Origin of the sequence: Parapedobacter koreensis, from assembly GCF_900109365.1 — a bacterium.
Classification (GTDB): Bacteria; Bacteroidota; Bacteroidia; order Sphingobacteriales; family Sphingobacteriaceae; genus Parapedobacter; species Parapedobacter koreensis.
Genome location: NZ_FNZR01000003.1, coordinates 115,343 through 173,013 on the forward strand (window position 1 = coordinate 115,343; position 57,671 = coordinate 173,013).

Genomic DNA, 57,671 nt, shown 5'->3' on the forward strand with positions numbered 1-57,671 from the left:
CGGTATCGGGCGTGGATACGGCTTCGAGCAAGGTAAATAGGTGCTGGATTGCTTCCGGCTTCTGTTGGTTGGGTTCGGTGGGGCCACCATCGGTGACGGCACGCATCACTTTCTTGCGGATGGCCTCCGGGGAGTCAGACAGGTAGACCGCATTGGCTTCACCTTCCGATTTTCCCATCTTTCCTTTGCCATCCAATCCGGGTATTTTGACAAGCTGTTTGCTGAATGAAAAGGCATGTGGCTCCGTAAAATAGTCCGTCTTATACATACGGTTGAAGCGATTGGCAAATGTCCGGGTCATTTCCAGGTGCTGCTCCTGATCCTTGCCCACCGGTACCTTGGTAGCCCGGTGCAGCAAAATATCTGCGGCCATCAATACCGGGTAGGTAAGCAAGCCGGCATTTACATTGTTGGGATTTGCCCGTACTTTGTCTTTAAACGATGTTGCGCGCTCCAGTTCGCCCAAGTAGGCGTTCATGTTAAGGTAAAGGTACAGCTCGGCTACCTCAGGCACCTCGGATTGGACATAGATGGTTGCCACTTCCGGATCAATGCCCGCTGCAAGGTATTCCACCACAACCTGCCGTACATTGGCATGCAAATCTTCCGGGGTGGGGTGGGTGGTCAGTGAGTGGAGGTCGGCGATGAAGAAGTAGCAGTTGTGCTCGTGCTGCATCTGCACGAAATTTCTGACTGCCCCATAGTAATTTCCCAAATGTAACTTTCCGGTACTGCGGATACCGCTCACAACTGTTTCCATATTGGCCGCGAAAATAAGGAATTCTCCGCTATTATCCTTATTTTTGTCGATGTAAGGACTTAGACGGTTAAAATATGGAAGCACTCGTTAAACCGACATATAAGAAGCCGGGACCAGACGATTTTTTTAAAAAACTCCAAAAGGAAGTACAGGAAAAAGTATTGGGCGACAAGCGTATCCAACGGCGGAATGTGGCTAAAACATACCTCTTGCTTTTTCTTTATGCTGGGTTCTATACATGCATATTGGTGCTTGGAAACCACACACCGTTGCTGTTTTTATGCTATATTCTGCTGGGTTTTTCGATGATTATGCTCTTTATCAACGCATTTCATGATGCCGCCCATGGAGCGGTATTTAAAAAGCGGAAACATAATCAGCGATTTATGTATGTGCTGGAGTTTTTTGGCAGCAACAGCTGGCTTTGGGGCAAACGCCATAATTTGCTGCACCACCCTTATCCCAATATTCAGCATTGGGATACCGATATCAAACAAAGTGATTTAGTACGGATATTCCCTGACAGCATTTACCTCAAGCAACACCGCTATCAGCATATTTACATGTTTTTACTGTATCCTTTATATACGCTCAACTGGCTGTTTATCCGAGATTTCAAGGATTTTTTTGGTACAAAGGATAATTACGTAAAGCGGGTTGTGAAAATTCCCAAGATAGAATATTATCGATTGTTTGCCGCAAAGCTCTTCAACCTGTTTTATCTGCTGGCCATTCCGATGATGGTGCTCAATCAGCCTTGGTATGTGGTCGTATTGGGTTGGTTGTGCATGCATATTTTTGGCAGTATGCTGGGAGTGATTGCGTTGATATCAACGCATGTGGACGAAACCGCCATCTTTCCCCTGCCGCCGGCGGACGGTAAGATGGACGTGACGTGGGCCGAACATCAAATGATGGTGACCAAAGATTTCAGTGCGGATAATCCAGTAGCTAATTTCCTTTTCGGGGGCTTTACGCATCACGTAGCGCATCACTTATTTCCGCATGTGGCTCATACGTACTATCCGTATATAACGCCCATCATTAAACGGTATGCGGAGGATTACAAGCTCCCATACACCTGCTATCCAGCGATAAAAGCCGTGCGATCGCATTTTGTGCTGCTGAAAAAGCAGGGTGCTGCCGAGAACCTGTTCCAGCATGGGGAATTATAATTTTTTTGCCTCTTCCCAATAGACGTCCATCTCGGCGAGAGACATTTCCTTCAGGTTTTTACCGAGTTCGCGGGCACGTGCTTCCAAGTGGGTAAAACGTTTGATGAATTTTTTGTTGGTGCGTTCCAGGGCGTTTTCGGGATTGATGCCAATAAACCGTGCATAATTGACCAAGGAAAAGAGGAGATCACCAAATTCGGCTTCGGCCCGCTCACTATCAATGGCTTTCGCCTGCGTGACGTCAAATTCATTTTTGAACTCGGCCAGTTCTTCCTCTACCTTTTGCCAGACCTGTTGTTTTTCTTCCCAATCGAACCCTACGCCACGCACTTTGTCCTGGATGCGGTATGCTTTTACTAAAGCCGGCAAGGAATGTGGCACCCCGGCAAGCACGGACTTGTTACCTTCCTTGAGTTTGAGTTGTTCCCAGTTGCGTTTTACGTCATCTTCATTGTTTACAGCCACGTCACCATAGATGTGCGGGTGGCGGCTGATAAGCTTTTCACAGACATTGTTGAGCACATCCACGATGTCAAAGGCCCCCTGTTCTTCGGCGATGCGGGCATAAAATACCAGGTGCATCATCAGATCACCAAGCTCTTTTTTTACTTCCGGAAGATTGCCGTCCAGGATGGCATCGCCCAATTCGTATAGCTCTTCGATGCTGAGGTGACGGAGTGTCTCCATGGTCTGCTTCCTGTCCCAAGGACATTCGGTACGCAGGGTATGCAGCACGGTCAGCAGGCGTTCGAAGGCTTTGGCTGGTGTTTCCTGAGGCGGGGGAGGGGTATGGGGCATGTTCTTGTTGTTATACGTCTACTGTACTGGGATTGCCTTGGATCTGCAGTTGCTGCATCAGCTCATCAAGCTGCATGAGTGCGCGTTGCAATTCGGTTTCTGGGGGTAGGTCACCGTTGCGGGCGTCGATTTCCATTTTGCGCAGCTGGAAAGCAATTTTGTCGGCACCGATTTGTGCCGTGCGCCCTGCGACACGATGTAGGAGTAATTCCACATTTTCAAGGTCATGCGCGTGGTAATAATCGGTAAGGGTAGCGATGTCTGCAGTAGTGTCACGGGTATAAAGGGCGATGATGTTGTGCGCCTGCACTTCATCATCCGGTGCAAATTGGCGGACGCCTGTCAGTTGATTTGCAGCTACCTGGGCTTCCACAGGTGGAATACCCAGCAAATGGAGCAAATCGGCCTCCTTGAAGGGCTTAAGCAATAACCCATCAAACCCTTGGGCAAGGATTTGCTCCTGTTCTTCCGGCAATACCTGTGCGGTACATGCATATACATTTACACCGGCGGTGTTAATCTTTTTATGCAGTTCCTTATTAAGCTGGGTGCCATCCATTTCGGGCATCCGGATATCCATCAACACGGTCTTTACTTCGGGATCCCAAGGCGTCGTCAACACGTCCCGTGGAGACATGAAACAGCGGTAAGGAATACGGTACTTATCGAGAATATTTTGGCACAAGCCCAAGATCAACCTGTCATCATCGATAATCCATACGCTACCTTCGAATGGTTTCAGGGTTGCTTCTACCCTGTGCATCGGGATTTCGGCTATGGTGTTGACCGCTGTTTTCAGGGGTAAGTTGACTTTAAAAACCGATCCGAATCCCTTTTTGCTTTCCACGCGGATACTACCGCCCATGCTTTCACAAATGGTTTTTACGATGCTTAATCCTAATCCACTGCCAAAATGGACGCCTGAGTTGGCATTTTCAGATTGCTCAAAGTCATTGAATATGCGATCAAGATCTTCCGCAGGTATGCCCTTGCCAGTATCTTTTACAACGATATTGAATTCGGTCTTTTCGTTATAGACCACTGTGCTTACATTGAGTGTCACTTTGCCATGATCGGTAAATTTGATGGCATTGCTAAGTAAATTGAATAAAATCTGTTTGATGCGGAATGCGTCGCCCAATACCTGCCCCGAACCTAAGATGCGCGTGTTGAACTCCAGCGCCAGCCCCTTGCCCTGTGCCTGTGCTTTCATGACGGAGACGACGTTATTTACCAAGCCTTCTACTGCAAAGAGCTTTTCGCTGAGCACGATTTTACCGGATGTGATGCGGCTGTAATCCAAAATTTCATTTACAATTTGCAGCAGGTGCTCCGAAGATTGGTAGATGGCGTCAATCTTGGTGTCCTCCGCGTGCTGCCCCTGTTTCAATTGCTCGGAATAGCCGATGATGGACTGTAAGGGGGTTCGCAGTTCGTGGCTCATGTTAGCCAGGAAACGCTGTTTCGCAGCGGCGTGGTATTCGGCCTCTTCTTTCGCCGCTTCCAAGGCCACACGATAGGCATTGTTCCGGCGGATATCGGCCAAAATTAAATAGACCATGACGGCTGTGATGATAAAAAATGCGAGGATAATGGCGCTGATGCGCCATACACTGTCGCTTACTACTGCACGCGCCTGCTGGTTGTCTACTTCCATCTGTTGCATCGCTTCGTTTTCCACGGAATGCAGGATGCTCAGCATGTTGCTGATGAGTGTGTTGGAGACAATGGTTAAATCCTTTTCCCGGCTGACGAATTGTTCGCGTTGCTGTTGCTGAAGCATTTGGAAACGCTGCACTGCGCTATCAATGCGGGCCAATGTGCTGTCGTGCTGCACCGCCCTGATGGTGTCTACGATAGTTTCCATTTCCTCCTCAACCATCCGTCGCTCTTCAACGACAGGCAGCGGCGGCTGCTCTTGGCGTTTTCGGCCGAAAAGGCGGCCAAAAAAACCACGGTCATCACTGTCAATAAGGACGGGTATTGCGCTGGTGTCGCCAGCTATGGTTGTCGTGCGGCGCTTCCGTTCGGTGGTCACAATGGTACTATCAGAACTGGGCTCGTAGATAACGTCGCTTAATGATTGCAGTTGCTCTAAAAATTCGCGGCTATCCACTACTTTCTCGCGCACGCTCACATATCCATTAAACAACCTGTCCCGCTGCCGGAGCAGGGATTTTATGGAGTCTATCCGGGATTGTTGAACATCACTGCCTGCATATAATTGTTTCAATGAATCAAGGGAAGCAACGATTGCGGCCGATTCTTTGGAAAAGCTTCTATAAGATGCATTCCCTCCGAATGCTTGCGCCCGTTGCATTTGATCCAGCCGCATGATATCCCGTGAAATGCCGCTGACCATTTCCAGCTTGGGATCTGGTGTCGTGATGCTTTCCACGGTGCCCATCATCTCCGTGAATGCTACACGGCTGATTACCCATGCCAATGCCAATGCTACTGCACCGGTGACAAACACGAAGATAACTTTGCGCCGTACACTCCCTGTGGATTGTATGTCTGGTGTGGGCATGGATTAATTCCCCTAACTTTATGTAAAGTTACCAAAAATTGTGCTAATATAGAAGTCAACTATCCGCAACCAACTTTCAGCTATTGACTTTTACGAAAATGATGTAACGAATCTGATAGCCGAAAGCTGATAACCCATCGCCGATTACTGGTTTAAGAACACAAACTTGTGGTCAAACATGTCCAGCTTGATATTGCTCTCCTTGTCAATATTGTCGGCCAGAATTTCCTTAGATAATTCGTTGAGGATGTGTTTCTGGATGACGCGCTTGAGTGGACGGGCACCGTATTGTGGATCATACCCCAGTTGGGCCAACCAATCGAGCGCTTCGTCGCTCGCCGTAAGATGAATACCTATCTCAGCCAGCTGCTGCTGCATCTTGCTGAATTGTATCTGCACAATCTTGCCCAGTTCTTCCCGGCTGAGCGGTGCAAACATGATGACTTCATCAATGCGGTTGAGGAATTCCGGTCGGATGGTTTTCTGAAGCAGCTCAAATACTTCATGCTGTGTTTTTGCGATGATTTCCTCCCTATTGTTTTCATCCAGGTTGCTGAAGTTTTCCTGGATAAGGTGCGAACCGATGTTGGAGGTCATGATGATAATGGTGTTTTTAAAGTTGACCACTCGCCCCTTATTGTCAGTGAGGTGGCCATCATCCAATACTTGCAAGAGAATATTGAACACATCGGGATGTGCCTTTTCGATCTCATCCAGTAATATTACAGCATAGGGCCTGCGGCGAACCGCCTCGGTCAATTGTCCACCTTCATCATACCCAACATACCCGGGAGGCGCGCCGATGAGGCGCGATACCGAATGGCGTTCTTGGTATTCACTCATGTCTATACGGACCATCGATTGTTCATCATTGAAAAGAAATTCGGCTAAGGCCTTTGCCAGCTCGGTCTTGCCCACGCCCGTGGTGCCAAGGAAAATAAAGGATCCAATGGGACGGCGTTTGTCGCTAAGTCCGGCACGTGAGCGCCTGATGGCATCCGAAATGGCCTCGATGGCCTCTTCCTGACCGGCGACGCGCTTGTGTAATTCTTCTTCAAGATGTAGCAATTTGTCGCGCTCGCTTTGCACCATTCTCGTCACCGGTATGCCAGTCCACCGGGATACGACACCGGCGATGTCCTCCGCAGTCACTTCTTCCTTCAGCATACGGCTGTTGCTTTGCTTTTCGGTAAGTTCTTTTTTGAGTACTTCTACCTTGTCCTGAGATTCCTTGATGCGCCCATAACGGATTTCAGCGACCTTGCCATAATCACCGGCCCGTTCTGCTTGGTCTGCTTCTATCTTATAAGTTTCAATCTGCTCCAGTTCATGGTTGATGTTATCTACCAACGTCTTTTCGCTTTGCCATGCTGCACGCAAGGAGTCCCGATCCGCGCTTAGGTTGGCAATTTCTTCGCTCAATTCATCGACCTTCTTGGAGTCTTTCTCCCGTTTGATGGCTTCACGTTCGATTTCCAGTTGCATAATGCGGCGTTCAATTTCATCAACAGCTTCGGGCACCGAATCCATCTCAAGGCGTAGTTTCGAGGCCGCTTCGTCCATGAGGTCAATGGCCTTGTCGGGAAGGAAGCGATCCGCAATGTACCGTTGGGACAATTCTACGGCTGCAATGATGGCCTCATCGAGGATCCGTACCTTATGGTGGGTTTCATAACGTTCTTTAAGCCCGCGCAGGATGGAGATTGCATCTTGGGTATCCGGCTCTTCCACCATTACCTTTTGGAAACGGCGTTCCAATGCTTTGTCTTTCTCAAAGTATTTTTGGTATTCATTGAGGGTTGTCGCACCGATGGCACGCAGCTCACCGCGCGCGAGTGCCGGTTTAAGGATATTGGCGGCGTCCATCGCGCCCTCGCCGCCGCCGGCTCCTACCAGCGTGTGGATTTCATCAATGAAGAGGATGATCTCCCCGTCGCTTTGGGTGACTTCCTTCACTACGGCTTTGAGCCGCTCCTCAAATTCCCCCTTGTATTTGGCCCCCGCAATCAGTGCACCCATATCCAATGAAAAGACCGTTTTCGTCTTTAAATTTTCGGGTACGTCGCCCTTGATAATGCGGTGCGCGATGCCTTCAGCAATGGCCGTCTTTCCCACACCCGGTTCTCCCACCAGGATGGGATTGTTTTTTGTACGGCGCGAGAGGATCTGGATGACCCGGCGGATTTCCTCGTCACGGCCGATTACCGGATCCAGTTTGCCGGATTCCGCAAACTCGTTGAGGTTACGGGCATATTTATTCAATGCATTGTAAGTAGCTTCGGCGTTTTGGTCGGTCACGCGGGCACTGCCCCGCAGGTCACCGATTGCCCTTTTCAGATCTTTCTCTGTCACACCCTGATCTTTGAGCAATGAAGCGGTTTTGTCACCTGCGTTGAGGATGCCCAATAGGATATGTTCAATGGATACAAATTCATCCTTGAATTCCTTCAGGTAAGACTGCGCTTTCTGTAACGCTGTATTGGCCGACGAAGATAAGTAAATACTGCTTCCGCTCACCTTGGGGAAAGTGCCGATTTGTTTATCCAGCTCATCCTCCACATGCTTTACATTGACGTTAAGCTTTTTGAGTAGGTGACTGACTACATTCTCGTCTACCAACAGCAATGCCTTAAGCAAGTGTGCGGTCTCAATGGCTTGTTGCTGGTTGCCGATGGCGATTTCGGAAGCCTTCTGGATGGATTCCTGCGCCTTAATCGTATAGTTGTTAAAATTCATTGTCTTAATTTTATGAATGTTTAGGCAAAACAAGTACCATGGGAAATTTGATTTTAGAATCGGAAATTTTGTCGCATTTGATTTGGATTGTACTGAATAATTGACTGGTCATTAATGGGTTATACTGAAAAAATAGCAGGTGAGATATAGCTGGTGGATCAAAAATTCGGTTTGAGTAAGTACTTGTCATAAAACCTGAAGATGTGTTCCGCAGCTTCTTCTGCGGTGTCCACAAGCCGGTAAAGGTTGAGATCCTCCGGACTAATATTGCCTTCCTTGAGCATAGTGCCCTTCACCCACTCGAAAAGGCCCCCGTAGTATGCCTTTCCGACCAATACGATGGGAAAGCGTGCGATTTTTCCGGTTTGGATGAGTGTAATGGCTTCAAACAATTCATCCATCGTGCCGAACCCCCCGGGAAGGACAATAAAGCCCTGTGAATATTTCATGAACATGACTTTACGCACGAAGAAATAGTTGAATTGCAAAAGTTTATCACGGTCGATATAGGCATTGTGGAATTGTTCAAACGGCAACTCAATATTGATGCCTACGGACTTGCCCCCTGCTTCATAAGCCCCTTTGTTGGCTGCCTCCATAATGCCAGGCCCGCCGCCGGAAACCACGCCGTATCCACGTTCGGTAAGTAATCGTGCGATGTCTTCGGCAAGTTTATAATAGGTATGGTCTTGTGGTGTTCGGGCTGAGCCAAACATCGATACGCAAGGGCCTATCTTAGCAAGCTTTTCAAATCCGTCCACAAACTCTGCCATGATTTTGAAAATTTGCCAAGAGTCCTTCACCTTAATTTCCTGCCAGGTCTTATTTTCAAATGCCCGCATGATTTTATCTTCTCTCGTCCTTGCCATAGGTGTCTTTGTGTTTTTCGCTAAAATACTAATTTTTGACAGGTTCTATTACACTTATCCATTTGGATGCCGGTGCACACGGTTTATGACTTACGACTTTCGTACTAAAAAAGTATCTTTGTCTCATGAATTTTTCGTCCAAACTGTTGGAACAAGCTGTGGCCGAGTTTGGCCGTCTACCCGGAGTGGGGCAGAAAACGGCCCTGCGCTTGGTGTTGCATCTGCTGAAGCAACCGGAAGCTGATGTTACGCGGTTTACCGCTGCCTTGGACCGCTTGAAACAGGAAATCAGGTATTGCGCAACTTGCCACAATATTTCGGATAATGCGGTTTGCGAAATCTGTGCTTCACACAAGCGGGATAAAGGGCTCATTTGTGTCGTGGAAGACACGCGTGACGTGATGGCCATCGAAAATACGAATCAATACCATGGTGTATACCATGTGCTCGGGGGATTGATATCCCCAATGGATGGCATCGGCCCGTCAGACCTCCAAATAGACAGCCTTATCAAGCGCATTGATGCTGGTGCTGGGGAAGTGCAAGAGGTTATACTGGCTTTAAGCGCCACGATGGAAGGGGACACCACAATCTTTTACCTCTATAAGAAACTTAAGGATTTCGGTGTGCAGATCAGCACGATAGCCAGGGGTATCGCCTTTGGCGGTGAATTGGAGTATGTGGATGAAGTAACCCTTGGGCGTTCCATAGCCACCCGTGTACCCTATGAACGAAGTATTGCGTAATAAAACCGTCGTCATTACCGGAGCGTCATCTGGTATTGGCTTAGCCTGTGCGGAAGCATTTGCAAGGCAGGGAGCCCACCTCGTACTGGGTGCCAGGCGTTATGTATCATTGTGTGAAATTGCCCAATCACTGGAAAAGCAGCACGGTGTCCGCGTGGTGGCTGTGCAGTGCGATGTAGCTAAGGAGGCGGACTGCAAAGCGTTGGTGCAACAGGCCATGACCACCTTCGGGACCATCGATGTTCTGATCAATAATGCCGGCATCAGCATGCGGGCGCTATTTGCCGATTTGGATCTTGCTGTGCTCCATCGGCTGATGGATGTCAATTTTTGGGGTACCGTATATTGCACCAAATATGCGTTGGCGGAGCTGATACGTGGCAAGGGTTCCGTGGTGGCAGTTTCATCCATAGCCGGCTATCGTGGGCTTCCTGGCCGTACTGGCTATTCCGCATCGAAATTTGCCATCCATGGATTCATGGAGTCGCTGCGTGTTGAAAACCTAAAAACCGGATTACATGTGATGCTGGCATGTCCGGGTTTTACTGCTTCCAGTATCCGGCAAACGGCGTTGGATGCGGCGGGCGATGCGCATGGTGAAACCAGCATGGATGAAGGTAAGATGATGACGGCTAATGAAGTTGCGGAGCGGATTGTGCGGGGGGTGATCCATCGCAAGCGCACACTGGTGATGACCCGGCAGGGAAAACTGGCTGTGATGATGAACAAACTGCTCCCTGCTTGGGTGGACAAGCAGGTGTATAAGCTGTTTGCTAAGGAAAAGAATCCTTTGGTAAAATAAAGCACAGAACACGGATAGAGCACCTCAAAATCAATCTTCACATTTTCCTTACGACCACATACAGTCCGATGGATACGCCAACGAGCACTACCGACGTGCTCCACCATAGCAGGCCGAAACCATAACTGTCGGCAATACGGGTACCCAGAAAAGGCGAAAATACATGGGCGGTGGAAAAGGCCAGTGCATTGAGCCCCATGTAAGCTCCTTGGGTTTGTCTTGATGCCCGCTGTACCGCTACGGAAGCCATAAAGGGCATCGCTAGTATTTCAGAGATACTCATCAAGAAAATGGAGGCATAGAGTACCCAATACCCCGTGGGCATGGGTAGCATGGCAAACGATACCGCGCAGAGGGCCGTGCCCCAAAAGATGCTCGTTGCATAGGAAAGCCGCCGTTCGGCGATATGCACCAGCAGCATTTCGAATACCACGACCACAAATCCGCTGAATCCTAATAGGATGCCCACGTGTTTCTCATCAAGGGCATGTGTCTTTTGATAGAAAAGGGGTAAGGTACTCAGTAATTGGAAAAAGCAGATGGCATAGATGCAACAAAGCAGGCTGAATAGCAGGAATGCCCGGTCACGGTAAGGCGATTGTGGACGTGTGGAGGCCGTGGTTTTTATGTCGGTCGATTTGTGCCGTACTGTACCTTTGCGTTTGGCGAAAAAAACAATGAATATAAGTGCGGCAATGAATGCACCCAGTGCATTGCCATAGAAAATCCAGTGGTATGAAATGGAGGCCAAGAAACCACCCATTGCCGGGCCAATGGAAAAGCCAAGGTTGATGGCCATGCGGTTGAGGGAAAAAGCCCGCGTGATGTTTTCAGGTCGTGCATAGCGGGCTACCGATACGGAATTGGCAGGCCGGAACGATTCCGTCACCACGCTGAGCAGGTAGATGACGATAGCCAGGGTTTCTACGGACGTAAATAAAGGCGTCACGAGGAAAAGAGGGACCGAAACCAGCAAGCTCAGTGTCTGTACCCAAAAGTTACCAAAACGGTCGGTCAGCCAACCACCCAGCCACGAGCCGGTGACTGCACCAAGGCCGAAACAAGCCAGTACGACCCCGACCTCCCGAATGGTGAAGTTGAGCGCCTGTGTCATGTAAATGCCCAAAAAAGGCAACACCATGGCACCTGTACGGTTGACGAGCATCACCAGCGCAAGCATCCACGCCGGGCGTGATAGACCCCGGTATGCATCGATATATAAGCGTATAAATGCTTTCATGGTGCCGTTTGGCCAGCGTCATCTGTATCCCATTACCCATTCAAAGCTGGCAAACGTTCCGAAATTTCATATCGGCCCGCTGTTACCAGCTTCTTTTTCCCTGATTGCCGCTCAAACTGGTAATCCAGCCGTCCGAGGTTGATGCCGGCAAACCCTACTTGGTTTACCGTGGTGATTTCGCCGTCGAGATTCCGGATGTGCTCAGGCTGGGGCATAAAGGTATGCGTATGCCCACCGATGATAAGGTCTATGCCACGGGTATTGGCAGCCAATACTTGGTCGGATACCTGGCCGTCGCTATAGCGGTAACCCAGATGGGACAGGCAGACGACAAGGCTGCATTTGTAATCATGCTTAAGCCGGTTGGCGAACGCATTGGCCGTATCAATGGGAGGGAGGTAATGTACATCCCGGTAGTGATTCGGATCGACCAGCCCGTCCAATTGGATGCCCAGCCCGAAGACGCCGATTCGGAGCCCTTGTTTCTTGAAGATGATGTAGTCGCGGGTTTTGCCCTTGAGGATGGTATTGCTGAAGTCGTAGTTGGCCGTGAGAAATGGGAATCGGGCATATGGGAGCATTTTTGCTAACCCCTCCAGCCCGTTGTCAAACTCATGATTGCCAAAGGTACTGGCATCATAGCCCATCTTGCTCATGAGTTCCAGCTCGACTTTGCCACCGAACAGGTTGAAATAGGGGGTGCCTTGCACCGTATCCCCGGCATCGAGCAGCAGCACGTTGGGCTGTTCACTGCGGATACGTTCAACTAGCGTTGCCCGGCGGGCCACGCCACCCAAGCCCTGGTTGCGTGAGCCATCCATCGGGAAAGGCTCGATGCGGCTGTGCACATCGTTGGTGTGAAGGATGGTGAGCGACACGTGTTCGTCATTGGCCATGGCCGCTAACGGCATGCTGCCAAGGCTTGAAAGAGCAGCAAGCGAACCCGCCTGTTTTAGGAAATTGCGCCTGTTAATTGCGTGTAATTCTTCCATCGAGTTGTGTATTGATGTGTTTACCTTCCCTGGTTTGTTGGCTGACATAGTCTATCAAGGTCTCGCGGACCTTCTTGCCAAGGTTGATGCGATTCACAGGATTTTCCAATCCGCGGGAGTTGTCACCACCGTTGGCCAGGTAGTCATAGGTGAGCAGCTTGTAGGTGCGGGAAGTGTCAATCGGTTTCCCGGCAATTTGGACATCCACGGGCTGGTTGTCTTTAATCTTCATCCGTATTCCGGAGATGGGCTGCCCGCCGGTACTGGCAATGAATTGAGCCAGTTGCTGTACGTTTTGCCCGGATAGTTCTAATAATACCAACTCATTTTCAAAGGGCATAAGCTCGAAAAGGTGGCCAATCGTGATGTCTCCACGTTGCAGTTCGATGCGTAGGCCCCCTTTGGTACCGAAAGAAAATTCCGCATCGGGATATGACTTACGGCCTTCGGCCAGGAGTGCATCAGCAAAAAAGTTGCCCAGTAGTGTTTCCGGTGCATTGTCCCCTTTCGTCAGGTTTACATCCAAATGGCCGATGACCCGATCCATTTCGGCCTCCAATTGCTGCTTATAAGGCAAGTAATAGCGGATGTAGGCCGAATCAGCGGACACGCTGTCACCTACCTGGTACTGGATGTATTGCTGTTTGACGGGGGCCAGGTACTTGGAGCAAGCGATGATACTCCATGCCATGCAAACAAGAGGGAAGCCCAATTTTATAAGTCGCGCCATCCGTATGGTGTATTTAGCCGGTAAAGGTAGTCAAGAAGTATTGAAAACGGAAAAAGATACGATTAACCTAAAGTGAAGTCTATTCGTCAAGTGTTGCTTCCATATGGATGATGTTGTGCTGTTCAGCCACTTTCAGCAAGAATATCAGCAATTTTTCGAGCACAATTGGTTTGTTCAGGATGTCATAGGTCTTTATTTTTGACAATTTCACCCGTATATCGCCCATAATATCTGCCGTAGAAATGACGATATGCGTAGCGGGATACTGTTTGCGGACAAACTCAGAAAGTGCATGCCCATCCATGCCTGGCATATGGAGGTCGATGAACGCAATATGATACGTGTTGTTTTTCAGTAGCGACAGGGCCTCTATACCATCGTATGCGCAATCTGGGACGATACCGAAGTATACCAATTGCTTCTGGGCAACCATGGCGTTGATGGGGTTGTCCTCTACAAGCAATACCCGTAGATCGCCCAGTTTATTTGCATAGGTCGCCACGGATGATCGTACATCGGATTGGTCAACCAACAGGTCGTCCTGGGGCAGCTCAAAGGTAATGTCGAAGGAAAATGTTGTGCCTTTCCCTATCGAGCTTTCCATTGTGATGCGGCTATTATGGAGCTCGACGAGCTTTTTCGTAATGGCCAGCCCCAATCCCGTACCTGAATGTCTTCGGGATGCAGGCTGCTGCACCTGTTTGAAACTGTCGAAGACGGTTTCATGGTATTCTTTTGGTATGCCGATGCCGGTATCCTTTATGGTGAAGCGGATAGCGACCTGTTGTTCGTCACAAGATAGTGCCTGGAGGGTGATGGTCACTTCACCGGTATCCGTGTACTTGAGCGCATTGCTTATCAGGTTGTTCAGTATCTGGTTTAGCCGGACGGCATCCGCAATGATTTTTTCGGGAATCTGGGGGTCTATAAAGCTAATGAGATCGATGCCCTTTGATTCAGCCAATGAGTTGAATTGGTTGGTAATGCCTTGCAGCAACTCATTAAGGTTCACTTCATTCTGTACCAGTTCGACGTTGTCGCTATCTATTTTTGTAAGATCCAGGATATCATTGATGAGCTGCAAGAGGTGGTCAGCAGAAAAAATCAGGTTGTCTACATAGATTTGGTGATCCTGAAAACGATTCATTTTCAAAAGGTTGCTTATGCCTATGATGCCATTCAATGGTGTTCGGATTTCATGGCTCATGACGGATAAGAAATCGGTCTTTGCCCGAGCCGCCTCTTCGGCTTTGTTTTTGGCTTCCAGGAGTTCTTGGGTGGCTTTCATCTGCTCGGTGATATCCATGGTCGCCCCCCGCAATTTTACAACTTTGTTATTTTCCACTACGGGGGATCCGATGCTTCTTAACCATTTCCTGTCACGGATGCGGAAGATAAAGTCATGCGGCTCCTGCCTCTCCAACGAACGGCGAATGTGCTGGTCAAAGATGTAATCGTAGCCCGGATCACATAACGTCAGGATATCCTGGTAGTTGATGACCTCCGTGTCGTTATCAGCGACTTCAAAGATCAATTTAGTCTGTTTGGTCCAGAACATTTCCCCTGTCAGCACGTCAAATTCCCAACCACCGGTGTTGCTCAGCTTTTGGCTTGATTCCAATATCTGGTTTGTCCGCTCAAGCAGCGCCTTGGTCTGCTTAAGGGCCTGTTCCTGTTTAATACGATTGGTAATGTCCTGGATGGTGAGTGCCAGACGTTGGCATTCCGGATTTGGATCATTGCTGACTACGGTTATTTTGGCTTTGTACCATTTATCAATAGCGGGATCAATGTGCTTATATTCGATTTCCTGTGTTTCGCCTGTACGAATCGCGTCATTGATAGGGGAGGAAAACAACATTTCCGCTGATTTAAACACTTCGGCTACGGTCTTGCCAATAAGCAGTTCTTTCGGTAGAAATAACGGGGTTTCATCCTTAGCCCATACATTTCTAAATCGCTTGTGACCATCGATTTCCAAGACAATGTCCTCAATGGAAGCAATCAACGAAGCAAGGTAGGTGTTCAGTTCCCTTTGCCTGTTTTCGGTCTCCACTAGCTTTTCATGGGCTAAGTGCTCTTCCGTAACGTCCTGAACATAACCGACGAGGTAAGTACCTGCACCCTGATCATCCCGTATCAGCCGTAGCTCCATGCTGCAAAAACGAACCCCATGGTGGGCATGCTTTATCCGATACCTAAACGCAACAGCCGGTTTTTGTTCCGTTACTGCCGCAATGGCAGCGTTTACTGCCGGTATGTCTTCTGCAAATAGTGCGCTATGCCAACCTTTGCCAAACGATGCTTTTGCCCCGATGCCGGCAATATCTTCCCATGTTTTGCTAATGAAATAAGCGTTGCCTGCCAAATCTAGCTTAAAGATGCCGAACGGGGCAAGGTGCAGTATTTCTTGGGTGTATTGCTCGTCTTTTTGGTCAAAATTTTCCATAGTATACCATAGCAGATTATCCGGATGTAAGGCAGGCAATAAAGGTAGCAATAAAGTGAGAAACAAAAAAGTTTTCTGTTTCTTTTTGCCGGGATTTTTATTAGGTTTATGTTTCTTTAGGCCAGCCAGTTATACATTCATTGGCTTGCCGTCTGCCCGCAACGCTATGGAGCTCCTGGTTTTTGATCGGACTGATGGTTTGGTGTAAGTGGTTTTTTCTCTTTTTCTGCGTTTGAGTGATGTTGGTAGGCGATATGCCGTCCAATTAATAAGCAGTACGCTCATGAGGATGACCGCCAGTCCGGTAAGCTGGATGACAGAGATACGTTCATCCGTGAGGAATAAACTTAATAATACCGCCACGATGGGATTAACGTAGGCATATGTGCTTACTTCGGTAGCTGGGCGCACCTTAAGTAGCCAGATGTAGGCGCTGTATGCGATAATGGAGCCGAAGATGATGAGGTAGGCGATGGCCCACCACGCTTCGGCAGGGACATCCCGCACACGGAAATCCTGCGCTTCGCCACGTGCAAAAGCCGTTAATGTGAATGCAATGCCAGCAATCAGGACCTGCCAGGCCGTACCTGCCGTGCCAGCGCCACGCGTTGGGTTGCTCGGTTTTCCTGCGTACTTGCTATATAAGGAGCCCATAGTCCAAGCAATGGCGCCTGCCAGCAACAGCAGCATGCCGTTGGTATTGGCTTTTTGTGCAGAAAGGTCTGCCGACATCGCTACCTGCTCGCCAAACAGCATCACTACACCAAAGAAGCCCAAGAAAAGGCCAGCGATGGTTGGCAGGTTAGTAAAGTTTTCTTTCCACCTCGGTTTATCCAATAGCACAAACCAGATAGCCGCAGACGCAGCCATAATGGCTACCAAGCCGCTGGCGAGGAACTGCTCTACCCAGATAATGATGCCCGTGTCCACATACAGCAACAGTAATCCCGTCACGCTTGCATTGCGGATGACGGCTTTGTCAAAAATTGGATATTTCATATAAGCGCTCCAAGCAAGCATCAGCAGCCCGGCGACGGTAAAACGGATAGCCCCCAGCATAAAGGGGCCAAAACCCGCCAGCGCTTTGTGTATGAAGAAATACGTGGAACCCCATACGATGTATACGATGGCAAACGCCAACGCGACCATCAGTTTGAATTGTTTTTGATTGATGCTTGTTGTCATGCGTATGTATGCTGTCAGTTTTCTGGGATAAGTACCTGTTGCTGTTCTTTTACCGTCTCCAGTACGATGGTTGTCCGGGTAGAAATGATATTTGGAATTTTGGCGAATGAACTGCGCATTAATTCCACCAATGACGTGGCGTCTGCCGTGCGTACCTTCACCAGGTAGCAATCGTCGCCTGCGATATCATGTACTTCCTGTACTTCCGGAATAGCAGCTAATGCCTGTCCGGTAGTCGCGCAGCCAATGCCATCGGCCGCTTTGATGAAAATGAATGACAGGAGCTTCTGGTTTACCGCTGCTGGATTAATCCGGGCATTGTATTGCAGGATCACCTGTCTTTGCTCCAATTTTTTTACCCGTTCTAAAATAGCGGAAGGGGCCATGCCCAACTCACGTGCGATATCCGCATTGTTAATGCGGGCATTCTCCTGCATTAACCGTAGAATAGATAAGTCAATTTGGTCTAATGTATAGGTGATTTCGTTCATTATTCGTATTATATGATATGATTAGAAATATTATTCAAATTATATGCCAAATATATGAATGATGTTCTGTTAGGTTGTTTTTTTGCCGATTGTGGTGAAAAATACGGCAAATGGGAATTAAAAAAAGAAATAATTTCTTGCATATATTAACAGTGTTAATTAATTTTGAACCGTTAATATTTTACTATGGGAATCAAAGAACGAAAAGAACGCCACAAAGAAGATTTGAAAGCGAAAATATTGGAGGCGGCTAAAAAACTATTTGTAAAAGAAGGGTATGAGGCCACGTCCATCCGGAAAATCGCGGCAGAGATAGAGTTCAGCCCTACCACAATCTATTTGTATTATAAGGATAAGACCGATATTGCATATGCGCTGCATCAGGAAGGGTTTAGTCTGCTACGCGAGCGGTTGTCGGCGCTGATCTATGTTGAACAGCCATTTGAGCGGTTGAAAGCCATGGGCAGGGCTTATATTCAATTTGCTTTGGATCACCCTGATTTTTATGAGCTTATGTTTATCATGAAAGAACCGATGGAATATTTGCAGGCTCATCACCCGGAAGAGGATTGGCCAGAAGGTGAGCGCGTGTTCGACGGTTTGATACAGACGGTGGAAGCTTGCCAAAAAGCTGGCTATTTTGTCGATATGAATACGGCTGAAGTAGCTATGTTGTCGTGGAGTGTCGTGCATGGATTGTGCTCATTGCATATTACGAGCCATTTTAAGCATATCGCCGAAAAGTGTAGCAGCTATGCCCTCCCGGAACACGAGGCGTTGCTGGAAAGCATCTTCCAAACTTATATCCGATTGCTGGACGGACTGAAATAAATTTTTTTAATTCATATAAACACTGTTAATAATGAGAACAGTATTAATTAAGTGGTTAGGAATTTGGCTATTAGTAGCCACTGCGATTTCTGGTGGAAATGTATTTGCGCAGGATGCTTTGGCGGGTTATGTCAGGGAAGGTTTGGGCAGTAATCTTGTACTTAAGCAACGTAATATATCGTTGCAGCGGGCCGACTATGCCTTGAAGATTGCCAAGAGTATGTTTCTCCCTTCCGTTAATCTGCAGATGGCCTACCAAACCGCGGATGGGGGCCGTAATATCCCGCTACCCATTGGCGATCTGCTTAATCCGGTGTATAGTACACTGAACGAGCTGACCGAATCGAATGATTTTCCACGCATCGAGAATGAAACCATTAATTTCCTTCCGAGAAATTATTACGACGCACACATCCGGACGACCGTGCCGCTCATCAATACGGATATTGTGCACAACAGACGCATTCAGGAACAGCAGGTACGATTGAGTGAATTGGAGGTGAACACCTATAAACGGGAACTGGTCAAGGAAATTAAAACTGCTTATTTCAATTACTTGAATGCTCAACAGGCCATCGTGATTTACCAGTCGGCGCTAGAACTGGCCCGGGAAGGAAAGCGCACGAATGAGCGGTTGGTCGAAAATGGGAAAGGACTTCCGGCCTACGTACTCCGTTCAGCCAGTGAAGTGGCCGAGGCGGAAGCCAAGCTGCATGATGCTGAGTTAAAAGCACGCAATGCACAGCTTTATTTCAATAGCCTGCTCAACCGTACGGCAGACGCAGCGATTGATACGGCATTCAACCGCGAGAGTGCCCTGTTGCAGGTGGCAGACATCCTGGGGCGCAGCAATGGGCCGGTCGGTGAGCGGGAGGAGCTGCAATCCCTGGCTACGGCAATCGATATCCATGAAACCGCGCTCCGGATGAATAAGCAGTTTGCGGTACCCAAGCTGAATGCGTTCCTAGACCTGGGATCCCAGTCGGAAGGATTCCATTTCAACGGGCAAACACGTTACTATATGGCGGGATTGCAGCTGGAATTTCCCATTTTCAACGGCAACCGCAATAAATATAACATCCAGCAATCACGGCTCGACCTCCAAGATGCCCAGCTGCAATTGGAGCAGACACAGCAACAGCTCCAGCTTGCCAGTTCGGTGGCCTACCACAACCTTCAGTCGGCCTGGCAAAGCTACCAATCCTCCAAAAGCCAGTTGGAAGCTGCCCAAGCCTACCAACGACTCATCACGCGGGGGTACCAAGCCGGGTCGAACAGCTACATCGAGACAGTAGATGCGCGCAATCAATACACGGCTGCCAGCATGGCGCTATTGATAAATACCTACCAAGTCCTTTCGGCCGCTGCTGCGCTCGAACGTGAAAATGCAGGTTATCTGCTTATCCAATAATCAAACATTAAAAAAGAAATGGACATGAACAAGTTCAGAAACATCAGTATAGCCTTGGGCCTTTTGCTGGCCGCATGGGCATGCGGGCATCGGCAACCGGATACGAGTCTGGCCGATAAGGAAATCATCCCGGTTGTTATTATGCCTTTAGTTTCCAAGGATACGGCACAGTCGGTAAGTGCCACAGGTACGTTTACCACGGACGACGAAACCGTGCTTTCATTCAAGAATGGCGGTGCCATCCAGCAGATTCAGGTAAAGGAAGGGGATGCATTCAAGCGGGGCCAACTGCTGGCTTCGCTTGAACCCACGGAAATCAATACCGCGGTGAAGCAGTCGCAGCTCGCACTGGAAAAAGCCGAGCGCGATTACAAACGCGCCCGGCAGCTCTACCTGGATAGTGTGGCCACAAAAGAACAAATGGAAAATGCACAGACGGCGCTCGAATTGGCTAAGCAGGATGCCGAACGTGCGGCTTATAACCTGGGGCATACCGGTATCCGTGCGGCATTTGATGGTTATGTGCTGCAACGCCCTGCCAATGCCGGGCAGATTGTTGGCCCCGGTACACCCGTGCTGGTCGTCAGTGGTACGGGTCGTAGTGGCTGGTTGCTTAAGGTGGGGGTGGGCGACAGGCAATGGGCGGCTATCCAGGTGGGTGATGGTGCTACCGTCACCAGCGACGCCATCGGCAAACCCATACAGGCCGAAGTATATCGCAAATCCGAAGGCATAGACCCGCAATCGGGGACGTTCACTATCTATTTGAAGTTGAAACTAGCGGAGGCACCACTCCCTACCTTGGCATCGGGCATGTTCGGCAAGGCTGAAATCCGGCTTGCCAGCAAACAAGGGGCTTGGCTTATTCCTTATGAAGCGTTGCTGGATGGTGATGCTGGCAGTGGTTACGTTTTTGTGACCGACGATGGCAAGATGGCCAGGCGCGTACCTGTGCAGGTGGGCGGCATTCAGAAAGACCACATAATGATTACCCGTGGGCTTGAGCATGCCCAATCGCTCATTGTCTCAGGGAGCCCTTATTTGCGCGACGGTTCAGCAATCACGGTAAAATAGGCAGCCATGGATTTGATCAAATATCCCATAAAGAATTATCAGTTTACGCTTATCATGGTATTGATGGTGATAGCCATCGGCGTAAGCAGCATCCTTACCATGCCCAGGGCCGAAGACCCGGAAATGCAGCCGCCCAACTTTCCCGTGGTAGTTGTCTATCCCGGTACCAACCCAAAGGATATGGAACAGCTGGTCGTAAAACCCATGGAGACCACGCTATACGATCTCGACAACATCAAGCGCATCCGCACGACTATCCTGAATGGACTTGCCGTATTGTTCGTGGAGTACGAGCACGGTGTCGACTACGATGACAAGTACCAGGAGCTTATCCGGGAGGTCAGCGCTTTGCGACCACAGTTGCCGGACGAGGTGTATAGCATAGATGTTCAGAAGATAGATCCTACGGGTGTCAATGTCTTGCAAGTGGCGCTGATTTCAGAAAATGCATCCCGTAAAGTGATGAAGGAGGTTTCCGATGACCTGAAGGAGGAACTGGAAAAGGTAAAGGCGCTCAAGGAAGTCAAGGTAAGCGGTCTGTCGGACCAACTGATACGGGTGGATGTTGAGCCTGCACGCCTGGCGCAATTGGGTATTCCACTCAATCAGGTTATGCAAGCCATTCAAAGCGAGGGAGCAAATATCCCCGGTGGTAGTGTGCTTGCCGGTGGCAAAGTGTTCAGCATCAAGACCAGTGGCAACTACCAAAGCATCGAGGGCATCAAGAACACCATTATTTCCAGCGCGCAGGGAAAAAATATCCTGCTGCGTGATGTTGCTGATATCTATCCTGATTTTGCGCCGGAAACGCACATCACTCGTCTCAATGGCCACCGTGCGATCTTTGTCAACGCTGCCCAGAAGGCCGGGGAAAACATCAGCCGGACGCAGGAAGCATACATCAACGTGCTTGACGGGTTCAGGGAAAGGCTGCCGGACAATATCGATATGGTGTTGCACTTCGACCAAGGCGAAAACGTCAACAAACGGCTCAGCGGCTTGGGTACCGATTTCCTTATTGCCGTTACGCTGGTACTGATCACATTGCTGCCCCTAGGTACGCGAGCATCGCTCGTGGTGATGATTGCCGTACCGCTTTCGTTGTCCATGGGCGTCATCGTGCTCAATACGTTTGGCTATTCGCTCAACCAGCTGAGTATCGTGGGCTTTGTTGTGGCGCTGGGTTTGGTGGTGGACGATAGCATCGTGGTCGTTGAAAACATCGAGCGATGGATGCGCGAAGGATTCTCCCGCGTAGAGGCAGCCATTAAAGGCACCCATCAGATCGCGTTGGCCGTGGTAGGATGTACGGCTACGCTGGCCATCGCTTTCATGCCACTGATGTTTATGCCCGAAACGGCCGGCGATTTTATCCGAAGCTTACCGATGGCGGTCATCGGATCGGTCATTGCTTCGATGTTGGTCGCGCTGCTCGTCGTGCCCTTCCTATCAAGCCGATTGCTGAAACCCCATGAAAACCCCGAAGGAAATGCCGTGCTCCGCTGGCTCCAACAGGCTATTCACGGTACTTACGCTGTACTGCTGGATAAAGCGCTGAAACGCCCATGGCAGACTGTTGTCGTAGCCGTGGTTATTTTTGGCGGTGCATTGGCGCTTATTCCCGTGGTCGGCTTCAGCTTATTTCCTGCCTCTGAAAAACCGCAGTTCTTGGTTCGTGTCAATGCTTCTTTACAGGCCAATATCTACGCTACGGATAGCATTGCCCGGCAGTTGGAGGCCGATCTTGCCGAAATGCCTCAGGTGCAGTATATTGCGTCCAATATAGGCAAAGGCAACCCGCGGATTTACTACAATGTGGAGCAGGCCAATGAGCGGGCGGATTTCGCTGAGCTATTCGTGCAACTACAGCCGGATACCTCTCCGAAAGAGAAAGAGGCGCTCATTGAGCAGCTCCGGCAACGCTGGACACCCTACTTAGGTGCGAAAGTGGAGGTGAAGAATTTTGAGCAGGGTGTCCCGGTGATATCACCCGTGGAGGTACGGTTGTTTGGCGAAAATCTCGATACGTTGAAACAATTGGCCGCACGTGTAGAGACGCTCATGGAGCGTACACCGGGCGCGTTGTACGTGAATAATCCCGTGCGCAATGACAAGACCGACATCCAAGTCGATATCCATAGGGATAAGGCGTTGGCATTGGGAGTACCCAGTGCAAATATCGACCGAACGGTACGCATGGTATTGGCTGGCTTTGATGTGACGACCTATACTGATCCCGATTCGGATGACGACGACTACCTGGTACGGCTGAGTGTGCCGCGTAGTGCCTATCCCGACTTGTCCGTTTTCGACCGGATTTACGTGGATAATGTGCAGGGCACAGCTGTGCCATTCAGCCAGTTGGCTACCCTGAAGCTGGTGCCATCGCCGCCTGCGATATACCACATCAATCGTGATCGCACGGTATCGGTCAATTGCTTCGTAGCCGGAGGCTATACCAATGACGGGGTCATCAGCGATGTCATCCAGCAGATGGATGCGATGCCGTTGCCTACAGGGTACCACTATGAAATGGGGGGAGAAGTAGAGAGCCGCGAGCAGTCGTTCGGTGGCTTCGGCACGGTCATCCTTATTACGGTTTTTATGTTTATAGCCGTGTTGGTATTGGAATTTAAGACCCTACAGAGCACCATGATTGTATTGTCTGTTATTCCATTGGGAATTGTAGGGGCGGTGTTGGCTTTGCTGGCTACGGGCAATACACTTTCCTTTGTGGCCACGATAGGCTTGGTAGCACTGGCTGGTATCGAAGTGAAAAACACCATCCTGCTGGTTGATTTTACCAACCAGTTGCGCAGGGAAGGGATGGGCCTCAATGAAGCGATAGAAAAAGCAGGAGAGATGCGGTTTCTGCCGATTATTCTTACCTCATTGACAGCGATAGGCGGTTTGTTGCCTATTGCTTGGTCAGATAACCCATTGATTTCACCATTGGCCATTGTCATGATCGGCGGACTGATCAGTTCCACGTTACTATCACGGGTGTTCACCCCGGTGGTATACAAACTGATGCCGCCAAAGGTCGAAAGCATAGAAACGAGTTAATGGTACATCTGGCACGTATTTTATTAAATCCGGCGTTCGGACCAAGGCGTTTAATTAATTATTATTGGAAAAAATAACTGATTTTCAATAAATTATATTTACATTTACGCTTTATTTAATAAAATCAATAACTAATGTCAACAGGAGTAGTAAAATTCTTCAACGAAACCAAGGGTTTCGGATTCATCACACCCAACGACGGTGGACGTGAAATTTTTGTTCATTCGTCAGGCTTGAAAGACCGTATCCGCGAGAATGATGAGGTTTCGTATGAAGTAGAGCAGGGTCAAAAGGGATTGAATGCTGTAAATGTCAAGGTGGTATAAAACGCTTCTTTAGATATTTTGAAGGCCGCTTATTAAAGTGGCCTTTTTCATTTTGCAATCACTGACCCAACAATTAACAATTTTATAGCTAGCTTGTTGGCATTAATAATATATGCATGAAATACAAAAAATCCATCATTATAGGTAGCGGCAGTTACCTTCCTACGCGTAAGGTAACCAATGAAGATTTCATGGGGCATGTTTTTTTTGACCAGGATAGGGTTCGTCTCCCCAACAAAAACGAAGATATCATCAACAAGTTTGAACAAATCACCGGTATCAGGGAAAGACGGTATGTAACTGATGATTTGGTTGCTTCCGATATCGCTTTTTTTGCGGCTGAGAAAGCTTTAATATCGTCAAATACCGACAGGGAAACGCTTGATTATATTATTGTAGCTCATAATTTTGGGGATATCCGCGAGGACAACCCGAGAAGTGAATTTGTGCCGGCCCTTGCATCACGTGTAAAACACCGATTGGGCATTGCAAATCCCAAAACGGTGACCTACGATTTATCTTTCGGGTGTGCGGGTTGGTTACAAGGCGTCATCCAAGCGGATTATTATATCCGTTCTGGACAAGCAGCCAATGTGATGATCATCGGTGCCGAGACACTTTCACGAATATGCGACCCGCATGATCGGGACAGTATGATTTATGCGGATGGCGCAGGGGCGATCATCCTCTCTGCCGTTGAAACGACGGAACGCGTGGGCATATTGGAACATGAAGCGCAGTCCTATACGAATGAACTCGCCTTCGTGCTTGAAATGGGCAAATCCAATAATCCTGGATACAGCGGAGATCGATTATTTCTCAAGATGCAGGGACGAAAGCTTTATGAACAAGCGCTCAGAATTGTGCCTGCTATCATCAAAGAATGCATGGATAAAGCCCAACTATCCATTGATGAAGTGGATAATGTATTGATACATCAAGCGAACAATAAAATGGATGAGGCCATACTACGGGAACTCTACGGTTTGTACGGCAGAAAATACGCGCCAGCGGGTATAATGCCCATGACCATATCCTGGTTGGGCAACAGCTCGGTCGCTACGCTACCCACCTTGTATAATCTCTTGGTTTCCGAAAAGATTGAAGGTTATACCTTGAAGAAGGGAAGTATCGTTGTATTTGCCGCGGTTGGTGCCGGCGTTAATATCAACGCTTTGGTATATCGCGTACCGGATTAGTTCTTTTGCCTCCTGAATAAGGTAACTCCATGCTATTGAGGTGGATACGGCTGTTATTTGTTCTTCTTAGTTTGTCCGGTCCGTACTCCTCCTGCGTTAGGCAAGCCTTGGTGTCTTTTTTGCGTTTTGGTATCCCTGAATGTCTTATCAGCGGTTGTATTTCCCATTTCCATGTTGCGGCTTTTGTCTTGTGTGCCTGTTATGTTCTTCTTATTCATGGCGCCTCCATATGTGTTTCTTACATAACAGTAAATCCGTGCGATTGTTCGGGGTTTTAGTAACTCCGTATGGTAGCTCTCCTATGGCCGCGCCGCCTCATCTGGATCGTCGGTCGCTTTTTCCTCGTCCGCTTTGAATTTGCGTTCCTTCGCTTCCAGCAAATCCCGAAGATTCCAGCGCTTAAGCAAGATTTTCGTTGAGTACCGTTTCAGATGGTATTTTTCCGGTTCACCGATGAGAAATCCAAAGGCATTCATGGAAGGGATCGCGTCGAACAATACCTTAATGGTGGCCGTGAGCGGCAGTGCCAGGATTAATCCGGCGAGCCCGAAAAGCATTCCACCCAATAAGATGGATATGATGGCCATCAATGGATTGATACTGACTTTTCCACCCACAATGTTTGGAGTGATGAGGTTGCCCTCCAAAAATTGCACCACTTGGAACCATGCGATAACGCCTAAGGCATACCACGTGCTGTCTTTGGTGGCCAGTGCAAAGAGGGCGGGCAGGATGGAACCAATAGCGATACCAATGTACGGAAGCAGCATCAGCAGCGATGCCAATGTGCCGAAAAACCAGGCATATTGAATGCCCAAGACCAATAATCCCACCGTATTCAAGATGGCTACGATACCCATTACCGTCACCAAGCCAAGCAGGTAGCTCTGCACCACGGTGTAAATTTTGTTAAGTGTGGTGTGAACGCGCTCTTGGGGCGTTGATTTAAATGCGCGAAAGAAAAATTCACGGAAGAATACCCGGTAATACAACAAGAAGAATGAAAACAGCGGGACAAGCACCGTCCCGGCGAGCAAATTGCCAATGGAGCCAAAGGCGGCTGTGACATAAGAAGCCGCGTTGGATAGGATTTGATTGGCTTGACCCCGTAATCGTTCGACAACTTCTGTGGGTTCCAACCCAAAGCTATCCTGTAGCCATTTCTGTATGGTATCAAAAATGGCGAGGAACTTCGTTTGCATTTCGGTGCCATCCCTGCCGATGATGATGACTTGGTGGATAATGAACCAGACCAATCCCGATAGGATAGCAATGGCCAAAATAACAGCAAGCAAAGCCGAAAAGGCTTTTCCCAAGCGCAAGCGCTCCAGAAAACGTGCTACGGGGTACAAGGAAATGGCGATGAGTATGGAAAACATGAGTGGCAACAGCACACTTTGCAAGACATACATCAGTGCAATGATGAACGCCAACGAGACGAGCGTTGCGGCCAGTTCCAGGGCATACGGACGTTTGGTAGGGGTAGGTGTTTCTTGCATACGATTGAAAATGAGTTATTGTTTTGGATTACGTGTTGGAAACAAAAATCTGAAATGAAACAAAAATTCCCCAAAAAGGTTTGCGTTGGCACTGTTTTATCACGGCTCCAACGTAAAATCAATCTGCCGCTTGGCCAAATCCACTTTCTTTACCCGGATTCGCACTTCATCGCCAAGCTGGTAACGCTTTTTCTTCCGCTGGCCAATGATGGCATAGTTCTTTTCGTCCAACGCGTAGAAATCGTCCGTAATATCGCGCAGGCGCACCATACCCTCGCACTTGTTTTCCTCGATTTCGACATACATGCCCCATTCGGTCACGCCAGAAATAATGCCCAAGTAGGCCTCGCCCACCTGATTCTGTAGAAACTCGGCTTGCTTGTATTTCACCGAAGCACGTTCAGCGTCCGCTGCTTTTTTCTCCATCTGTGAGGAATGCTCGCAGAATTTCTCATAGGCTTCGGCATTGGCCGACTTGGCACCAGCGAGGTAATGTTCCAGCAATCGGTGTACCATCACGTCCGGATAGCGTCGGATGGGCGAGGTAAAGTGTGTGTAGTAGTCGAATGCTAAGCCGTAGTGGCTGGTTTTTTTTGTCGTGTAGATGGCCTTTGCCATGGAACGGATGGCGAGCGTGGTCAGCACATTTTGCTCTTTAGTGCCTTCAATCCGTTCCATCAGGTGATTGAGCGATCGGGCGGTCTCACGGTCAGACTTCGTGTTGAGTTTATAACCGAAGCGGGCAGCAAACTGCGCAAAGCCTGCAATGGTTTCGGCATTGGGTGCGTCGTGTACGCGGTACACGAAGGTTTTCTTCGCTTTTCCCTTGCCTTGCTTGCCAATGAACTCGGCCACGCGCCTGTTGGCGAGCAGCATGAAATCTTCTATGAGCTTGTGGGCATCCTTGCGTTCCTTGACGTATACACCCAGCGGCTTGCCGTTTTCATCCAGGTGGAATTTGACTTCCTTGGTTTCAAAACTGATGGCGCCATGCTTGAATTTATGATCACGGAGGATGTAAGCCAGCTCATTGAGTGTAAGGAGCTCCTGTGCAAAGTCGCCTTCTTTGTTGTCGAGTACTTCCTGGGCTTCTTCATAGCTAAACCGCCTGTCGGAATGGATGATGGCTTTGCCGAACCATTCGCTGATGATATTGGCGCTTTTGTCCATTTCGAATACGGCGGAAAAGACAAGCCGATCTTCGTTCGGCCGCAGGGAACACAGATCGTTGGACAGACGTTCGGGCAGCATGGGAATGACGCGATCTACGAGATACACGGATGTGCCGCGTTCGAAAGCTTCTTTGTCGAGTGCCGTGTCCGGCCGCACGAAATGGGTGACGTCGGCAATGTGTATGCCAATTTCGTAATGGCCATTGGGCAATGGCTGGAATGAAAGCGCGTCGTCAAAATCCTTGGCATCCACGGGATCAATCGTAAACGTGGTGATGGGTCGGAAGTCCCGCCGTTTAGCAATCTCCTCTGCCGATATTTCGGCAGGAAAGGCTTCCGCCTCTTGTTCCACAGCCGTGGGGAATGCCAAAGGGAAGCCAAAGTCGGCGAGGATGGCATTCATCTCCGTGTTGTTCTCCCCCTTTTTGCCGAGCACATGTTTCACCCTACCGACCGGGTTTTTGCTGTCCTGTGGCCATTCGGTGATGGATACGACCACCTTTTCGCCATCCTGCGCCCCATTCAGATCGGCCAGTGGCACAAAGATGTCATTGAGCATCTTCCGATCGTCTGCGATGAAAAAAGCAAAGCGGGGGGATATGGTGATGGTGCCTGTAAATTCGGTACGGGCCCGTTCGAGTATTTCCACCACTTCGCCCTCTTTGCGCTTGCCACGGCGTTTTTCATAGGCATGTACCTTCACGCGATCGCCATGCAGGGCCTGCCTGAGTTTCCGTGGCGCAATGTAGATGTCGTCTTCAAACTCATCTTCGGGCACGATAAAAGCCGATCCATCCGCGGTCATATCGACACGGCCAACGACGAAGGCTTTGAGTTCTTTGAGCGCATATTTCCCTTTTTCGACTTCTTTGAAAAGCCCAATGTGAGCTTCCTCCTGCAGAATGTCGCGTATGGCCTCGCGCGACTCGGGGTCAGTCAGGTTGAGCTTGGCTGCTACCTGCTTGTAATTGATGGGCTTATTGCCCGACTTTTCGATGACATCCGAAATAAGCTGTGTCAGGATATGTTTAAAAGCGTTATTTTTCTTGTTTGACATAGTTGAGTTTTGAGTTTGAGACATGGGACTACTCCGCAAAGCTGATGTCGTCCAGATCGATCAGTGGCTCACTACGCAATCTCCGCAAGATTTGTGCCGTAGTAATAACGTCCTTTTCACAATAGATGCGGATACGTTCCAAATTGTTTTCTTCGTAATACACTTGGTAAACATCTTCACCACTGATGTCGTCCTTGGGCGTGGGTATGCCTAATACCGCTGCAATAAGGTTGAGCGATACATTGTTGCGGAAATCCCCGAAACGCCAAAGTTCCATGGTGTCCAAGTGGTTGATTTCCCAGGGTTTTTTGCCGGATATATCCAGTTGGGGCGGAAGTGCCAGCCCATTGATGATTATCCTTTTGCAAATGTAAGGAAAGTCAAAGCTCTTGCCGTTGTGTCCGCAAAGGACGAGGCTGGCTGGTTGCCTGCGCAATAAGGTGGAAAAATCTGTCAGCAGTTCCTTTTCATCTGCCTGCATAAAGGATTTTACGCGAAAACCCATCCGACCATACCGTTGATAGAATATGCCGACGGATAGGCAGATGATTTTTCCAAATTCGGCATGGAGCCCTGCCGTATGGTATACATCGGCAGCAGATTCGCCTTCTTGGAGGATATTTTTTGCTTTGTGGGCCCATAATTCTTGGAAGTGGGGAGGCAACTCTTTATACGTGGTTTTTTGGGGCACTGTCTCGATGTCCAGTACGAATACTTGTTGTAGGTCTAAAAGTTCAAGCATGGTTATTTCTTTAAAATTTCAAATTGCTGACTGATACGTGCGCCGTCGCTGTCGACCAACGTAATGCGATGCAATCCCGCAGGCACATCGAGTGCAAGCTGATGAAACGTCTCTGTTTCGCCCACGAAGGTTTCATCAAGATGCCAATATATTCTGCTGCCTTTCCTGCGGTGTGCAGCATTAAAGATGACTTGCCCACGCCGGCCATCGATTTCTAAAGGTATATAAATTTTTGCGTTATTTTTGGGATAAATCATTTCCATGGGCTGGCCATCGGTACCTATTGCGCAGCCATTGCCAAATGGTGGCAGTTCACGGTACGTGGCGTGCCTCGGCTTATAATAGAACTCCATGGCTGGCGGCAGTACAAACCATTGTGCGGCTACAATATCACCAGCCGCCGCGCAATCGGCAGTCACCTGCAGTGTGCCTTTGCTATTCGTGTGAATGAGTTGGTGATAAGGGCATACGGACGATCGATGCCCCGGTACGGGAATGTAGACGGTATCAGGATGGGGGCAGTCCGGTCCGGCGAGATGACCACTTTCGCGACATACCGCCGTTTGCACCATCCGGTCTAGGGGCGCTTCAAACCATGCTCGAGCGGGCAATAGGTCGAAGATTTCGAATAGGATAGGGGCGGCGGTCTCGATACCGGTGAGGCCGGGCCGTCCCTCACCATCAGCATTTCCTACCCATACACATACGACATGCGTCGGTGTAAGCCCGATGGCCCACCCGTCGCGAAAACCGAAGCTCGTGCCGGTTTTCCAAGCAATTTTTTTTGAGGAAGCAAATTGCTCCCATAGCGCCTCCTCACCGGGACGCATCACTTCGTTCATCGCTTGGAAAGTGAAGTATAGTGAAGCGTGGTCAATAATGGAGGTTCGTTCTACGCTGTTTTCCGGCAGCGTGCCGACGTTTCTTGAGTAGTGTGGGGGACGGTAATCCGTTGAATTATATCCAGCATGGTAGCGCCGGTAATGGTTCAGCGTGCGGGCCATGCTGGCGTACGTGCCGGCAAGCTGCCACATGGTGACCTCACAGCCACCCAAAATCATGGATAGCCCATAAAAGTCGGCGGGACGGTCAAGCGTACGCACGCCTGCCTGACGGAGGAAAGGCTGAAAGCGCTGGTATTTATAGTGTTGCAGCATCTTTACTGCCGGGATGTTGAGTGAACGGCTCAGCGCACGTGAAGCAGGAAGCGCTCCATCATAGCCCAAGTCGTAGTTTTGCGGGGTATAGCCGCCGATTTGCGTAGGAATATCGGGAATGAGCGTATGCGGCAGTATCAATCCGTCGGTGAGCATGGCTGCGTAGAGTAAGGGTTTCAATGTACTGCCGGGGCTTCGCAACGCGGTGATCATATCCACGTGGCTTTCAGCCTCGGCATTTTGTGGTGTATGCACATTGCCCACGTAGGCCATTGTCTTGCCGCTTTCGACTTCCAGCACAAGTGCAGCGGCGTTGAAAATGCCATTGGCGCTCAAGCCGCGGTGATGGCGGTCGATGATATCGGCCACCCGCTGCTGCAGGTTGGCATTGATCGATGTTTTCAGGCGCGTAACACCGGTGCCAAGTCGGCCATATTCCTTTTTGAACCGTTCCAGAAGATGCGGAGCAAGCCGCGGCAGTGGCAGCGGTTCATCTGGTAGCGGCTCCAGCTTGGCCAATTCTGCTGCGCTTCGATCAAGGGTACCCTGGACAGCCAATTTGTCCAGCAACATATTTCGCTTGGCAAGCAGTCGTTTGCGATTACGGCCTGGATGGATGAGGGACGGTGCATTGGGAAGTACGGCAAGCGTAGCCGCTTCGGCCCATGAGAGCTGTTCGGGGGCGCGTCCGAAATACCGCCATGAAGCAGCATCAAGCCCCACTACGTTGCTGCCAAAGGGAGCGTGTGCGCTATATAGCTGTAAGATGGTGGCCTTGTTGTAGCCTGCTTCTAGCCGAAAGGCCAGGACGGCTTCCATGCACTTTTGCCAAATCGTCCGGGGCTTGTTCTGGCTCATCCGGATGACCTGCATGCTGATGGTGCTGCCCCCGCTGACTACACGCCTGCCCCGGATGTTTTGCCAGATGGCCCGTACCAATGCGACAGGATCGACACCCGGATGGATATAAAACCGCCTGTCCTCAAAAGCGACAATGCATTTGGCAAATTTTTCGGGTACAGCATCCGTGGCTGGGAAACGCCACTGGCCATCAAGGGCAATGGATGCACCCAACAGACGACCCGCTTCATCTTCGATGACAAACGAGGTAGGGGAGCGAAAAAGAGGCTTAGGTAATGCGAAATAAAAAACCAACGATAGGGTGGATGCAAACGCCAGGATGAATATTCCTTTAGGGGATTTACAAAAGGCGATGAAGTCTTTTATCCGTATGTCCATTTGACTCCTCATCCCGCTAAAATACAAAATTCCCAAATGTATTGGCGAACAAGCAATGAACGAGATCTAGCTAAATTCTTGATGATAAGTCTATGTTTATATTAATTATTTTAATTGACTGTTTAACAAATAATTATATTATTATTGCTATAATTTTAGCAATATTTTAGTGCTTAGACTTTAGTTAGTTGGTGTGCTTGCTCGTTTTTAGGGGATTGTACGGCGGGTAGGATAGGATAGCGTTAGCTTAGCTAAAGTAATACCTATACTAAAAGTATATTTGATTGTTGTTTATTATTGTTTATTAATTACTTATTGATGGTATAATAAAATTTTAGCAATTTATTATATTTTTTTTAGCTAAAGAAAAGGGGCGTAAAAATATGGCGGGATATGGAAAGGGCTGGGGAACTGGGCGAACGTGGCGGAAGCTAGGGGAAAGCTAGTCGTCGTTTATTTTACTATTTTACGAGTGATTTGCACTGCGCACAAAGTCCCACGGCATTGATGCCAACGGAAGTCAGTTGGTAACCTTCGGGAAGGTTAATTCTGGGTAGCTTGATATCGTCCAAGCAATAAATACTGTTGCACGCCGAGCAGATGAAATGCACGTGCTCATCGTGGTGGTGGTGCTCATCACAGTCCGTAGAGCAAAGGGCATAAGTGGCTGTGCCATGGAGATCAAAGATCTTATGAAGGATACCTTTTTCTTCAAAGGTAGCCAGTACACGGTACAGCGTCACCCGGTCTACCGAATCGCCCAGCAGTTTTTCGAGTTCCGGTTGGGAGATGGCAGTCTCTTTGCCTGATACAATCTGCAGTACGCCAAGCCGGGGCTGCGTTACTTTCAGTTTGTTTTGACGGAGTAAGCGGATGAACTTTTCATCGGCTATGCCCTGTTCTTTTTCAATTGCGGTCAACATTTCGATATCATGTCGATAAGCCCACGGCGCAGGCCGTGGGCGCTAATGGGTAATACGGGGTTATTTCCCGGCAGCCTTGGCATGGTCTGCCAAAAATTGCGCGAGGCCACTGTCTGTGAGTGGGTGTTTGAGCAGTCCTAATATGGCCGACAAAGGCCCTGTCATGACGTCCGCTCCGATTTTCGCACATTCTACGATGTGCATCACGTGCCGTATGGACGCGGCCAGTATCTGCGTTTCGTATCCATAGTTGTCATAAATCAACCGGATGTCTTCTATTAACGACAATCCGTCGGTTGAAATGTCGTCCAAGCGGCCGAGGAAAGGTGATACGTAAGTAGCGCCTGCTTTTGCTGCAAGTAAAGCCTGTCCAGCAGAAAATACCAATGTGCAATTGGTTTTAATGCCATTGCTCGTGAAATATTTGATGGCCTTCACACCTTCTTTAATCATGGGCACTTTCACGACGATCTTGTCGTTGAGCTTGGCCAATGCTTCGCCTTCCCTCACAATATTGTCAAAATCAGTGGAAATCACTTCGGCACTTACGTCACCGTCTACGATATCGCAGATAGCTTTGTAATGATTAATAATGCTTTCCTCGCCGGTGATGCCCTCTTTGGCCATCAGGCTCGGATTGGTTGTCACCCCGTCTAATACACCCAGATCCTGGGCTTCCTTGATTTGTTGCAAATTGGCAGTATCAATGAAAAATTTCATGTCTTAAATGATATAGGAGTTTAAATGAAACATTGAATTTCAGCATGTAAAATTAACGAAAAAGTGGCAAAAAAGGAAATATTAAAGCAGTTTAGATTGTCATTGGTGGCCGCACATGGTATGACTTTTGTTTATAGGTAAGGGTGAATCTCTTCCGAGCACTTAGGCACCGTAATTACCGGTTACATTTTACAGGACAGGCCATTTCACTGATGGGCACATGGATGCAACGCATCGCCGTCAGTTGGTTGGTCTACCGGCTTACCGAATCAGCCTTCATTCTTGGCCTGGTGTCGTTTATGGCGCTTATCCCGTCACTTGTATTGTCGCCATTTATCGGCAGTTTCGTCGATCGGCACCAGAAATACCGCATTGTGGTCATTACGCAGTTTGGCCTCATGCTTCAAGCCGGAACACTGGCACTCATGGTATTCCTTGGGTATTACAGCGTCTGGTGGATAGGAGTGCTGAGCTTTATTCAAGGTGTAATTAACACATTTGATGTGACAGCAAGGCAGTCGCTTATGGTGGAGTTGGTAGATGATAAGGCGGATTTGCCCAATGCCATTGCGCTCAATTCCTCTGCATTTAATGCTGCCCGGATGCTGGGGCCAGCTTTGGGCGGTATCTTATTGAGCACCTATGGCGAAGCGGTCTGCTTCGGGATTAATTTCGTGAGCTTCATAGCGGTTATCGGCTCGTTGCTATCGATGAAACTAATCTCAAAGCCTATCCGGGCGAAACAGGAAAGCACATGGAAGGGTTTTCAGGAAGGGTTTAGTTATTTGAAGCACTCGCCTCATATATTGTCGCTTATCTTATTGCTTACGGCTTCCAGTTTACTTATCATTCCCTATACAACATTGCTACCGGTGATTGCAAGGGAAATGTTTGGTGGCAATGCCACTACGTTCAGTTGGTTTGAGAGTGCCGCGGGTTTGGGCGCGATGGGCGGCGCTGTCTATATGGCTCGAACAAGGATGGGCACTAACCTCCGTTTCCGGGTGGTGAAGGCATCGGGTTTGTTTGCGTTTGGCATTTTGGCGCTTTCCTTTGCTTCTTGGCTGCCGCTTGCGCTGGTGAGCACCTTGCTTGCTTCGATGGGAATGATGGTGCAAAATTCGAGTATCAATACGTATATCCAGACACATGCCATGCCTGCATACCGGGCAAGGGCAATCAGTTTTTATATCATGGCTTTCCAAGGGGTTTTTCCACTTGGAAGTTTATTTATCGGTGCACTCACCCAAGCATGGGGTATTCATTATACCATGCTCTTTCAGGGGATGGCAGGTGTACTCATTACCGTCAGCTTCGTTATTTATATCTGGCAGCATATCAGCCGAAAATATGTGCCGATTTAATGTAATGATAAGTTATCGGCCACCATCATGGAATGGGCCGATAACCGGAAATTACCTATCCCAGAATGGGGGTGGCTCAATACCGAGCGAACGGAGGTATACATAGCCCTGCCCCCGATGGTGCACTTCATTATCGATGAAGTAGTACAAGAGCCACCATACCGGGCCTTCCCACTGGCCGTACGCTTTATCGGTTTCCTGTAGCCGGGTAGGGTGTACTTGTGGCCAGACGTTATTGATGTAATCTGTGCTCCAGTCCCACAACCTAAGGATACCTTCTTTTGTTTTTGGATTGACATCCAGCTCCGCTGCACCGGGCAGCTTGTTCAGTTCCTTCCATTCGCCGGTAGCAATTCCATGCGCGCCCGTGGCTCCCATGCTGTTGAGTTCCATCGTTAATTCTTTGAATGTGCGCATCCCGCCGATGGTGTGCGAAAAGAGTTGATCTTCGGGAAAAGCGTCGATGACCCTGCGGGTAAGGCCGCGGTGCCCTTGCCAATGAGCCAGTAGCTGGGCGAGGCTAATGGTGGTTTCATTGTGTAATGTTTCCATTGTGTCGTCGTTTTTGATTTGTGAAAACAAAGAACGTGGGTGACACTGACAACCCTATGGCAGGCGGTTATTATTTTATTTTTTTTCAATGTGCGCTGTCGTCGGTATTACCTGCCGGATATGCACCTGCCTTTTTGGGCCGATAGCTTCTATTGACGAAATATACGCCGCCTAATGTCACCGTAAGTGCCAAAGCTGTAATCCAAGTCAATTTTTCGTTGAGAAAAAAGTAACCGAGGAGCAACGCGATAAAGGGGTTGACATACGCATATATTGAGGCAAGCCCGGACGGTAGGTGCTTCAAAGCATATAGGAAGCATCCGTAGGAAGCCAGTGATCCGAAGATGATAAGATAGAGTAAAGCCCAAAGGCTATCCGGGGAGATGGTGGCCAATTGGGAGTAGTCATCCAGAAACACACTGCCCATGAGCAAAACCACACCGCCGCTCGTGAGCTGGAAAGCCACGTTGACCAAGGTTTTAGCCTCGGAAGGCTTGTGTTTGGTATACACGGTGCCCGCAGCCCAACAAAAACAGGCAAAGAAGGCTGCTAATATGCCGTATAGGTAATTGGGATTGGCAAGGTCGGCCAGATTGTCCCGAAAGATGAGGCTTACACCCACACAGCCCAACAAAAGGCCCATGATCAAGTAAGCGTTGACCGCTTTTCGGTCGGCACCCGATACGTAACCAATCAGTACCACATAAACGGGCATCACCGAAACAATAAGGGCCGCCAGTCCACTGGGAATATAACGCTCAGCCCATCCCACAACACCATTGCCAAGGGCAATCATCAGCGTGCCCGCTACGAATTGGCGGGTAATGTCGCGCCGACTGATAGTCAATTTCTGGCCGGCCAGCAGCAATAAAGCCATCATCAGTGTGCCAGCGGTGACCTGCCGGATACCGGAAAACAGGAATGCCGGGAAGGTAGCCACGCCGATACGCATGGCGAAGTACGTGGTACCCCACACGATGCAGACAACGGCCAGGGCCAAGTAAGCGTTAACTATTTTTTTATCCATATTATTTCCTACAGGTGGTGTGCTGCCCGGGTTTCCATAGCTTATCCGGGTATTTTTCAGCGTAGTTGTAGATGAGTTGCATCATGTAATGGTTGCTATCGTATCGGGTAAGGGACGCTTTCAGTTCCGCAGGCGTGTAGCTGGATGGAAGATGGCTACCAATGTATCCCATGCCATAAAAATGCCCGTGTTCTACCCAAATACAGCTCTGTTCACCTTTTTCCCTGCCATCGTCCAAAATGGCAAAAGTAGGCAGGTGCTGCGTGAGCTGGCTGATTGCCGATTGGACGCGTTGATTATAATCCGTTTGTGACAGGTCCAATGCGGTGCCAGCCACTTGGAATATGTTCAGCTCGGATGGGTCGAAAACCGCCGACCGTATACCGAAGCTGCAGAAGCCGGGGTGGAGATCAAATTCTCGGATTAATCGGCGGAGTAAATTGAGTGCATCCAGTTGCCTGTGGAATAGGTGGATATGCTGATGGTATTTGCCATGTTTTCCAATGGCAAGGCGCAAGAATCCACTTTGATCTTCGTACGTATACAATGCAAATTTGGGCTCAAAGCGTTTCAGCGCCCGGTTGTAAATGGGCCACAGTCGTTTGATTTCGATTGCCTCCAGTAAGAGGGCAAGCAACTCGGTGCCACAGCGCTCATAGGTGATGGAGTAGATGTGGCGCAGGAAATGCTGACGCTGGAGGTTTGGATTGTGGCCGCTGAAGTGCTGGGCTACGCGATTACGGATATCGCGTGCTTTGCCTACATAAATCACCTTGCCGCCCCTATCCCGGAAATAGTAAACTCCTGGATCGTGCGGCAGACCGTCAACTGACTCTTTGGGTAGGTTGGGTGGTAATTGTTGGTGCTTGGATGTTTTTTTAAGCATCTCGGGGATAACGCCCCCGTTGTCCCACTCCAGCAACAATCCAAATAACACAGCAGTAGCCTGTGCATCACCGCCCGCACGGTGGCGACCGTTGATGGGTATTCCCAATGTATCGCACAACCTGCCCAGGCTATAGGAGGGGAGGCCGGGCCTTATTTTTCGGCTCATGCGTACGGTGCACAATTTGGGTACAGTAAGGCGGTATCCCGCTAGTTCCAGGTGGTGCCTTAAGAAGGAATAATCGAAGTTGACATGATGTGCCACGAAAATGCGGCCAGCAAGCAGGCCGTGGATGCGTGCTGCCAATTGGCTGAAAGCTGGACTGTCGGCCACCATCTCATTGGTGATGCCCGTCATGGCTTGGATAGACAACGGAATGGGGCACTCCGGGTTGATGAGTGACTCGAATTGTTCGATCACCGCCTGCCCGTCATGGATGAGGATAGCAATTTCGGTGATGCCGCTCCCGGATGCATGGCCCCCTGTGGTCTCGATATCCACAATGGCATATTCAGTATGTGCAGCCGCATGTCCCATATCGGCAAATGTACTAAAATAATTAGCTGTTTGCCAAGATTGAGCGCTTAAAAATTATTGCGTAGCAGCTTAATCTTATCCAATATATCGCAGGTACCATTCCACGAAACGTTTAACACCTGTATCCACGGATGTTTGGGGTTTGTAGCCGAAGTCTTTCTGCAACTTGCTAACGTCGGCCCAGGTCGCTTCCACGTCGCCCGGTTGCATGGGCAACAATTTTTTGGTGGCTTTTTTGCCCGTATGCTTTTCGATAGCTTCGATAAAATCGAGGAGTTTTACGGATTTGCTGTTGCCGATATTGTAAATTGTATAATTCGTAACTTCTGTGGTACCTTCCGAGCCATATAATACCCGTTTAATGCCATCCACAATATCATCAACATAGGTGAAGTCACGCGAGAGGTTGCCATTGTTGAACACGTTGAGCGGCCTGCCGTTGAGAATGGCGTCCACAAAGAGGAACATGGCCATATCAGGCCTTCCCCAGGGGCCATATACCGTGAAGAAGCGTAGCCCGGTGGTCTTTAGTCCGTAGAGATGGCTGTAACTGTATGCAGCCAGTTCATTGCTTCTTTTGGTCGCGGCGTAGAGGCTCACTGGCTGATCTACGCGATCATCCTCATTGAACGGGATTTTGTTGTTCAATCCGTATATTGATGAACTGGAAGCATAGATAAGGTGCTTGACGCCGTGGTGGCGGCAGCACTCCAATATATTGATGAAGCCGATGAGGTTGGAATGCGTATAGGCCTGTGGATTTTCGAGCGAATAGCGCACACCCACCTGCGCGGCCATGTGCAGCACGGTGTCGAATTGCTCACGACGGAAAAGCAGCTCCAGATTTTCCATGGCTGCGATGTCCGTTTTTTGAAAGCGATAATTACTATACATTTCGCTTGGCATCAGGCTATCATCATCGAGGTGGTCTTTGCTGATTCCACAGGCCGCTAGCCGAGCATATTTGAGGTTGACGTCGTAGTAGTCATTTATGTTATCGAGCCCCACCACCTGGTGCCCTTCATCAAGGAGCGTACGCACCAAGTGGAAGCCAATAAAGCCTGCGGCTCCGGTAACTAATATCTTCATGTGTTTCGATTTTGGAGTCATATCGCCTTGACCAGTAGGTAACGGCTCAACTGGCTGTTTCTTGTCTTTGCATTCAGGAAAGCAGGCTTTAGCCGGGTTATTCGGTAATGGGACGCCTCAGCGATAATTTCATGGGATCGCCCTGCGGCTTTCCACTGTTCCAGATCTGGCTCGGAAATAAAAAGGTATTTGCCCTTTTCCTGCAGGATCACATCCATGGGGAGCCGTTGGATATTCGTTTTCGTATAGAAGTCGAGTGTCCAATTGGCGTAGTAGTCGGGCATGACGATGTCCTTTGGAGAAATTCCCTTTTCTTGAATTTGCTTGGCCATTTGTAGGCCTGCCTGATAGTGCGTCAGCGCGGGATAAAACTGCGTATTGAGGAAAATGTTGAGCATGGCGACAAAATAGACACCCATAGCAATAATGCGCGGTACACGGGTATCATCCGACCATATGGCACGCACGAGGAGTACGCCTGCCCCCACCACAAGCAGGAAGCCGATTCCGCTCGGAATGCCGAAAGCTAAGCCGCCGAGGTACACCATGAGGGCTAGTCCTATGCCGATTAGCAGGTAGCCAAACCACAGGTATACTTTTGTTGTTCGCCCCGCGGCTTGCTTTCCCAACTGAAAGAGGTAAGCAGCCGTCAGGATAGCGATGATGGGTATGAGGCTGTTGAGGTAGTGGGGGAGCTTGAACTTCGAAAAACTGAAAATAAGCATTATCATCCAAAAGCCCCCTACGGTCAGGAATTCAGATCCGTCAACCTTGGCAAACCGGTTTTTGATGAAATACCACGTGCGGTTGAATACACCACCATACATGGGTACCGAAAACGGAATAAACACCCACAGCAGGCTATGGAAGAAAAACAGGTAGTCGGGGCTGTTGGCTCCGAAATCCTCGCCGCTGAACCGCTTGAAGCTTTGGTCCCACAAGATGAAGCGCACGCCGGATACGCCGTATTCACCGCGTACCAGCATTTCGGGATGCTGGTCGAACTGCTGATAATAAGCGTAGACGAAGGGCGCTATCCCAATGATAAAAGACAGGAGTCCCAGCAACAGCTTCCAGCGGAAAAAGCGCTGCCACTCACGGCTATAGAGCAGATAAGACAACACGCAGACGCCGATGATGCCTACGCCAACCATACCCTTTGCGCCCAGTGCCATTGCAGCTCCCAGTCCGCCCAGCAGGATGTGCGCACCTGTACCATTTTTGATGTAGGCTACCAAGTGGTACACTCCGAAGATGACCGCGCCCGTGAGTACGGCGTCGGTACGGACATCGTGAGCCGAAAGGATGATGGTCTGCGCTGATAGGAACATCAACGCAGCCACGTGGGCCATTTTACGGTCGCGGTACAGTGTTACCGTTAGTTTATAGGTACACCATGCGGCTATGGCAAGGAACAGCAGTGCAGGGATACGGTATGCCACATGGTTGATGCCAAACAAGTTCATGGACCATGCAGCAAGCCAAAAGTGGAGGTGAGGCTTGTCAAGATAAGGTTCATTGCCTTTATAGATATGGAGATAGTCGTCATTGAGTGCCATCCGCATCGCCATGGAAGCATGTTGCGCGGCATCGTTTTCCATCAACGGAACAAATAGGCCTGATAAATACGCAACCGAAAGGGCGGCATAAAGGATAATGATATTCTTATCTGATAATTGCGTGCTCATTACTTGCATTAAATCAATAAATTTGCGCCCATATAGGTGCAATTGGAGGCGCAAAAATAAACAAAACTATCAGCATACGACATGGACAGCAGCCGTTTTTACTCAATAGTCATCCCGTTATATAATGAAGAAGAGAATGTTCCTTTGCTGATTTCGGCCATCGCTTCGACGATGGGGAATTGGCGGTACGAATTGATTTTGGTAGATGACTTCTCCTCCGATGGTACGCGCCATGCCATTAAAAAGGTCGCAGATCCCCATGTCGTTTTAATCGAGTTTAAGAAGAACTACGGGCAGAGCTCCGCATTGATGGCGGGGATTGACCGCGCGAAGGGGGATTATATCGTCACCCTTGACGGCGACCTACAGAACGATCCCTCGGATATCCCCATGATGGTCGATGTCTTGGAGGCGGGCGACTACGACTTGGTCATCGGCGAACGCCAGAAGCGGCAAGACAACATCATCCGGACGTTTCCTTCACGGATAGCCAATGCCATTATCCGGCGTACGACCAAGCTGGATATTCGGGATCACGGGTGCGCCCTGAAGGTATTCACAAAGGATACAGCTAAGGAGCTCCAGCTTTACGGTGAGTCACACCGGTTTATCACGCTGCTGTCGCACCTCAATGGTGCTCGTATCAAACAGGTGCCGGTGAAGCATCATGCACGTCGTTTCGGTGTCTCGAAATACGGTATTGGCCGCACATTCAAGGTTATCAACGACCTATTACTGCTGCTTTTCACGCAGCGTTACCTGCAGAAACCCATTTACCTGTTTGGCAATTTGGGATTGCTAACGTTCTCACTGGGTTTCATCATCAACGTTTACCTGTTGATAGAGAAGCTGCTTGGTAACGAAATAGGGGGGAGGCCGCTGCTCATCCTGGGTGTATTGCTGGTATTTGTTGGGATACAATTTTTTACCATCGGTATCGTGGTGGATCTACAGATGAAAACCTATTACGAATCACAGGACAAGCGTCCGTTTATTATTCGAAAAATCAGTACGTTTGAAAAAAGCAAGGAAAGCAGCAGCCAGCTTGGTTAGGATACTTGTCAGTGCAGTTTTGCTGTACCTGGTATTTGCCAAAATTGATTTCAGCAGTGTATGGTCATTGGTCAACACGTCCGAGGTTGGATTCCTGCTTTTGGCATTGGTTGCATTTATAGCCTCCCAATGGGTTTCATCGTTGCGGTTGTTGGCTTATTTCCGTGCCAGCGGCTTTTACCTCAGTACGTTGAGCAGCCATGCCCTTTATCTGCTTGGTATGTTTTACAATTTTTTCATTCCGGGTGGCATCGGGGGGGATGCATACAAAGTGTATCTGCTCAATAAACGATTTGCTTGGGGGATAAAGCCGTTGACCTACAGTGTATTGAATGATCGATTGTCAGGGTTGGTGGCCATCATTGTATTGGTGCTGGCATTAGTCGTGCCGTTATTGCCCGGTTGGTGGAAACTGCTGGCCTTGCCGGGAATTGCCATGGCTATAGGGGCCGCGCATATGATGATCAATCGGTTGTTCCCTGCCTTTCGTGGTATTTTTTTCAGCAGCTTGGGCTATTCGTTAGCCGTTCAGGTGCTCCAGTTGCTCTGCGTCTATTTCACATTGGTAGCATTCAGGGCTACCGAGGGCAGTTTGGTGTATTTCTTGGTATTCCTTATGAGTGCCATCCTGAGCGTGGTGTCGTTTTCTGGAATCGGCGTGCGGGAATGGCTGTTTTTACAGGCTTCGCAGCGGTTCGATTTCCACTCCGAGATAGCGGTCTCTGTGGCGCTATTATTCTCCTGCATGACCGTATTGGTTGCGCTCTTTGGCGTATTTTACCAACTTGCCGGAACGCCGCTCAAGCATACGGAGACAACAGGATAGGCCGGGTTGTCATCCCTCGGGATGATCGTTGGAAATGGTGTTGATGAGATCGCGTGCCGGGGGTGCTACAAACACATTCGCTTCGGGTTTTTGCCGCTTGATGGGCATCACCATAAAATAAAGACAGGTAAGTCCCCAGGTACCCCAAAAAAGATAGCCCCCGGCGTGGAAATTTGCCTGCATCAACCGATGGGTGGTGGTGGTAAAATCAAGGTAAGTGAAATAAGCCCCGGAGAGGCCGAAGACGAGGATAAGCAGCAGGACGACGAAAGCTAACTTTCGACCCAGGAGCCGCTTGGTGAGCCATAGGGCAAGGACCAGTACCAATTGGATGGCGAACAAAAGCAGGGCTGTCTTCCACCATATTTTGAATACGCCGTATTGGTTATACAGCACGCTGATGCCCACTCGTCCAACCAGGGACATCTGCGATATCAATACACCGGAAATGGTAGCAAGCAATGCCTGTATAGCTACGAGTGTTCCTAAACCTTTCATCGCATGTGGCCAGCTATTTGGTGACTCCCCAACCTGTCTCCTTATTGAAACGAAGCGTATAGGTATTCTTGGTAAACGAGGCGTTGTTGTTGGCCCCTTTTTCTGCGAAATCCACAAAATCCGTGTCTGCTTTTTTGAGTGTCACCGTTGCTTTTGCCCGGTTCTTGCCGGTTTGTTCCACCAAGATGCCACCATCTTCGTCCAGCGTGTATTCAACTGTTTTTACGGTTGCCTTCTTATCCGTTTTCTCCAATACAAACGGAATGGACTTGTCCGTCAGCTTGACAAGGTATACAAATGTACTGTCTTTGGATAAGAAGCGCTTTCGCTCTTTGAGAAGCTCCAGTGTCACATATCCTCCTTTTTCCAACTGCTGGTAAGCCTTTAATAGGTCGGCATCCGATTTTTGGCTGAATTTCACTTCTCCATAAGCGACCTCGGCTGTCTCATATACCGGATTGGATTCCAGGTAATAAGCGACCTCGCTCAATGCCACCCGATCACTGATGGACTTATCGCTGCCGCAGGCAGCCCATAAAACAGCCAGGAAGATCAAACCTATTGACTGATGCTTGGATATGGTCATATGGAGTAAGACATCTTTTTTCAGCATAGTACATCGCAAAAGTTATTCCAATGTTTCCACGCCGTTATACACTATTATTGGTAACCCAATAATCGCAACACCTGCTTGCTGTTCTGCTCCTCGCCGAATACCTCAAAGTTGAACGTCTCATCGCGGTTTCTCCGTACCAACACGTGCTTGGGCGAGGGAAGTAAACAATGGTGGATGCCACCGTAGCCGCTCAACACTTCCTGGTAAGCCCCGGTATGGAAAAAGCCGAGGTATTGGAGCTTCCGGGTCTTGGGCATGAATACACTGTTGATGTGGGCTTCCTGGCTGTAATAATCCTGTCCATCACACGTAATGCCTCCAAGATTGACACGTTCGTATTCCGCATCCCAATTGTTTACAGGCAATAGGATATACTTTTGGTTCAGCGCCCACACATCGGGCAGGTTGGTGATGAAAGAACCATCCAACATCAACCATTTTTCACGGTCATTCTGCTGTTTGCGACCGATGACCTTATACAGGATACCCGAGGCCTCGGCTACCGTGTATTTGCCAAATTCGGTGATGATATCGGGCTCCATCACTTCATGTATGGCACAGATTTGCTTGATGCGGTTTACGATCTCATTGACCATGTATTCGTAGTCAAAATCATGCACCAGGGAATCCTTGAACGGCATGCCGCCGCCAATGTCCAAGGTGTCAAGGTCGGGGTTTATTTTTTTGAATTTGCAGTAAAGTGTAACGTATTTTTCCAGTTCATTCCAATAATAAGGAGTGTCCGAAATACCGGAATTAATGAAAAAATGGAGCAGCTTGACCCTGAAATTGGGGTTGGGGGCAACTTTATTGTTGTAAAAATCGAGAATATCCTCCAGTCGGATGCCCAGTCGCGAGGTATAGAATGGCGAATCAGGTTGTTCTTCTGCGGCGATGCGAATGCCCAGGTTACAGGGCTCCTCAAGCTCCACCTCGTCGTCGTAGATATTAAACTCCTCTTTGTTGTCCAATACTGGAATGATGTTTTTGTAGCCGTCATGCAACATGTCGATGATATATTGCTTGTACTGGTACGTCTTAAACCCATTGCAGATGACGGTGATGTCCTTATTGACCACCCCTTTCTTTTCCAGTGCGTCAATCATCGGCATGTCAAAAGCCGAAGAAGTCTCCAGGTGGATGTCGTTTTTCAAGGCCTCTTCTACCACATGCTTGAAATGCGAGCTTTTTGTGCAGTAGCAATATTTATAGGTGCCGCGGTAATTGTGTTTCAATATTGCGGTTTGAAATAGTATCTTGGCTTGCTGGATCTTCTTGCTGATAATGGGCAAGTAGGTAAACCGCAACGGGGTGCCATATGTCTCGATCATTTCCATCAGATTGAGATCATGGAAATACAATTCATCGTCTATGATTTCAAATCCATCTTGGGGGAAGCCCACGCTTAGGTCAAGAAATTCCTGATAGCTCTGCATTTTTTTATAATTTTGGCAAAGATATATTTTCGCTACGAAACGCTATATATATCTAATGTAAATTTGCAATTTCGCTATCAATGCTAAGAAATTAATGCTTAAATACTTACATGGCCAACACAATACAACAACAGCTTATTTATCATACCCAGCAGGCAGTTAAAGCGTTATACCAATCGGACATTCCGGAAAACCAGCTCACGATACAGGAAACACGCAAAGAATTTGAGGGACAGCTCACCATCGTTGTGTTTCCCATTACACGGTTTTCAAAGAAATCCCCTGAAGCAACGGGTGCCGAAATCGGCGCTTACCTGAAAGAACACGTGCCCGAATTGGCAGCGTTTAACACCATCAAGGGCTTTCTAAACCTCAGTCTATCTGATGTATATTGGACTGATTTGTTTAAAACACACGTTATCCAGGAAAGTTTTGGCAGATTCCCATCAAACGGAAAGAAGTTGATGGTTGAATATTCATCACCCAATACCAATAAGCCATTGCACCTCGGCCATATCCGCAACAACCTCTTAGGTTATTCGGTAGCTGAAATATTGAAAGCATACGGCTATGAAGTGATTAAGACCAACTTGGTAAATGACCGGGGCATTCACATTTGTAAATCCATGTTGGCTTGGCAACGATGGGGCAACGGAGAGACACCCGAAAGTAGCGGACTCAAGGGTGACCACCTCGTAGGCAACTATTATGTTCGCTTTGACAAAGCATATAAACAGGAAATAGACATGCTGAAGGCACAGGGGCTCAGTGAAGAGGAGGCCAAAAAACAGGCGCCAATCATTCGGGAGGCGCAAGCGATGCTCCAGCGCTGGGAAGCGGGCGACGAAGCGGTCATCGCGCTGTGGAAGATGATGAATGGGTGGGTATACGCTGGTTTTGAGCAGACTTATGGTCGCCTTGGTGTAGACTTCGATAAATACTATTATGAATCGGACACCTACCTGCTTGGCAAAGATATCATCCAGGAAGGGCTGGATAAGGGCGTGTTTTTCAGAAAAGTGGATAATTCCGTCTGGATAGACCTCACTGCCGATGGACTGGATGAGAAATTGGTGCTTCGGGGCGACGGTACATCCGTTTACATTACGCAGGATTTGGGCACTGCCCAACTGAAATATGACGATTTCCACATGAGCGAATCCATTTACGTGGTGGGCAATGAACAGGATTATCATTTCAAGGTGCTCTTCCTGATTCTTGAGAAATTAGGTAAACCATGGGCCACCGGTTTATTCCACTTGTCGTATGGCATGGTAGACCTGCCATCGGGCAAGATGAAATCGCGTGAAGGGACGGTGGTCGACGCGGATGACCTGATGGACGAAATGACGGAAACCGCCAAAAAACGGACGGAAGAACTGGGTAAGACCGAGGGACTATCTGATACCGGCAAAGCGCACCTCTACCACATCATCGGCATGGGTGCACTTAAATATTTTCTCCTTAAAGTTGAGCCCAGGAAGCGGTTGCTCTTCGATCCCAATGAATCCATCGATTTTCAGGGACATACGGGGCCGTTTATCCAGTATACCCATGCGCGCATTAAATCGGTGCTGGCAAAAGGGGGGTATTCACAGGCCACACCGCTGGCCGTACCATCAGTACTGGCTTCCAGTGAACGTGATCTGATTCAGCTGCTGCATAATTATCCGGCTGTCATTGAAGCCTCGGCCAAGGAGTTCAGTCCGGCGCAATTGGCCAATTATTGCTACGAGGTAGCTAAGCAGTATAATAAGTTTTATCATGAAGAATCTATCTTGAAAGCTGAAGAAGAAGCGAGGGATTTCAGGCTGCACCTATCGTCGGCAACAGCCCGTATCATTGCCAGCGGCATGCGGTTAGTAGGCATCGAGGTACCAGAAAGGATGTAATGGATAAACCGATAAACGTTGGACTTATTGGCTTCGGCATGGCCGGGCGGGTGTTTCACGCTCCGGTAATCGCGGCCGTCGATGGCCTGCGGTTGCATAAAGTAAGCGCCCGCAAACCCGAGCAGCGGGAAATATTGCAAGCCAGGTATCCTGAAGCGGTCATTGTAGCACATGCGGATGAAATTATCCACGCTGAGGATATCGACCTTGTGGTGGTGGCCACATCGAATGAGGTACACCATTCCCTTACCCAAGCAGCGCTGCTTGCCGGTAAACATGTGGTGGTCGAAAAGCCGTTTACGAATACCGTGGCGGAAGCCGATGAATTGGTCGCGCTGGCGAAAGCACGCGGCCTGTTGGTGAGTGTACACCATAATGCCCGCTGGAATAGTGACTACCTGACGGTTAAGAAAGTCATTGAAAATGGGCGCCTTGGCCGGTTGGTTTCTTTTGAGGCGCGCTATGACAGGTTCCGCAATGCATTGAAGGAAAATGCATGGCGAGAGGCCAATCTGCCCGGATCGGGCATTCTCTATGATTTGGGGGCGCATCTGATTGATCAGTCGCTGCAGCTTTTTGGCAAGCCCGAGGCCATTAATGCAGACCTGCGTACGCAAAGGCCGGGGGCGCAGGCCGTGGATGATTTTGAGCTCATCCTGCATTACCCGCAGCTCAAGGTGTCGTTGAAAGGGGCAATGCTCGTAAAGGAGCCGTCGCCACGGTATGCACTGTATGGGCTGGATGGTGCTTTCGTAAAGTATGGCATCGACCCGCAGGAAGCCGCTCTCAAAGCCGGGGAAAGCCCCAAGGGAAATCCCAATTGGGGGCGGGAGCCCCGCGACAGCTGGGGTAAGCTGAACGTTCTTGAAGACGGAGTGGATGTGATTGAATACATAGAAAGCGAACGGGGGAATTATCCGGCCTTTTATCGCAACATCCGTGAAGCCATTGCTGGTGAGAGCGGATTGGCCGTCAAGCCAGCGGAGGCGCGGGATGTCATTTACGTCATCGAAATGGCTGAAAGAAGCTGGGCGGAGCGACGAACAGTAGATTTACGATTTTAGTTTGGCTATTGCACAAGTTGTGAAGAATCAATATGATGCCATTATCATTGGCGGCGGGGCTTGTGGCTTAATGTGTGCCGTACAAGCGGGCATACGCGATCGGCGTACGCTGGTATTGGAACGGAATGAGCGCCCTGGAGCGAAAATACTCATTTCTGGTGGGGGTCGGTGCAATTATACCAATTTATATACGACCACGGCCAACTTTATATCGGCCAATCCTACGTTTGGCCAGGAGATTTTATCACGGTGGTCCGTGGCAGACACCATTGGCTTTTTTGAAAGGCACGGGATTGTGGGGAAGGAGAAAACCCTTGGGCAGCTTTTTCCCATGAGCGACCGGGCCAAAGACGTGGTGCAGGTCTTTGCAACGCTACTGCAACGGTATGGGCAGGCATTGAGCCTGAACAGCAGGGTAGTGTCCGTGGCCAAGGGGGCCAATGGAACGTTCGAGGTTGCTTATGAATATGGCGGGGAACTGAAATATGCACATGCCAATGGGGTGGTAGTGGCAAGCGGAGGGTTGCCCGTGGCAAAGTTGGGTGCCAGCGATTTCGCTTTGCGGATTGCCCGCCAGTTTGGGCTGGATGTAGTGCCTACTGCTCCGGCACTGGTGCCGTTGACCATCACCGGAAAAGATGCCGAATGGTTTGCTGCGCTTTCGGGTAATAGTGTATTCTGCCGGGTGTTTAATGAGCGTATCAGTTTCGAGGAAAATATCCTGTTTACCCATTGGGGGCTAAGTGGTCCGGCGATATTGCAGCTTTCATCGTATTGGCGGCCGGGTGAGGCTATCGGTATCGATTTATTGCCGAATCATTCTATCGAACAACTAATCAACGATGATCGAATGGCTGGTGGAAAGCGCCTGGTGTCGCAATTGTTGGGTGACTTCTATTCGCGCAGGTTGGTGGAAGCATTGGGCAAATTTCTGCCCATCGATACCAAGATTGCGTCTTTGGGGAAGGCAGAAGCCAAGCGGATTGCCGAGACCATCCATCGGTTTGCCCTAAAACCCGCTGGAGACAAAGGATATGACAAGGCTGAGGTAATGCGCGGCGGTGTGGCCACAGATGAATTACACCCACAGACATTGGAAGCGCAAAAAGTGGCTGGATTGTATTTCGGTGGTGAATGTGTAGACATGACGGGATGGCTGGGTGGTTATAATTTCCAGTGGGCATGGGCAAGTGGATATGCAATCGCACAAGCGATTTAACAAACGAATCGTAAACATACATCATGATGCTATTGAAATCACTGATATTGATGGGCTATGTCTTGGTCAGCCAAGTGCAGGTTGGGGCCGACCGTGGTGCCACCCGCTGGAATGCATTGGCCGATTCGCTGCAGCAATCTACCCGCGCAACTTACTTGTCATCAGGAGGCAACTATTATATTCAGGACAATGCCGGAGATACCACTTTTCACTACTGGTGGAATGCACATATGGTGGATGTGTTGGTAGACGGTTACCTGCGTACGCAAGACCGCACATACTTGACACGGGCAAAGCGGCTGCTTGAGGGGATATATGGAATGAACGGCAACCGCTATCCGAATATGTTCTACGACGATATGTTGTGGCTGGCGTTGGCAAGCTTGAGGGCTTATGAGGCGGGCGGGGACACTACATTTCTTGACGCGGTGGATATCCTCTGGAATGATATCCAAACGGGTATCAACGAACATCAAGGCGGTGGCGTGGCTTGGCGGAAGGATCAGCTGACCTATAAAAACACACCGGCAAACGCTCCGGCAATTGTACTAGCCTGTCGGCTGTACATGCATTTTGGCAGAACGGAGGATCTCCAAACAGCGATTGCACTGTATGACTGGTTGAAGGCAACGTTGGTCGATCCGGTATCTGGACTGGTATGGGATGGTGTCAATCGCCAAGGGGACGGGCGGATTGATAAGGATTGGCTTTTCACGTATAATCAGGGGATTTTTATGGAGGCAGCCCATGCGCTTTACCATGCCACCAAAGATGCCCACTATCTTGAAGATGCCCTGCGAACGGCGGATGCCGCGCTCGGCAGTCCGATCATTTCACCAAAGGGCATACTGCGTGATGAAGGGCAAGGCGATGGCGGATTGTTTAAGGGTATTTTGATTCGTTACCTTGCTCAACTCGCCCGTGATATGGATGTGCAAACTGAAAAACGATACCAATATACGCAATTTGTCCATGCCAACGCATTGGTCGCAGCCAACCGGGCAGTGTTGAGGCCGGGGATGCTTGTGGGGCCGGACTGGAACGAAAAACATGCCGATGTACTCGCCCTATCGTCCCAGTTGAGCGGCCTCATGCTGTTCGAAGCCCGGGCCAGTTTGGGAAAAATAAACGAAATAAAAATAAATTAACCTTTTTCCTATTGCATAGCTAAAACGGTTTACTATCTTTGGACGGTCGATATGCCTAACGGCTTAGACCGTAACTGATTTAACCTTAAAATGCATGGAAAATACTACGCCTCAAGCCACAGCGACGAAGCTGCCAGCCAATCAAACATCAAAACTTACTGAACGTAAATACGGGGTCGTTTTCGGTTTTGTCACACTGCTGTTTTTGCTGTGGGGCATTGCCATTACCATGGGCGACGTGCTGAATAAGCACTTCCAAAATGTACTTGGCGTATCAAAGGCCGAATCGGGCCTCGTACAATTTTCGATTTTTGGTGCTTATGCCGTGATGGGTATTCCCGCAGGGCTTTTTATGAAACGCTTTGGGTATAAGCCGGGGGTATTGCTGGGACTTGCATTGTACGCGACCGGCGCCTTCTTATTCGTGCCAGCTGCGGATGCCGAATCATTTACTTTTTTCCGCGTTGCCCTATTTATACTGGCTTGTGGGTTGGCTACGTTGGAGACGGTTGCGCATCCCTTTATTGCATCGCTTGGCGATCAGGCGTCAAGTGATAGGCGTATTAATTTTGCACAGTCATTTAATGGATTGGGCACCATTATCGGCCCTACACTGGGCAGTTATTTTATCTTAAGTGGCAATATCGGTGAAACGGGAAGCCTGACGTCCGTCAAGATGCTTTACGTGGGCATAGGGATAGTTATCCTATTGGTGGCCGTCTTGTTTAGTTTTGTGCGTGTACCTGCGTTGCCTTTTGAGGGTGAGCATGCGCATGGCACTGCGCAGGCAGCTGCATCGATCCCGGCAAAAAAAGGACTGTTTCAGCACCGCCATTTCATTTGGGCGTTTGTGGCGCAATTTTTCAACGCTGCCGCACAGGGTGGTACCTGGGCATTCTTTATTAATTATGGTCATGAGAAAATGGGACTTACCGACGAAGTGGCGGGTTATTACTTTGCTACCAGTATGATCATGATGACCGTGGGAAGGTTTGTGGGGACTTTTTTAATGAAGTATATTGCCCCGAACAAGCTATTGGCCACGTTTGCGGCTTGTAACGTCTTGATGTGCCTGATCATCGCGCAAAGTTGGGGATGGCCATCATTCATCGCACTGTTGATGCTTAATTTCTTTTTCAGCATTATGTTTCCCACCATCTTCAGCCTTGGACTCAAAGATCTGGGGCGGCATACACAGCAGGCCTCATCCTTCATTGTGATGGGGGTAGTGGGAGCAGCCATCTTCCCCTTTTTGATGGGACGGATTGCTGATTACGATATTGCAGTGGCCTATTACCTGCCCATCATATGTTATTTTGTTATTTTTCTTTTCGGGGCCAAATTTTATAAAACAAGTAGGTAGGGCTGGTGTTCTTACGTATAGGTAAAAACAGCTCAGCTAGCAGGGTACGCTGTATTTTCAAGTTTGTAACTTAATGCTTACCTTTGCACGAAAGCAAACCTGTTCTATCGCTCCGGCTGATGCCGGGGAGGAAAGTCTGGACAACGCAGAGCGCCCCGCTTCCTAACGGGAAGGGCTTCGGCAATTGCCGGAGTACGGAAAGTGCCACAGAAAACAAACCGTCCCGAATGCTTTCGGGATAAGGGTGAAAACGCGGGGTAAGAGCCCACGGCTTTGCATGGCGACATGCATCGCGGTAAACCCCGGGGGTTGAAAGGCCAAATAGGTTGCGGAAATTAAGGGAGTTGCTCGTTTCCATCCCGCAAGGGAGCCGCAACGGGTAGGCCGCTGGAGCTTGTCAGTGATGGCAAGCCAAGATAAATGATAGAAATCCTGATTGGGATACAGAATCCGGCTTATAGGGTTTGCTTTTTTTAGTTTGTGATACCGTGCGCAATACGCAATACCCAATAAAATATGACCAAGATATTAATCATTGACGATGAACGAGCCATCCGAAGTACGTTAAGGGAAATCCTTGAGTATGAAGATTATAAGGTAATCGATACGGATAACGGAATCGATGGGCTGGAGATTATCAAGAAGGAAGAGATAGATCTGGTGCTTTGCGACATCAAAATGAGCAAGATGGACGGCATGGAGGTACTTACGGAGGCGATGGCTCTCAAACCGGACCTGCCATTCATTATGATTTCCGGCCATGGGACAATTGAAACGGCGGTTGAAGCCAGTAAGAAGGGGGCTTATGATTTCATTTCCAAACCACCGGACCTCAATCGGCTGCTTATCACTGTCCGCAATGCGTTGGAACGTGGCACATTGGTCACCGAGACCAAAGTGCTGAAGCGCAAGGTAAGTAAAACACGCGATATCCTGGGCGATTCTGGGGCCATCCAGCGTATCAAGGAAACGATTGAACGTGTGGCTCCGACAGACGCCAGGGTGCTGGTGACCGGAGCTAATGGCAGTGGTAAGGAACTTGTGGCGAGGTGGCTGCACGAAAAATCACCCCGTGCGAATGCACCGCTCGTGGAAGTAAATTGTGCCGCTATTCCCTCAGAATTGATTGAAAGCGAACTTTTTGGGCACGAGAAAGGTTCATTCACCTCCGCTGTAAAGCAGCGTATTGGAAAGTTTGAACAGGCACATAATGGCACGCTGTTCCTTGATGAGATTGGAGACATGAGCCTTTCGGCACAGGCTAAAGTACTCAGGGCATTACAGGAAAACAAAATTACCCGTGTAGGTGGTGAAAAAGAGATTGCCGTGAATGTACGGGTAATCGCCGCCACAAATAAAGATTTGCTGAAAGAAATTGATGCGGGCAACTTTCGTATGGACTTGTACCATCGCTTGAGTGTAATTATCATTCATGTACCGTCATTGACCGAACGAACAGATGACATCCCCGTGTTGGCGAAGCATTTTTGCGAAGAGATCTGTGCTGAATATAATATGCCAGTAAAGAAAATAACGGATGAGGCCATGGAGGCACTCAAAGCGTTGCCATGGACAGGCAATATCCGCGAATTACGCAACATGGTGGAACGTCTTATCATCCTCAGCGATCGATCCATTACCGACCAGGATGTACGGGCCTTTGCGAATCCCAGCTCCTTTTCCAGCATTGCCGTAGCGGCAAAGGCCGAACCTGTAAAAGAAACAATGGTACCAGCCTCCGTATCGACGATTGGAAATGCCACCAGTATCTACGACGATTTTTCTTGCTTTCAGGATTTCAAGGATTATACCGAGCGGGAATATATTAAATACAAATTGGAAAAGAATAGCTGGAATGTATCCAAGACGGCTGATGAAATTGATATCCAACGTAGCCACCTCTACAGTAAAATTGAAAAATATGGCTTAAAAAGAGAGGCCTAACCTTATTGCCCACGGCCTAAAGCCGTGGGCAATCAATCATTCATTGAATTTCCGATATTGCTTCCGGATCAGTACCACCACGGCGGCAATGAGTATAATTGCACCCAAGCCAATATAGCCGTAAGTTTGCCAGGATGTTTCTGAAACCGTATCGCTTTGCTGAATAATAGCAGCGGTATTAGTGGAAGTAAATAAAACAAATAGAACAGCGATACTGTGCATAATTTTAGGATTTTGGAACAATATACAAATATTAAATGCACAAGTAAAGCTTATGTTTTTATTATTTTATTTTTTTACAGACGTATTGATTACTAAGCTATTTCTGCGATAAAAAGACCTTTTTGATCAATAACCGCCCGGTTTTTCAGGATATTGTCCAGCTTGATCTTCCCAATGATATATTTGTAATTTTCGGCATAATAGCGTTCGCTGATTGACGTAAATCCAAGGCGTTCGATAAGGTTTTCATCTTCATAACGGAGGTATACCTCCAATTCCCAATCGGTACTGTAAGCGATCCCATTGGCATCAATATGTTTTTTATATTCGTATCGATAACCGTACCGCAAAGCGGCAATGTCTGACAATACAGCGGATCCCGTGGGATGCCCTCCGGCACCTTTGCCATAGAAAAATTGCTCGTCAGCGAATGCAGCCTTGACGAGTACGCCATTGTATTCGTTTTCCACATTGTATAGTATATTTTCCGGCGAAACCAATTTTGGCATTACGTATAAAACCACCGACGTGTCGTTGATTTCCCGTGCCGTAGGTATCAGTTTAATTTTGAAATTTTTCTCCCTAGCAAATTGGATATCGGAGGCGCTAAGCTTGTCGATTCCGATATTTAAGATGGCTTCCGGGGAAACGTAAAGACCGTACGCATGCGAGGCTACAATGGCTAGTTTGAATTTTGGATCAAATCCGCCGACATCGAGCGTGGGGTCGGTTTCCGCAAACCCGAGATCCTGGGCTTGCCGCAGTGCCGTGGCATAAGGCAGATTTTCATTGAATATTTTAGATAGGATATAGTTGGATGAGCCATTGAAGATCCCCGTTACGGCATGCAGCAATTCGTTGTCATAGTACTCTTCAAGGTTTCTGATGATGGGAATGCTGCCACATACCGCCCCTTCATACAGCAGACTGGTACCATGCTCATGCTGGAGGGCTATTAACTCGGCCAAATGGGTAGCAATCATTTTTTTGTTTGCTGATACCACATTTTTACCAGATTGGAGCGCGCGTGAAACAATGTCGAAAGCGGCATCCGCATCGTCTATAAGTTCGACAATGGTATTGATTTCCGGATCGTCCAGTACAGCGTTGGCATCCGTGGTAAATAGTTCGGCCGGTAATGTGCGTTTCTTTTCGGGATGTTTGATGACAAATCGCTTGATAGCAAGGTTGAGATTTTTGGTTTTGATAATGTCGTGCAATCCTTGTCCTACTACACCAAAACCGAAAATACCCAAAGTAAGTTTGTTGTTCATGTTTGTTGTTACGTTATTTCTATGTTAGGCTATTTGCTGATCCATCTGCTGATAAATAGCTGTGTTTTGCGGCTTATGGCAAGCGAGGAATCCGGAGATTTTTTCCGCGATGTGCTTGGTCTCCATGAGGAACCCATCATGGCCATAAAAAGAGTTGATCTCGGCATAGGTAGCGCCGGGAATATGGTCTGCGAGGTATTTCTGCTCGTCTGTTGGAAAAAGCAGGTCGGTACTGATACCGATAACCAACGTATTCGCTTTGACTTGGCGTAAGGCATCTTCAATACTTGCCCGCTTCCGGCCTACATTGTGGCTGTCCATAGTTTTGGTCAGCAACCAATAGCTGTAGGCGTTGAACCGCTTGACCAATTTTTCGCCCTGATAATGCTGGTACGAGGAGGCCCTGAAATCATCTTGTTTTTCATTTGATGCCTCTCGTTGGGTAGCACCGTAGGCGTGGTATCCGCGGTAAGACAATAGGGCAATGCTCCGAGCTGCTTTTAGACCTTTGGCCCCGCCATTGGGAGCGTTTGCATAGAAGGTGCGATCGGCACCAATAGCCAACCGCTGGCTTTCGTTGAATGCGATGCCCCATGGCGAATGGACAGCATTGGTGGCCACTAATACGAGGTTGGCGATGCGGTTGGGATCGGCAATAGCCCATTCCAATGCCTGCTGTCCGCCCAAAGAACCACCGATGGCTAAGGCTATCTGCTCGATGCCAAGGTGATCAGCCAATAGGCTGTGCACAGCAACTAAATCCCGGATGGAAAACTGGGGGAATGAGAGGTAATAAGGCTGGCCTGTTACCGGATTCATGCTCAATGGATTGGTGCTGCCGTATGGTGATCCGATGATATTGGCACAGACGATGAAATAATCTTGTGGATTAAAAAAATCGGTATCACCGAATAACCCCGGCCACCATTCAAACACGTCCGAATTGGCAGTAAGTGCATGGCATACCCAGATAACATTGTCCTTCCGATCATTCAATGCACCATAGGTGTGGTAAGCGATTTCAAGATGTTTAATGCGTTTCCCACTTTCAAGTTTAAATGTTTTTGGATATCTAAATGTATGTATACTCATTGTTGTTTGTTTGTTGTTTAGCGGCGCGTCTTCAGCGACTCACTTGATTTTATCAAACGCCTGTTGTAAATCGGCCTTGATATCATCAATGTGTTCGATGCCCACTGAGATGCGGAGCAAGCCGGGGAATACACCGGCATTCTGCTGATCGGCATCGCTCAACTGCTGGTGTGTGGTAGCTGCCGGATGTATGATCAACGTTTTTGCATCACCTACATTAGCCAAGTGGCTTATCAATTGCAGGGCATCGATAAATGCATTGGCTTTATCCGCACCACCCTTGATTACAAAGGACAATACACTGCCGAACCCGTTTTTAAGGTATTTTTGGGCGTTGCTATGGTGTGGATGGTTTTTTAACCCGGGGTAGCTCACCCGCTCAACCTGTGGATGGCCTTCGAGCCATTTGGCTACTTCGAGGGCGTTGTCTACATGGCGCTGTACGCGCAGCGAAAGTGTTTCCAAACCCTGCAACAGCAGGAAAGCGTTGAAAGGTGACAATGCAGGGCCGTAGTCCCGTAGTCCTTCTACGCGTGCCCGTATTGCAAATTGGATATTTCCAAAAGGACCGCCTACGCCGAATACATCGCTGAATACCAAGCCATGATAGCCCTCAGACGGCTCACTGAATTGCTTGAACTTGCCATTTCCCCAGTTGTAATTGCCACCGTCGACAATCACACCACCTATGCTGTTGCCGTGTCCGCCAATCCATTTGGTAGCGGATTCAACCACGACATGTGCTCCATATTCCAGGGGCTTGAAGAGGTATCCGGCGGCGCCAAATGTGTTGTCTACAATCAGTGGTAAATCATATTTCTGCGCAATACTTGAAATGCGTTCAAAATCGGGAATACTGTAGCTGGGATTGCCAATGGTTTCTACATAGATGGCTTTGGTGTTGTCATCGATAAGCGCTTCAATATTTTCGGGCGAATCGTCCTTTGCAAACCGCGCTTCAA

48 protein-coding genes and 1 other RNA gene (2 of these 49 running past the window's edge) are annotated in these 57,671 nt (G+C 48.9%); 19 read left to right on the forward strand and 30 right to left on the reverse strand.

The window, feature by feature from the left end; all coding sequences use genetic code 11:
• Positions 1-760, reverse strand: the 5' portion of a protein-coding gene (trpS, locus tag BMW65_RS08200; protein ID WP_090604480.1) for a tryptophan--tRNA ligase. It extends 236 nt beyond the left edge of the window; only the first 760 of its 996 coding nucleotides appear in the window; the start codon lies at positions 758-760; its stop codon lies beyond the left edge, outside the window.
• 74 nt (positions 761-834) lie between these two features.
• Between trpS and BMW65_RS08205 the strand changes: the two genes are divergently transcribed.
• The gene (locus BMW65_RS08205) at positions 835-1,935 is read left to right on the forward strand and encodes a fatty acid desaturase family protein (RefSeq protein ID WP_090604482.1); all 1,101 of its coding nucleotides are present in this window, start codon (positions 835-837) and stop codon (positions 1,933-1,935) included.
• Here the strand turns inward: BMW65_RS08205 and mazG are convergent.
• From mazG to BMW65_RS08225, 4 genes are all read right to left on the reverse strand, one after another.
• Complete coding sequence (gene mazG / locus BMW65_RS08210; RefSeq protein WP_090604483.1) at positions 1,930-2,733, reverse strand: nucleoside triphosphate pyrophosphohydrolase; 804 nt, start codon at positions 2,731-2,733, stop codon at positions 1,930-1,932. The genes BMW65_RS08205 and mazG overlap by 6 nt on opposite strands.
• A gap of 10 nt (positions 2,734-2,743) precedes the next feature.
• Positions 2,744-5,263 (reverse strand): hybrid sensor histidine kinase/response regulator, encoded by a 2,520-nt coding sequence (locus BMW65_RS08215; protein ID WP_090604485.1) that lies wholly within the window; start codon positions 5,261-5,263, stop codon positions 2,744-2,746.
• 144 nt (positions 5,264-5,407) lie between these two features.
• Positions 5,408-7,999 (reverse strand): ATP-dependent chaperone ClpB, encoded by a 2,592-nt coding sequence (gene clpB / locus BMW65_RS08220; RefSeq protein ID WP_090604487.1) that lies wholly within the window; start codon positions 7,997-7,999, stop codon positions 5,408-5,410.
• A 158-nt stretch (positions 8,000-8,157) separates the two neighbouring features.
• Positions 8,158-8,868 (reverse strand): LOG family protein, encoded by a 711-nt coding sequence (locus tag BMW65_RS08225; protein WP_090604489.1) that lies wholly within the window; start codon positions 8,866-8,868, stop codon positions 8,158-8,160.
• 125 nt (positions 8,869-8,993) lie between these two features.
• On the opposite strand from BMW65_RS08225, the gene recR reads away from it, so the two are divergent.
• Positions 8,994-9,614: a recombination mediator RecR gene (recR, locus tag BMW65_RS08230; RefSeq protein ID WP_090604492.1), complete on the forward strand. Its 621-nt coding sequence runs from the start codon at positions 8,994-8,996 to the stop codon at positions 9,612-9,614.
• On the forward strand, positions 9,595-10,416 hold the full coding sequence (locus BMW65_RS08235; RefSeq protein WP_090604494.1) for an SDR family oxidoreductase: 822 nt from the start codon (positions 9,595-9,597) through the stop codon (positions 10,414-10,416). Before recR ends, BMW65_RS08235 begins: the two co-directional genes overlap by 20 nt.
• 37 nt (positions 10,417-10,453) lie before the next feature.
• On the opposite strand, the gene BMW65_RS08240 is transcribed toward BMW65_RS08235, so the two are convergent.
• From BMW65_RS08240 to BMW65_RS08265, 6 genes are all read right to left on the reverse strand, one after another.
• Positions 10,454-11,656, reverse strand: a complete 1,203-nt coding sequence (locus tag BMW65_RS08240) for an MFS transporter (RefSeq protein WP_090604496.1) — start codon at positions 11,654-11,656, stop codon at positions 10,454-10,456.
• Between the two features lie 32 nt (positions 11,657-11,688).
• A complete protein-coding gene (locus BMW65_RS08245) occupies positions 11,689-12,648 on the reverse strand; it encodes a metallophosphoesterase (protein WP_090604498.1) in 960 nt (319 codons plus the stop codon).
• The gene (locus BMW65_RS08250) at positions 12,626-13,378 is read right to left on the reverse strand and encodes a 5'-nucleotidase C-terminal domain-containing protein (RefSeq protein ID WP_245747558.1); all 753 of its coding nucleotides are present in this window, start codon (positions 13,376-13,378) and stop codon (positions 12,626-12,628) included. The genes BMW65_RS08245 and BMW65_RS08250 overlap by 23 nt, the downstream gene beginning before the upstream one ends.
• Positions 13,379-13,457: 79 nt before the next feature.
• Complete coding sequence (locus BMW65_RS08255; protein WP_090604501.1) at positions 13,458-15,827, reverse strand: ATP-binding protein; 2,370 nt, start codon at positions 15,825-15,827, stop codon at positions 13,458-13,460.
• 129 nt (positions 15,828-15,956) lie between these two features.
• Positions 15,957-17,012 (reverse strand): EamA family transporter, encoded by a 1,056-nt coding sequence (locus BMW65_RS08260; RefSeq protein WP_218145370.1) that lies wholly within the window; start codon positions 17,010-17,012, stop codon positions 15,957-15,959.
• Positions 17,013-17,026: 14 nt separating this feature from the next.
• On the reverse strand, positions 17,027-17,503 hold the full coding sequence (locus BMW65_RS08265; protein ID WP_090604503.1) for an Lrp/AsnC family transcriptional regulator: 477 nt from the start codon (positions 17,501-17,503) through the stop codon (positions 17,027-17,029).
• Positions 17,504-17,689: 186 nt separating this feature from the next.
• Here BMW65_RS08265 and BMW65_RS08270 point away from each other — a divergent pair, with 186 nt between their 5' ends.
• The 6 genes from BMW65_RS08270 (at position 17,690) to BMW65_RS08295 (ending at position 25,410) form a co-directional block, all read left to right on the forward strand.
• On the forward strand, positions 17,690-18,334 hold the full coding sequence (locus tag BMW65_RS08270; protein ID WP_090604505.1) for a TetR/AcrR family transcriptional regulator: 645 nt from the start codon (positions 17,690-17,692) through the stop codon (positions 18,332-18,334).
• A gap of 31 nt (positions 18,335-18,365) precedes the next feature.
• Positions 18,366-19,745 (forward strand): TolC family protein, encoded by a 1,380-nt coding sequence (locus BMW65_RS08275; RefSeq protein WP_090604507.1) that lies wholly within the window; start codon positions 18,366-18,368, stop codon positions 19,743-19,745.
• Positions 19,746-19,769: 24 nt separating this feature from the next.
• Positions 19,770-20,819, forward strand: coding sequence for an efflux RND transporter periplasmic adaptor subunit (locus tag BMW65_RS08280; protein WP_245747559.1), 1,050 nt, complete (start codon positions 19,770-19,772; stop codon positions 20,817-20,819).
• 6 nt (positions 20,820-20,825) lie between these two features.
• Positions 20,826-23,885, forward strand: a complete 3,060-nt coding sequence (locus BMW65_RS08285) for an efflux RND transporter permease subunit (RefSeq protein ID WP_090604510.1) — start codon at positions 20,826-20,828, stop codon at positions 23,883-23,885.
• 134 nt (positions 23,886-24,019) lie between these two features.
• Positions 24,020-24,211, forward strand: coding sequence for a cold-shock protein (locus BMW65_RS08290; RefSeq protein WP_090604513.1), 192 nt, complete (start codon positions 24,020-24,022; stop codon positions 24,209-24,211).
• A 116-nt stretch (positions 24,212-24,327) separates the two neighbouring features.
• Positions 24,328-25,410, forward strand: a complete 1,083-nt coding sequence (locus BMW65_RS08295) for a 3-oxoacyl-ACP synthase III family protein (RefSeq protein WP_090604515.1) — start codon at positions 24,328-24,330, stop codon at positions 25,408-25,410.
• Between the two features lie 53 nt (positions 25,411-25,463).
• Here BMW65_RS08295 and BMW65_RS24125 read toward each other — a convergent pair whose 3' ends face one another.
• From BMW65_RS24125 to fsa, 7 genes are all read right to left on the reverse strand, one after another.
• Positions 25,464-25,628, reverse strand: a complete 165-nt coding sequence (locus BMW65_RS24125) for a hypothetical protein (protein WP_177181054.1) — start codon at positions 25,626-25,628, stop codon at positions 25,464-25,466.
• Positions 25,629-25,709: 81 nt separating this feature from the next.
• Positions 25,710-26,909 carry an AI-2E family transporter gene (locus tag BMW65_RS08300; protein WP_090604517.1) on the reverse strand — a complete coding sequence of 400 codons (1,200 nt, stop codon included), beginning with the start codon at positions 26,907-26,909 and terminating at the stop codon, positions 25,710-25,712.
• Between the two features lie 99 nt (positions 26,910-27,008).
• Positions 27,009-29,138: a ribonuclease R gene (rnr, locus tag BMW65_RS08305; protein WP_090604519.1), complete on the reverse strand. Its 2,130-nt coding sequence runs from the start codon at positions 29,136-29,138 to the stop codon at positions 27,009-27,011.
• Between the two features lie 28 nt (positions 29,139-29,166).
• Positions 29,167-29,880 (reverse strand): 3'-5' exonuclease, encoded by a 714-nt coding sequence (locus BMW65_RS08310; protein WP_090604520.1) that lies wholly within the window; start codon positions 29,878-29,880, stop codon positions 29,167-29,169.
• A gap of 2 nt (positions 29,881-29,882) precedes the next feature.
• A complete protein-coding gene (pbpC, locus tag BMW65_RS08315; protein WP_090604522.1) occupies positions 29,883-32,276 on the reverse strand; it encodes a penicillin-binding protein 1C in 2,394 nt (797 codons plus the stop codon).
• A 461-nt stretch (positions 32,277-32,737) separates the two neighbouring features.
• A complete protein-coding gene (locus BMW65_RS08320) occupies positions 32,738-33,199 on the reverse strand; it encodes a Fur family transcriptional regulator (protein WP_090604524.1) in 462 nt (153 codons plus the stop codon).
• 60 nt (positions 33,200-33,259) lie between these two features.
• Entirely contained in the window at positions 33,260-33,919 is a 660-nt protein-coding gene (gene fsa, locus BMW65_RS08325; protein ID WP_090604526.1) for a fructose-6-phosphate aldolase, read from the reverse strand.
• Positions 33,920-34,062: 143 nt separating this feature from the next.
• On the opposite strand from fsa, the gene BMW65_RS08330 reads away from it, so the two are divergent.
• Complete coding sequence (locus BMW65_RS08330) at positions 34,063-35,283, forward strand: MFS transporter (protein ID WP_090604528.1); 1,221 nt, start codon at positions 34,063-34,065, stop codon at positions 35,281-35,283.
• Positions 35,284-35,334: 51 nt separating this feature from the next.
• Here the strand turns inward: BMW65_RS08330 and BMW65_RS08335 are convergent, their stop codons facing one another.
• The 5 genes from BMW65_RS08335 to BMW65_RS08355 form a co-directional block, all read right to left on the reverse strand.
• The gene (locus BMW65_RS08335) at positions 35,335-35,835 is read right to left on the reverse strand and encodes a DinB family protein (protein WP_090604530.1); all 501 of its coding nucleotides are present in this window, start codon (positions 35,833-35,835) and stop codon (positions 35,335-35,337) included.
• Between the two features lie 85 nt (positions 35,836-35,920).
• Positions 35,921-36,862: a DMT family transporter gene (locus tag BMW65_RS08340; protein ID WP_090604532.1), complete on the reverse strand. Its 942-nt coding sequence runs from the start codon at positions 36,860-36,862 to the stop codon at positions 35,921-35,923.
• 1 nt (position 36,863) lies between these two features.
• A complete protein-coding gene (locus BMW65_RS08345; RefSeq protein WP_090604534.1) occupies positions 36,864-38,285 on the reverse strand; it encodes an exonuclease domain-containing protein in 1,422 nt (473 codons plus the stop codon).
• Positions 38,286-38,360: 75 nt separating this feature from the next.
• A complete protein-coding gene (locus BMW65_RS08350; RefSeq protein WP_090605376.1) occupies positions 38,361-39,374 on the reverse strand; it encodes an NAD-dependent epimerase in 1,014 nt (337 codons plus the stop codon).
• Between the two features lie 17 nt (positions 39,375-39,391).
• Positions 39,392-41,062, reverse strand: a complete 1,671-nt coding sequence (locus BMW65_RS08355; protein WP_177181055.1) for an ArnT family glycosyltransferase — start codon at positions 41,060-41,062, stop codon at positions 39,392-39,394.
• An 81-nt stretch (positions 41,063-41,143) separates the two neighbouring features.
• Between BMW65_RS08355 and BMW65_RS08360 the strand changes: the two genes are divergently transcribed.
• Together BMW65_RS08360 and BMW65_RS08365 are read left to right on the forward strand one after the other, a co-directional pair.
• Positions 41,144-42,115, forward strand: a complete 972-nt coding sequence (locus tag BMW65_RS08360; protein WP_090604537.1) for a glycosyltransferase family 2 protein — start codon at positions 41,144-41,146, stop codon at positions 42,113-42,115.
• On the forward strand, positions 42,078-42,941 hold the full coding sequence (locus BMW65_RS08365; protein WP_177181056.1) for a lysylphosphatidylglycerol synthase transmembrane domain-containing protein: 864 nt from the start codon (positions 42,078-42,080) through the stop codon (positions 42,939-42,941). The genes BMW65_RS08360 and BMW65_RS08365 overlap by 38 nt, the downstream gene beginning before the upstream one ends.
• A 9-nt stretch (positions 42,942-42,950) precedes the next feature.
• Here the strand turns inward: BMW65_RS08365 and BMW65_RS08370 are convergent, their stop codons facing one another.
• The 3 genes from BMW65_RS08370 to BMW65_RS08380 are packed head-to-tail and all read right to left on the reverse strand — an operon-like array spanning position 42,951 to position 45,491.
• On the reverse strand, positions 42,951-43,439 hold the full coding sequence (locus BMW65_RS08370; RefSeq protein ID WP_218145371.1) for a hypothetical protein: 489 nt from the start codon (positions 43,437-43,439) through the stop codon (positions 42,951-42,953).
• Positions 43,440-43,452: 13 nt separating this feature from the next.
• Positions 43,453-44,052 carry a hypothetical protein gene (locus tag BMW65_RS08375; RefSeq protein ID WP_090604541.1) on the reverse strand — a complete coding sequence of 200 codons (600 nt, stop codon included), beginning with the start codon at positions 44,050-44,052 and terminating at the stop codon, positions 43,453-43,455.
• 47 nt (positions 44,053-44,099) lie between these two features.
• Positions 44,100-45,491, reverse strand: coding sequence for an arginine decarboxylase (locus tag BMW65_RS08380; protein WP_090604542.1), 1,392 nt, complete (start codon positions 45,489-45,491; stop codon positions 44,100-44,102).
• 110 nt (positions 45,492-45,601) lie between these two features.
• Here BMW65_RS08380 and argS point away from each other — a divergent pair, with 110 nt between their 5' ends.
• The 7 genes from argS to BMW65_RS08415 all read left to right on the forward strand — a co-directional run bounded on the left by argS (position 45,602) and on the right by BMW65_RS08415 (position 54,121).
• Positions 45,602-47,383 (forward strand): arginine--tRNA ligase, encoded by a 1,782-nt coding sequence (argS, locus tag BMW65_RS08385; protein WP_090604544.1) that lies wholly within the window; start codon positions 45,602-45,604, stop codon positions 47,381-47,383.
• On the forward strand, positions 47,383-48,447 hold the full coding sequence (locus tag BMW65_RS08390; RefSeq protein WP_090604546.1) for an oxidoreductase: 1,065 nt from the start codon (positions 47,383-47,385) through the stop codon (positions 48,445-48,447). The genes argS and BMW65_RS08390 overlap by 1 nt, the downstream gene beginning before the upstream one ends.
• A gap of 19 nt (positions 48,448-48,466) precedes the next feature.
• On the forward strand, positions 48,467-49,666 hold the full coding sequence (locus BMW65_RS08395; RefSeq protein ID WP_090605377.1) for a BaiN/RdsA family NAD(P)/FAD-dependent oxidoreductase: 1,200 nt from the start codon (positions 48,467-48,469) through the stop codon (positions 49,664-49,666).
• Positions 49,667-49,689: 23 nt separating this feature from the next.
• Positions 49,690-50,814 (forward strand): glycoside hydrolase family 76 protein, encoded by a 1,125-nt coding sequence (locus BMW65_RS08400; protein ID WP_090604547.1) that lies wholly within the window; start codon positions 49,690-49,692, stop codon positions 50,812-50,814.
• A 94-nt stretch (positions 50,815-50,908) separates the two neighbouring features.
• Positions 50,909-52,177 carry an L-fucose:H+ symporter permease gene (gene fucP / locus BMW65_RS08405; RefSeq protein WP_090604549.1) on the forward strand — a complete coding sequence of 423 codons (1,269 nt, stop codon included), beginning with the start codon at positions 50,909-50,911 and terminating at the stop codon, positions 52,175-52,177.
• A 91-nt stretch (positions 52,178-52,268) separates the two neighbouring features.
• An RNA gene (rnpB, locus tag BMW65_RS08410) (RNase P RNA component class A) lies at positions 52,269-52,651 on the forward strand.
• A 42-nt stretch (positions 52,652-52,693) separates the two neighbouring features.
• Entirely contained in the window at positions 52,694-54,121 is a 1,428-nt protein-coding gene (locus tag BMW65_RS08415) for a sigma-54-dependent transcriptional regulator (RefSeq protein ID WP_090604550.1), read from the forward strand.
• 36 nt (positions 54,122-54,157) lie between these two features.
• Here BMW65_RS08415 and BMW65_RS08420 read toward each other — a convergent pair whose 3' ends face one another.
• The 4 genes from BMW65_RS08420 to BMW65_RS08435 form a co-directional block, all read right to left on the reverse strand.
• Entirely contained in the window at positions 54,158-54,343 is a 186-nt protein-coding gene (locus BMW65_RS08420) for a hypothetical protein (protein ID WP_090604552.1), read from the reverse strand.
• Positions 54,344-54,435: 92 nt separating this feature from the next.
• The gene (locus tag BMW65_RS08425) at positions 54,436-55,617 is read right to left on the reverse strand and encodes a homoserine dehydrogenase (protein ID WP_090604554.1); all 1,182 of its coding nucleotides are present in this window, start codon (positions 55,615-55,617) and stop codon (positions 54,436-54,438) included.
• A gap of 24 nt (positions 55,618-55,641) precedes the next feature.
• Positions 55,642-56,709, reverse strand: coding sequence for a homoserine O-acetyltransferase family protein (locus BMW65_RS08430; protein ID WP_090604556.1), 1,068 nt, complete (start codon positions 56,707-56,709; stop codon positions 55,642-55,644).
• A 39-nt stretch (positions 56,710-56,748) separates the two neighbouring features.
• Positions 56,749-57,671, reverse strand: the 3' portion of a protein-coding gene (locus tag BMW65_RS08435) for an O-acetylhomoserine aminocarboxypropyltransferase/cysteine synthase family protein (protein ID WP_177181057.1). It continues 382 nt past the right edge of the window; the window shows 923 of its 1,305 coding nt (coding positions 383-1,305); its start codon lies beyond the right edge, outside the window — the gene reads right to left on this strand; its stop codon occupies positions 56,749-56,751.

Coding starts and splice junctions, on each gene's coding strand:
- BMW65_RS08300 (WP_090604517.1), bottom strand. CDS start 26,909: ATGCAAGAAACACCTACCCCTACCAAACGTCCGTATGCCCTGGAACTG.
- BMW65_RS08205 (WP_090604482.1), top strand. CDS start 835: ATGGAAGCACTCGTTAAACCGACATATAAGAAGCCGGGACCAGACGAT.
- pbpC (WP_090604522.1), bottom strand. CDS start 32,276: ATGGACATACGGATAAAAGACTTCATCGCCTTTTGTAAATCCCCTAAA.
- BMW65_RS08280 (WP_245747559.1), top strand. CDS start 19,770: ATGAACAAGTTCAGAAACATCAGTATAGCCTTGGGCCTTTTGCTGGCC.
- BMW65_RS08390 (WP_090604546.1), top strand. CDS start 47,383: ATGGATAAACCGATAAACGTTGGACTTATTGGCTTCGGCATGGCCGGG.
- BMW65_RS08260 (WP_218145370.1), bottom strand. CDS start 17,012: ATGACAACAAGCATCAATCAAAAACAATTCAAACTGATGGTCGCGTTG.
- BMW65_RS08245 (WP_090604498.1), bottom strand. CDS start 12,648: ATGGAAGAATTACACGCAATTAACAGGCGCAATTTCCTAAAACAGGCG.
- BMW65_RS08380 (WP_090604542.1), bottom strand. CDS start 45,491: ATGCAGAGCTATCAGGAATTTCTTGACCTAAGCGTGGGCTTCCCCCAA.
- BMW65_RS08415 (WP_090604550.1), top strand. CDS start 52,694: ATGACCAAGATATTAATCATTGACGATGAACGAGCCATCCGAAGTACG.
- BMW65_RS08335 (WP_090604530.1), bottom strand. CDS start 35,835: ATGGAAACATTACACAATGAAACCACCATTAGCCTCGCCCAGCTACTG.
- BMW65_RS08375 (WP_090604541.1), bottom strand. CDS start 44,052: ATGCTGAAAAAAGATGTCTTACTCCATATGACCATATCCAAGCATCAG.
- BMW65_RS08290 (WP_090604513.1), top strand. CDS start 24,020: ATGTCAACAGGAGTAGTAAAATTCTTCAACGAAACCAAGGGTTTCGGA.
- BMW65_RS08360 (WP_090604537.1), top strand. CDS start 41,144: ATGGACAGCAGCCGTTTTTACTCAATAGTCATCCCGTTATATAATGAA.
- BMW65_RS08270 (WP_090604505.1), top strand. CDS start 17,690: ATGGGAATCAAAGAACGAAAAGAACGCCACAAAGAAGATTTGAAAGCG.
- recR (WP_090604492.1), top strand. CDS start 8,994: ATGAATTTTTCGTCCAAACTGTTGGAACAAGCTGTGGCCGAGTTTGGC.
- clpB (WP_090604487.1), bottom strand. CDS start 7,999: ATGAATTTTAACAACTATACGATTAAGGCGCAGGAATCCATCCAGAAG.
- BMW65_RS08255 (WP_090604501.1), bottom strand. CDS start 15,827: ATGGAAAATTTTGACCAAAAAGACGAGCAATACACCCAAGAAATACTG.
- BMW65_RS08265 (WP_090604503.1), bottom strand. CDS start 17,503: ATGAACGAAATCACCTATACATTAGACCAAATTGACTTATCTATTCTA.
- BMW65_RS08320 (WP_090604524.1), bottom strand. CDS start 33,199: ATGTTGACCGCAATTGAAAAAGAACAGGGCATAGCCGATGAAAAGTTC.
- BMW65_RS08345 (WP_090604534.1), bottom strand. CDS start 38,285: ATGGGACATGCGGCTGCACATACTGAATATGCCATTGTGGATATCGAG.
- fucP (WP_090604549.1), top strand. CDS start 50,909: ATGGAAAATACTACGCCTCAAGCCACAGCGACGAAGCTGCCAGCCAAT.
- BMW65_RS08235 (WP_090604494.1), top strand. CDS start 9,595: ATGAACGAAGTATTGCGTAATAAAACCGTCGTCATTACCGGAGCGTCA.
- BMW65_RS08295 (WP_090604515.1), top strand. CDS start 24,328: ATGAAATACAAAAAATCCATCATTATAGGTAGCGGCAGTTACCTTCCT.
- BMW65_RS08370 (WP_218145371.1), bottom strand. CDS start 43,439: ATGAAAGGTTTAGGAACACTCGTAGCTATACAGGCATTGCTTGCTACC.
- BMW65_RS08250 (WP_245747558.1), bottom strand. CDS start 13,378: ATGGCGCGACTTATAAAATTGGGCTTCCCTCTTGTTTGCATGGCATGG.
- BMW65_RS08420 (WP_090604552.1), bottom strand. CDS start 54,343: ATGCACAGTATCGCTGTTCTATTTGTTTTATTTACTTCCACTAATACC.
- BMW65_RS08310 (WP_090604520.1), bottom strand. CDS start 29,880: ATGCTTGAACTTTTAGACCTACAACAAGTATTCGTACTGGACATCGAG.
- BMW65_RS08425 (WP_090604554.1), bottom strand. CDS start 55,617: ATGAACAACAAACTTACTTTGGGTATTTTCGGTTTTGGTGTAGTAGGA.
- BMW65_RS08225 (WP_090604489.1), bottom strand. CDS start 8,868: ATGGCAAGGACGAGAGAAGATAAAATCATGCGGGCATTTGAAAATAAG.
- argS (WP_090604544.1), top strand. CDS start 45,602: ATGGCCAACACAATACAACAACAGCTTATTTATCATACCCAGCAGGCA.
- BMW65_RS08350 (WP_090605376.1), bottom strand. CDS start 39,374: ATGAAGATATTAGTTACCGGAGCCGCAGGCTTTATTGGCTTCCACTTG.
- fsa (WP_090604526.1), bottom strand. CDS start 33,919: ATGAAATTTTTCATTGATACTGCCAATTTGCAACAAATCAAGGAAGCC.
- BMW65_RS24125 (WP_177181054.1), bottom strand. CDS start 25,628: ATGAATAAGAAGAACATAACAGGCACACAAGACAAAAGCCGCAACATG.
- BMW65_RS08215 (WP_090604485.1), bottom strand. CDS start 5,263: ATGCCCACACCAGACATACAATCCACAGGGAGTGTACGGCGCAAAGTT.
- BMW65_RS08275 (WP_090604507.1), top strand. CDS start 18,366: ATGAGAACAGTATTAATTAAGTGGTTAGGAATTTGGCTATTAGTAGCC.
- BMW65_RS08355 (WP_177181055.1), bottom strand. CDS start 41,062: ATGAGCACGCAATTATCAGATAAGAATATCATTATCCTTTATGCCGCC.
- BMW65_RS08400 (WP_090604547.1), top strand. CDS start 49,690: ATGATGCTATTGAAATCACTGATATTGATGGGCTATGTCTTGGTCAGC.
- BMW65_RS08240 (WP_090604496.1), bottom strand. CDS start 11,656: ATGAAAGCATTTATACGCTTATATATCGATGCATACCGGGGTCTATCA.
- mazG (WP_090604483.1), bottom strand. CDS start 2,733: ATGCCCCATACCCCTCCCCCGCCTCAGGAAACACCAGCCAAAGCCTTC.
- BMW65_RS08430 (WP_090604556.1), bottom strand. CDS start 56,709: ATGAGTATACATACATTTAGATATCCAAAAACATTTAAACTTGAAAGT.
- rnr (WP_090604519.1), bottom strand. CDS start 29,138: ATGTCAAACAAGAAAAATAACGCTTTTAAACATATCCTGACACAGCTT.
- BMW65_RS08340 (WP_090604532.1), bottom strand. CDS start 36,862: ATGGATAAAAAAATAGTTAACGCTTACTTGGCCCTGGCCGTTGTCTGC.
- BMW65_RS08285 (WP_090604510.1), top strand. CDS start 20,826: ATGGATTTGATCAAATATCCCATAAAGAATTATCAGTTTACGCTTATC.